Origin of the sequence: Pantoea sp. M_9, assembly GCF_008631385.1 — a bacterium.
GTDB classification, from domain to species: Bacteria; Pseudomonadota; Gammaproteobacteria; order Enterobacterales; family Enterobacteriaceae; genus Pantoea; species Pantoea eucrina.
On the sequence record NZ_VWUF01000002.1, the window covers coordinates 1 to 57,671 of the forward strand.

The 57,671-nt window shown below is 55.9% G+C and carries 41 protein-coding genes and 3 pseudogenes (1 of these 44 running past the window's edge); 19 read left to right on the forward strand and 25 right to left on the reverse strand.

The window, feature by feature from the left end; translation table 11 throughout:
• Positions 1-974: 974 nt before the first annotated feature.
• The 3 genes from F3I15_RS03945 to F3I15_RS03955 all read right to left on the reverse strand — a co-directional run bounded on the left by F3I15_RS03945 (position 975) and on the right by F3I15_RS03955 (position 2,721).
• Positions 975-1,298: a YebG family protein gene (locus F3I15_RS03945; RefSeq protein ID WP_150016644.1), complete on the reverse strand. Its 324-nt coding sequence runs from the start codon at positions 1,296-1,298 to the stop codon at positions 975-977.
• Positions 1,299-1,369: 71 nt separating this feature from the next.
• Positions 1,370-2,164 carry an SIR2 family protein gene (locus F3I15_RS03950; RefSeq protein ID WP_034829783.1) on the reverse strand — a complete coding sequence of 265 codons (795 nt, stop codon included), beginning with the start codon at positions 2,162-2,164 and terminating at the stop codon, positions 1,370-1,372.
• Positions 2,161-2,721 (reverse strand): non-canonical purine NTP pyrophosphatase, encoded by a 561-nt coding sequence (locus F3I15_RS03955; protein WP_040113457.1) that lies wholly within the window; start codon positions 2,719-2,721, stop codon positions 2,161-2,163. Before F3I15_RS03955 ends, F3I15_RS03950 begins: the two co-directional genes overlap by 4 nt.
• A 333-nt stretch (positions 2,722-3,054) precedes the next feature.
• Between F3I15_RS03955 and F3I15_RS03960 the strand changes: the two genes are divergently transcribed.
• Entirely contained in the window at positions 3,055-4,452 is a 1,398-nt protein-coding gene (locus tag F3I15_RS03960; RefSeq protein ID WP_223810661.1) for a bifunctional diguanylate cyclase/phosphodiesterase, read from the forward strand.
• On the opposite strand, the gene F3I15_RS03965 is transcribed toward F3I15_RS03960, so the two are convergent.
• From F3I15_RS03965 to fhuE (F3I15_RS04005), 8 genes and pseudogenes are all read right to left on the reverse strand, one after another.
• Positions 4,446-5,348 carry an ABC transporter substrate-binding protein gene (locus F3I15_RS03965; RefSeq protein ID WP_150016645.1) on the reverse strand — a complete coding sequence of 301 codons (903 nt, stop codon included), beginning with the start codon at positions 5,346-5,348 and terminating at the stop codon, positions 4,446-4,448. The two genes, F3I15_RS03960 and F3I15_RS03965, sit on opposite strands and share 7 nt — an antisense overlap.
• Positions 5,348-6,142, reverse strand: coding sequence for an amino acid ABC transporter ATP-binding protein (locus tag F3I15_RS03970; RefSeq protein ID WP_040113455.1), 795 nt, complete (start codon positions 6,140-6,142; stop codon positions 5,348-5,350). Before F3I15_RS03970 ends, F3I15_RS03965 begins: the two co-directional genes overlap by 1 nt.
• Positions 6,126-7,052: an amino acid ABC transporter permease gene (locus F3I15_RS03975; RefSeq protein WP_150016646.1), complete on the reverse strand. Its 927-nt coding sequence runs from the start codon at positions 7,050-7,052 to the stop codon at positions 6,126-6,128. Before F3I15_RS03975 ends, F3I15_RS03970 begins: the two co-directional genes overlap by 17 nt.
• 10 nt (positions 7,053-7,062) lie before the next feature.
• Positions 7,063-7,572 carry a GNAT family N-acetyltransferase gene (locus F3I15_RS03980; protein WP_150016647.1) on the reverse strand — a complete coding sequence of 170 codons (510 nt, stop codon included), beginning with the start codon at positions 7,570-7,572 and terminating at the stop codon, positions 7,063-7,065.
• A gap of 9 nt (positions 7,573-7,581) precedes the next feature.
• Positions 7,582-9,845, reverse strand: a pseudogene (locus tag F3I15_RS18270) (NtaA/DmoA family FMN-dependent monooxygenase).
• 166 nt (positions 9,846-10,011) lie between these two features.
• Positions 10,012-11,007, reverse strand: coding sequence for an MsnO8 family LLM class oxidoreductase (locus tag F3I15_RS03995; protein ID WP_150016650.1), 996 nt, complete (start codon positions 11,005-11,007; stop codon positions 10,012-10,014).
• A 190-nt stretch (positions 11,008-11,197) separates the two neighbouring features.
• Positions 11,198-12,160, reverse strand: a complete 963-nt coding sequence (locus F3I15_RS04000; RefSeq protein ID WP_223810662.1) for a glycosyltransferase family 4 protein — start codon at positions 12,158-12,160, stop codon at positions 11,198-11,200.
• A gap of 884 nt (positions 12,161-13,044) precedes the next feature.
• The gene (fhuE, locus tag F3I15_RS04005; protein WP_150016652.1) at positions 13,045-15,219 is read right to left on the reverse strand and encodes a ferric-rhodotorulic acid/ferric-coprogen receptor FhuE; all 2,175 of its coding nucleotides are present in this window, start codon (positions 15,217-15,219) and stop codon (positions 13,045-13,047) included.
• A gap of 808 nt (positions 15,220-16,027) precedes the next feature.
• Between fhuE (F3I15_RS04005) and F3I15_RS04010 the strand changes: the two genes are divergently transcribed.
• From F3I15_RS04010 to F3I15_RS04020, 3 genes are all read left to right on the forward strand, one after another.
• Positions 16,028-16,429, forward strand: a complete 402-nt coding sequence (locus tag F3I15_RS04010; protein WP_040113448.1) for an H-NS family nucleoid-associated regulatory protein — start codon at positions 16,028-16,030, stop codon at positions 16,427-16,429.
• A gap of 219 nt (positions 16,430-16,648) precedes the next feature.
• Positions 16,649-17,797 (forward strand): amidohydrolase, encoded by a 1,149-nt coding sequence (locus F3I15_RS04015; protein WP_150016653.1) that lies wholly within the window; start codon positions 16,649-16,651, stop codon positions 17,795-17,797.
• A gap of 518 nt (positions 17,798-18,315) precedes the next feature.
• A complete protein-coding gene (locus F3I15_RS04020; RefSeq protein ID WP_150016654.1) occupies positions 18,316-22,044 on the forward strand; it encodes an FAD-dependent oxidoreductase in 3,729 nt (1,242 codons plus the stop codon).
• A gap of 35 nt (positions 22,045-22,079) precedes the next feature.
• On the opposite strand, the gene F3I15_RS04025 is transcribed toward F3I15_RS04020, so the two are convergent.
• Complete coding sequence (locus tag F3I15_RS04025) at positions 22,080-23,273, reverse strand: glycoside hydrolase family 5 protein (RefSeq protein ID WP_150016655.1); 1,194 nt, start codon at positions 23,271-23,273, stop codon at positions 22,080-22,082.
• Positions 23,274-23,376: 103 nt separating this feature from the next.
• Positions 23,377-24,264, reverse strand: coding sequence for a MurR/RpiR family transcriptional regulator (locus F3I15_RS04030; protein WP_150016656.1), 888 nt, complete (start codon positions 24,262-24,264; stop codon positions 23,377-23,379).
• A 363-nt stretch (positions 24,265-24,627) separates the two neighbouring features.
• Between F3I15_RS04030 and F3I15_RS04035 the strand changes: the two genes are divergently transcribed.
• Positions 24,628-26,751, forward strand: a complete 2,124-nt coding sequence (locus tag F3I15_RS04035; RefSeq protein ID WP_150016657.1) for a TonB-dependent siderophore receptor — start codon at positions 24,628-24,630, stop codon at positions 26,749-26,751.
• Positions 26,741-27,868, forward strand: a complete 1,128-nt coding sequence (locus F3I15_RS04040; protein WP_223810663.1) for an ABC transporter substrate-binding protein — start codon at positions 26,741-26,743, stop codon at positions 27,866-27,868. Before F3I15_RS04035 ends, F3I15_RS04040 begins: the two co-directional genes overlap by 11 nt.
• A 2-nt stretch (positions 27,869-27,870) precedes the next feature.
• On the opposite strand, the gene F3I15_RS04045 is transcribed toward F3I15_RS04040, so the two are convergent.
• The 5 genes and pseudogenes from F3I15_RS04045 to F3I15_RS04065 all read right to left on the reverse strand — a co-directional run.
• Positions 27,871-28,818: a cytochrome d ubiquinol oxidase subunit II gene (locus F3I15_RS04045; protein ID WP_150016658.1), complete on the reverse strand. Its 948-nt coding sequence runs from the start codon at positions 28,816-28,818 to the stop codon at positions 27,871-27,873.
• Positions 28,819-28,825: 7 nt separating this feature from the next.
• Positions 28,826-30,193 carry a cytochrome ubiquinol oxidase subunit I gene (locus F3I15_RS04050; protein WP_150016659.1) on the reverse strand — a complete coding sequence of 456 codons (1,368 nt, stop codon included), beginning with the start codon at positions 30,191-30,193 and terminating at the stop codon, positions 28,826-28,828.
• Positions 30,186-30,671 (reverse strand): DUF1641 domain-containing protein, encoded by a 486-nt coding sequence (locus F3I15_RS04055; RefSeq protein ID WP_040113859.1) that lies wholly within the window; start codon positions 30,669-30,671, stop codon positions 30,186-30,188. Before F3I15_RS04055 ends, F3I15_RS04050 begins: the two co-directional genes overlap by 8 nt.
• Positions 30,671-32,320: pseudogene (locus F3I15_RS04060) on the reverse strand (molybdopterin oxidoreductase family protein); the annotation flags it as partial. The gene F3I15_RS04055 and the pseudogene F3I15_RS04060, both read right to left, overlap by 1 nt.
• A 29-nt stretch (positions 32,321-32,349) precedes the next feature.
• Positions 32,350-33,789 (reverse strand): annotated as a pseudogene (locus tag F3I15_RS04065) (molybdopterin-dependent oxidoreductase); the annotation flags it as partial.
• A gap of 303 nt (positions 33,790-34,092) precedes the next feature.
• Between F3I15_RS04065 and F3I15_RS04070 the strand changes: the two are divergent.
• Positions 34,093-34,986, forward strand: a complete 894-nt coding sequence (locus F3I15_RS04070) for an SDR family oxidoreductase (protein ID WP_040113858.1) — start codon at positions 34,093-34,095, stop codon at positions 34,984-34,986.
• Positions 34,987-35,062: 76 nt separating this feature from the next.
• Positions 35,063-36,877: a glycoside hydrolase family 15 protein gene (locus F3I15_RS04075; RefSeq protein WP_150017177.1), complete on the forward strand. Its 1,815-nt coding sequence runs from the start codon at positions 35,063-35,065 to the stop codon at positions 36,875-36,877.
• 57 nt (positions 36,878-36,934) lie between these two features.
• Here F3I15_RS04075 and F3I15_RS04080 read toward each other — a convergent pair whose 3' ends face one another.
• Together F3I15_RS04080 and F3I15_RS04085 are read right to left on the reverse strand one after the other, a co-directional pair.
• Entirely contained in the window at positions 36,935-37,567 is a 633-nt protein-coding gene (locus F3I15_RS04080; RefSeq protein ID WP_150016660.1) for an alanyl-tRNA editing protein, read from the reverse strand.
• 113 nt (positions 37,568-37,680) lie between these two features.
• On the reverse strand, positions 37,681-38,388 hold the full coding sequence (locus F3I15_RS04085; protein ID WP_150016661.1) for an OBAP family protein: 708 nt from the start codon (positions 38,386-38,388) through the stop codon (positions 37,681-37,683).
• Between the two features lie 788 nt (positions 38,389-39,176).
• On the opposite strand from F3I15_RS04085, the gene proP reads away from it, so the two are divergent.
• Complete coding sequence (proP, locus tag F3I15_RS04090) at positions 39,177-40,610, forward strand: glycine betaine/L-proline transporter ProP (protein ID WP_150016662.1); 1,434 nt, start codon at positions 39,177-39,179, stop codon at positions 40,608-40,610.
• 139 nt (positions 40,611-40,749) lie between these two features.
• The gene (locus tag F3I15_RS04095) at positions 40,750-42,027 is read left to right on the forward strand and encodes an MFS transporter (RefSeq protein ID WP_150016663.1); all 1,278 of its coding nucleotides are present in this window, start codon (positions 40,750-40,752) and stop codon (positions 42,025-42,027) included.
• Positions 42,028-42,143: 116 nt separating this feature from the next.
• On the opposite strand, the gene F3I15_RS04100 is transcribed toward F3I15_RS04095, so the two are convergent.
• Positions 42,144-42,353, reverse strand: a complete 210-nt coding sequence (locus F3I15_RS04100) for a CsbD family protein (RefSeq protein ID WP_065647325.1) — start codon at positions 42,351-42,353, stop codon at positions 42,144-42,146.
• A gap of 325 nt (positions 42,354-42,678) precedes the next feature.
• Between F3I15_RS04100 and treZ the strand changes: the two genes are divergently transcribed.
• The 5 genes from treZ to F3I15_RS04125 all read left to right on the forward strand — a co-directional run bounded on the left by treZ (position 42,679) and on the right by F3I15_RS04125 (position 50,347).
• Positions 42,679-44,463, forward strand: a complete 1,785-nt coding sequence (gene treZ / locus F3I15_RS04105) for a malto-oligosyltrehalose trehalohydrolase (protein ID WP_150016664.1) — start codon at positions 42,679-42,681, stop codon at positions 44,461-44,463.
• Positions 44,460-46,955: a malto-oligosyltrehalose synthase gene (gene treY / locus F3I15_RS04110; protein WP_150016665.1), complete on the forward strand. Its 2,496-nt coding sequence runs from the start codon at positions 44,460-44,462 to the stop codon at positions 46,953-46,955. Before treZ ends, treY begins: the two co-directional genes overlap by 4 nt.
• A 60-nt stretch (positions 46,956-47,015) precedes the next feature.
• Positions 47,016-49,091 carry a glycogen debranching protein GlgX gene (glgX, locus tag F3I15_RS04115; protein ID WP_150016666.1) on the forward strand — a complete coding sequence of 692 codons (2,076 nt, stop codon included), beginning with the start codon at positions 47,016-47,018 and terminating at the stop codon, positions 49,089-49,091.
• A gap of 515 nt (positions 49,092-49,606) precedes the next feature.
• Entirely contained in the window at positions 49,607-49,963 is a 357-nt protein-coding gene (locus F3I15_RS04120) for a hypothetical protein (protein ID WP_150016667.1), read from the forward strand.
• 54 nt (positions 49,964-50,017) lie between these two features.
• The gene (locus tag F3I15_RS04125; RefSeq protein WP_150016668.1) at positions 50,018-50,347 is read left to right on the forward strand and encodes a hypothetical protein; all 330 of its coding nucleotides are present in this window, start codon (positions 50,018-50,020) and stop codon (positions 50,345-50,347) included.
• A gap of 33 nt (positions 50,348-50,380) precedes the next feature.
• Here F3I15_RS04125 and F3I15_RS04130 read toward each other — a convergent pair whose 3' ends face one another.
• A complete protein-coding gene (locus F3I15_RS04130; RefSeq protein ID WP_150016669.1) occupies positions 50,381-50,587 on the reverse strand; it encodes a type II toxin-antitoxin system MqsA family antitoxin in 207 nt (68 codons plus the stop codon).
• A gap of 318 nt (positions 50,588-50,905) precedes the next feature.
• On the opposite strand from F3I15_RS04130, the gene F3I15_RS04135 reads away from it, so the two are divergent.
• Positions 50,906-51,514, forward strand: coding sequence for an NAD(P)-dependent oxidoreductase (locus F3I15_RS04135; protein ID WP_150016670.1), 609 nt, complete (start codon positions 50,906-50,908; stop codon positions 51,512-51,514).
• A gap of 23 nt (positions 51,515-51,537) precedes the next feature.
• Here F3I15_RS04135 and F3I15_RS04140 read toward each other — a convergent pair whose 3' ends face one another.
• Complete coding sequence (locus F3I15_RS04140; RefSeq protein WP_150016671.1) at positions 51,538-52,419, reverse strand: LysR family transcriptional regulator; 882 nt, start codon at positions 52,417-52,419, stop codon at positions 51,538-51,540.
• Positions 52,420-52,556: 137 nt separating this feature from the next.
• Here F3I15_RS04140 and F3I15_RS04145 point away from each other — a divergent pair, with 137 nt between their 5' ends.
• Positions 52,557-53,033 (forward strand): glutathione peroxidase, encoded by a 477-nt coding sequence (locus F3I15_RS04145; protein WP_150016672.1) that lies wholly within the window; start codon positions 52,557-52,559, stop codon positions 53,031-53,033.
• A 106-nt stretch (positions 53,034-53,139) separates the two neighbouring features.
• On the opposite strand, the gene fhuE (F3I15_RS04150) is transcribed toward F3I15_RS04145, so the two are convergent.
• Both fhuE (F3I15_RS04150) and F3I15_RS04155 read right to left on the reverse strand, forming a co-directional pair.
• Positions 53,140-55,296, reverse strand: coding sequence for a ferric-rhodotorulic acid/ferric-coprogen receptor FhuE (fhuE, locus tag F3I15_RS04150; RefSeq protein ID WP_150017178.1), 2,157 nt, complete (start codon positions 55,294-55,296; stop codon positions 53,140-53,142).
• A 369-nt stretch (positions 55,297-55,665) separates the two neighbouring features.
• The gene (locus F3I15_RS04155; RefSeq protein WP_150016673.1) at positions 55,666-56,406 is read right to left on the reverse strand and encodes a sulfite exporter TauE/SafE family protein; all 741 of its coding nucleotides are present in this window, start codon (positions 56,404-56,406) and stop codon (positions 55,666-55,668) included.
• 111 nt (positions 56,407-56,517) lie between these two features.
• Between F3I15_RS04155 and F3I15_RS04160 the strand changes: the two genes are divergently transcribed.
• Both F3I15_RS04160 and F3I15_RS04165 read left to right on the forward strand, forming a co-directional pair.
• Entirely contained in the window at positions 56,518-57,408 is an 891-nt protein-coding gene (locus F3I15_RS04160) for a LysR family transcriptional regulator (RefSeq protein WP_150016674.1), read from the forward strand.
• 18 nt (positions 57,409-57,426) lie between these two features.
• On the forward strand, positions 57,427-57,671 hold the 5' portion of the coding sequence (locus tag F3I15_RS04165) for a hypothetical protein (protein WP_223810664.1). 217 nt of this gene lie beyond the right edge of the window; 245 of the gene's 462 nt are visible here — the first part of the coding sequence; its start codon is at positions 57,427-57,429; its stop codon lies beyond the right edge, outside the window.

Sequence of the window (57,671 nt, forward strand, 5' to 3'; positions counted from 1 at the left end):
ACCCTGGGTTGGGTGCCGAACGCGGCCAGGGCGGCATAAATACCGCCCCTACAGATGCCCCCGTAGGGGTCGCATTTATGCGACCCTGGGGTTGGGTGCAGAACGCGACCAGGACGGCATAAATGCCGCCCCTACAGACGCTCCCGTAGGGGTCGCATTTATGCGACCCTGGGTTAGGTGCGGGACGTAACCAGGGCGGCATGAATGCCGCCCCTACAAAAATGCCCGTAGGGGTCGCATTCATGCGACCCTGGATTAGGTGCGGAACGTAACCAGGGCGGCATAAATGCCGCCCCTACAGAAACGCCCGTAGGGGTCACATTCATGCGACCCTGGGTTGGGTGCGGAACGTGCCCAGGGCGGCATAAATGCCGCCCCTACAAAAATGCCCGTAGGGGTCGCATTTATGCGACCCTGGGTTGGGTGCCGAACGCGGCCAGGGCGGCATAAATNCCGCCCCTACAGATGCCCCCGTAGGGGTCGCATTTATGCGACCCTGGATTGGGTGCAGGACGTGACCAGGGCGGCATGAATGCCGCCCCTACAGAAACGCACGTAGGGGTCGCATTTATGCGACCCTGGCGTATTGATGCGACCCTGGATTAGGTGCGGAACGCGGCCAGGGCGGCATAAATGCCGCCCCTGCAGGATTAATGACGTCTTTCACTGGCGGATTGATCTGGCGCAAGAACTTTACGCGCAACTGCTGTCAACGTATCTCCTGCAGGCTTTCCGCCCTTACGATTTCAGGAGCATACAATGACAGGTAAAATGGGGTTAACCGGGTTTTTACTGGTGTGGCTGGTTTATGTTGTCTGGATGGTGAGCTACTACTCAGGAACCTTTTCACTCTTTTCACACTGATAAAATGGCCCGCACGCCGGGCTTTTTCATGCTTACTCAGAAAGTGGCAAAGGTGAATAAGGCGACAGCAAAACGCCGTCAGGAAGACGGCGCCGGGTGCATCATAACGATCAGGCCGCTTTAACCGCGCGCACCTTTTTTTCAGGGGCAGAATCACTCTCTTTCACGTCAGATTTAACCTCTTTGTCTGCCGCTGCATCAGGCAGTTTGCTGGTGCGCAGAATATGCTGTACCGCGTCTTTCTGCTCTGCCAGCAGCATGCCCCAGGTTTCCGCTTCCGCATCCGCCAGCTCTGGCTTGATCTGCTGCAGCCAGTCGGTAAAGGCATCTGCCATATCGAGCATCTTGTCCCAGGCATCGGCATCTTTTTTACTGGCAAACGTCATCTTCTCTTCACCTTTTCTGACTACAACGTATTTGGTTTCGACTGCCATGATGCACCTCATTAACTGTATTTATATACAGTATATTCTGTTGTGCAGCGATGAGCAAGTCTGCCCGCGTTTCAGGCGAGTAATTCCTCCAGAAAGGTGGCCAGCGCTTTTCGGGGATCATCTTCTTCCGAGACAATCATCTCAATCCCCCACTGCCCCAGTACCTCTTTAGCTACCGGATTATTGCGATTGGTAAAAAGATACGATTTAGGCCGGGCCGTCGCGAGTCCGGTTCGTCCCCACATTTTAGTCAGCCGGTAGAACAGCAGACGGATGTTGAAATCGCTGATGCTGTAGCCAACAAACAGCACCGAGTTACCCATCACGTCGTGCGTCAGTTTGATATCCAGTGGGGAATCAAAATAGAGACGTTCAAAATAGCTGCTCTCATCCAGCACAATCGACGTATCGTCATCGAAATCGCCGTGAAGCTTAATGATATGGCGCTTATCTTCAGTAAGCGAGACGAGATCGGCGGCGTTAGCCACTTTGCTATAGGGCACATTGTGCGCCTCGTGAGCCATCTCCAGCCAGCGATCGTAATTAGTGGTGTAGATGCGCGAGAAATTACCCTGGGTGATCATGGTATGGATTTCGGAGCTGCGCACGTCGATATCGGGCCGGTGCCACTCGCGATCCATCCAGCTGCGCAGCGGCCCCAGTGAGCCTTTACGCTGCTTGTAATACTCTGCCAGCGACAGATGTGTCCCGTAAGTGTTGAATATTTTCGGATCGTAGCCCAGCTCTTTTGCCAGATGGGCAATCAGCTCGTGCCACTCCGGCAGGCCAAGATTGCGTGAGATGCCGGCACCGGCAAACAGGATCAGTTTGCCGGCATCGTAGGCGCGTTTGAGTTCAGGCTTCATACATAACCCCGCGCGGTTTTAAGAAAGGCGGCGAAGCGATCCAGCGCCAGGCGCCGATTAGAGATCTCATTCTTTAGGTCGCCCATTTCAGCAAAGGTTTGCGTATACCCTTCCGGGATAAACACGCAGTCCCACTGAAACTCCTGCGGCCCGGCCGGCTCTGGCGCAATGCGACCGCGCAGCTGCCCTTCAAACTGATACATCTTGCGACCATCGCAATACCCCAGCACGGTTTTTGCCGTCACGCAGGGCGTATCCAGGCCGCGCACCAGTTTGGTAAAGCGATCGGCATTGAGCCGGCTCCAGAAGATACGCGTCAGTCCGGCTGGCAGACCGTTAAGCCCGTCCAGAAACAGGCCGGTGTGTTCTACAAACAGCGGCCGCCCGATAATGGAAAACGCTTTGGTGAGCTTATCGCGCACCAGTTCAACCTCATTTTCCGTCTGGATCTCCTCGATTCGCCGGGCGATAGGCACCACTTCCACCCCTACCGGTTCAAGGATGGTACGCACTTCAGAGAGTTTCAGCTCGTTAGCCGATAAGAAACGAATTTTCATTGCAACCAGTAATGTTAAGTAGGGTTAAACTGCATTAATGAGGTGATCCGGCTGTTTTTCGCCTGTTGTTATATTTAGCACATCCGCCTGTGCCGGGAGTGATTCTACTCTGTGACCGGCAGAAGGAACAACCGCACGCGCAACAAAGCGCAGGCAGATAGCGGTTCGCTTCCGTGAAAAGTTGCGTGATAACCCCCCGCCACGCATAAATATCTTCCTAATGTCAAATCTTCGGAGCAGATTAGCGCGCAGAGAAAGCGCTGTGACAGCCGCCTCGCTTAGCGCTAAGATAGCGCTCCTGAATACAATAAAACTAATCAATTACAGAGCAGAATGATGATCGCGTTTTTGACTGCGGGCTATTCGCGTGTACGTAATTTGCCCTTTAGCCTGAAGGGAGAGAGCGCAGAAAAGAAGCTGCGCTTTACGCTGCTGATTGCGGGTGTGGCCAGCACTACCTCAGGCATCTGTATGGCGCTGCTTAACGCTCATAGCCATTCGCCAGCAATACCGTCGCTCTACTATCTGGGCGCGGCGCTGGGTTTCTATATCTGCGCCGTTGCCTTTCACGGCAAACTGCAGCGGCATCTGGCGATCGTCACGCATGCGCTGCTGTTTATCATTACAGCTCTGCTGCTGCTGGACAATGACCATCCTGTCGTTAAACCCTCTGCCTGTAATTATCTGATCGCCCTGACCATTGGCTCGGCGCTCGTCCTGCGGCAGCAGCCGCGTTATCTCAGCAAAATATTTCCGCTAATCTGCCTCGCCTGTTACCTCATTTTTACCCTGACCGGCCTGAGCTGGCAGCAGGGATCGTTTCATTTTACGCTGCCAGCGGAAGCGAGTTTCTGCATCGTTAACTCTATTGTGCCCGTGGTCTCTCTGCTGCTGACCGCGCTCACTTTTCGCGGCGATTACTCTGAAACCGACCTAATAAAGCGCGAGCTCTCTGCCGCTATCGGCCTGGATCAGCTCGAACTCTATTTTCAGCCGCAAGTAGATGCCGGTAAATATCTGATCGGATTTGAAGCTCTGCTGCGCTGGAAACATCCGGTTAAAGGATTTATTGCACCGGACGTTTTTATCCCGGTAGCGGAAAAGAGCGGCCTGATGATTGAGATTGGCCGATGGGTTATGGAGAGAACGCTGCAGCATATGGCTGCCTGGGAGAATCTCCGGCACGGTGACAGCCTGGTTTTTTCCATCAATATCAGTCCTCTGCAGCTAATACATCGCGACTTTACCGCTGAAACCCTGCTGCTGCTCTCGCGTTACAGGATCCAGCCAGAGCGGCTTAAATTTGAGATCACCGAAAGCACCTTTATCTACGATCAGCAGCATATCAGCTCTGTTATCGCGCACTTCAGCCAGCTCGGCGTAAAATGGGCGATCGATGATTTTGGCGTCGGTTACTCCTCGCTGAAATCGCTCAGCGATTTTTCGATTGATGATATTAAAATTGATAAGTCACTGATTATGCATATTTTTGAAAATGAATCTGCCGCTATCGTGGTACATAAAACCATTGAGCTGACGCGCGAAATGGGGCTGAACGTGCTGGCTGAAGGCGTTGAAAGTGAAGAGATGTTTGACTATCTGCGCAGCCGGGGATGCCAGTTCTTTCAGGGCTATTACTTTGCCCGGCCTCTGCCAGCGGCAGAGGTGATAAGCTGGGTGAAAAAATATCAGGGTGACAAACGGGGCCGCAGTGCGACCCGCCTTTACTGATAGACAATTCCCGGCGGATTGATCTGCGACTGCGCTACCGCCTCATCCTGCTCTCCCCAGCGCGTCAGCACCTGCTGATACTGCCCGCTGATAATGGCATGATTGACCGCCTGCTGCAGCGCCGGAGCCAGCCCGTTACCCTTTTTGGTTGTAACTGCCACCCATGCCCGGTACGGTCCGTGGCCAACAACCGCTGTTTGCCCGCGCGACGCCGCTTTCCACGCCGCCACCGCCTGCGGACCAAAAGTGGCATCGGCGCGTCCGGACAACAGCGCAAGCGTGGCAGAGGCGTCATCATTAAGATAGACAGGCTGCACCGGCGCTAATCCCTCCTGCCGGTTTTTCGCATCCCAGCCCAGCAGGATCTTCTCCTGGTTAGTACCGGACCCGACAATGATGCGCCGGCCCGCGACATCCTGACGTCCGGTAATCGCAGAGATGGCACTCCCTTTCCGCACGGCAAAGGCGTGGTTGTCAGCCCGATAGGTGGCAAAGTCAAATTTGCGTTTACGCTCCTCGGTCACGGCGATATTAAACATGGCAACATCATAGCGGCCGGCGCTGATGCCGAGCGGCCACTCCTCCCACGAGGCGGGCACCAGCTTCAACTGAAGGCCCAGACTTTCAGCCAGCAATCGTGCCATATCGGGATCGCTGCCAATCAGCGTTTTGTTATCTGACGCCCACAATCCAATGGGTGGTGAGTTAGTGGCGCTGGTCGCGACCGTCAGAAAACCGGGGTGAACAAACGCAAAGTTTGCCGGAATTCTGGCAATCGCCTGCGGATCGGCGGCGATATGAATCGCCGTTTCATTATTAGCCGCATCCAGCGCCGCGCCCTGCGCAGCTGAAAGCAGCAGGCCGGATGCCACCAGCGTCAGAATAAACCGCTTCATCACAGCACCCGCGCCAGGAAACGTCGGGTGCGCTCGTGGCGTGGCTGATTCAGCACCTGCACGCTGCTGCCCTGCTCAACCACGCGGCCGTCAACCATAAACACCACGTTGTCTGCCACTTCACGCGCAAAACCAATCTCATGCGTCACAATCACCAGCGTGGTGCCGGAGCGCGCCAGCTTTTTAATGACATCCAGTACTTCACCCACCAGCTCCGGATCCAGTGCCGACGTCGGCTCATCAAACAGCATCACGCGCGGATTGAGCATCAGCGCACGCGCAATCGCGATACGCTGCTGCTGGCCACCCGAAAGATGGCGTGGCCAGGCGTCAGCTTTATGCCGCAGTCCCACCGTGTCCAGCAGCTCACCGGCGCGTTCGATGGCCGCGCGTCGCGTAAGCTGACGATGTGCGATCGGCGCTTCAATCAGGTTTTCCAGCACGGTAAGGTGCGGGAAAAGATTGAAATTCTGAAAAACGTAGCCGACGTTGACCCGCTGACGCAGTATCGCCCGCTCTTTAAGCTCATAGAGTTTATCGCCGCGGCGCTGATAACCGATATAGTCATCATCGATCTGAATAAAGCCCTCATCGACCCGCTCCAGGTGATTAATAGTGCGCAGCAGCGTTGATTTACCCGAACCGGAAGGCCCGAGAATAACCGTTACGGATCCCGGCGCCAGCGACAGCGAGACCGCGTCCAGCGCTTTGTGTTTACCAAACGACTTGCTGACGCCGGTAATGGTAACCGCCCCGGCAGCATAGGACGGGCGATAATCAATGGCTTCGGACATGAGAGCGCTCCTCAATAACAGCAGGGGTTGAATAACGATTACGCCACTGCCGCCAGCGCGATGGCTGCGGCTCGCGGGTTACGCTGCGCGCCAGCGAGCGTTCAACGCTGTGCTGTAGCAGCGACAGCACCGTAGTAATAATCAGATACCAGGCGGCGCCTACCATCAGCAGCGGGATCACCTGCTGAGTGCGGTTGTAGATCATCTGAATGGTGTAAAACAGCTCTGGCATCGCCAGCACGTAAACCATCGACGTGCCTTTTGCCAGGCTGATGATTTCATTGAAGGTGGTTGGAATGATCGCGCGCAATGCCTGCGGCAGAATGATGCGGAAGGTCCGGCGCGAAGAAGAAAGCCCCAGCGCTGATGCCGCCTCAAACTGCCCGTGATCCACGCCGAGGAATCCGCCGCGGATAATCTCTGCGCTATAGGCGCTCTGCACCAGCGTCAGGCCAATCACCGCGGCCGGAAACTGCCCCAGCACATTAATGGTCTGGAAGTGTCCCCACGACCAGGGCGTAAACGGGATCCCCAGCGATAACGTGTCATAGAGGTAGGAGAAGTTATAGAGAATGATCAGTACCACAATCAGCGGCAGCGAGCGGAACAGCCAGATATAGCCAAACGCCAGCGTGCTCAGCAGCCACGAGGAGGAGAGCCGGGCCAGCGCCAGCAGACCGCCGAAAATCAGACTCAGTACGGTGCCCGCCAGCGTCAGCAGCAGCGTCTGACCCAGCCCATTCAGGATCACCGGGTCAAAAAACCAGCGCGCAAACACCCCCCACTCCCAGCGCGGATTGAACGCGATGGAATCCACCACCGCCGCCAGAATAAACAGCGCCGCTACGGCGCCCAGGCTGCGCGCCGGATAGCGCGCCGGCACCACGGTCAGTTTTTGCGTCTCGCTCATTTTCAGCTCCTCAGCTCGCCTGCGCCGCAGCGTGGACATCAATTATCTTCAGAAAGCGCAGGCGGCCGTCGTGGGGTGGCCGGCCGTAGATCTCCATATCATCCAGCAGGGCAAACTGCGGCTGATAACCGTGGCCGATATAGAGGCGCACCGCCTCCGGCTGACGAAAACCGGTGGTCAGCCAGACACGCTGATAGCCGGCGCGCAGCGCACGACGCTCCAGCTCCTGCAGGATCAGTAGTGCCAGGCCCTGCCGGCGCAGATCGGCGCGCGTCCAGATCCGTTTCAGCTCCGCCGTCTGTGCGTCATAGCGCTTGTAGGCGCCCATGGCGATAATTTCGCCATCCCGCTCCAGTACAATAAACAGGCCTCCCTGCGCAGGCAGAAACCACTCATCCTGCTCCACCTCATTCTGGCTGCTGAAATAGTCGCCGTAGCGGGCAGCATATTCACCAAACAGGCCGGTAATAATCGGCTGCAGCTCTGCCGCTGCGGGTGAAACGTCACGAAAAAAATGCATATTGCCCCCTTAGTCGCCCAGGCCCGGTGGATTGATTTCCGAGCGGTCGAGCCGCTCAATGCCTTCGCCCCAGCGATTCAGCACCTTGTCGTAGTCGCCGTTTTGTATCACGCCGTTAAGCGCCGTATTGACTGGCTGCACCAGCCCGCTATCTTTTTTCACCGTCACCGCGATGTGCGCCGCTTTTGGCCAGCCGCCGTCCACGCTGCCCACCAGCCTGGTCTGCCCGTTAAGCGCCGCTTTCCAGGCGCCGATGACGTTGGGACCAAAGTAAGCATCCGCGCGTCCGGCCTGCAGTGACAGCGTCTGCGCTGCGTCATCTTTGGTATAAACCGGGATAAACGGCTTCAGGCCTTTTGCGCGGTTTTCCTGATCCCACGCCAGTAAGATTGCCTCCTGATTGGTCCCGGAGCCAACAATAATGCGCAGGCCGGCAATATCTTCTGCTTTGCTGAGCGAAACGATTGGGCTGCTCTTTTTCACATAAAAGCCCAGTGAGTCTTTGCGGTAGGTGGCAAAATCAAAACGCTCTTTGCGCGCCTTAGTGACGGTTACGTTGGTGATCGCCGCGTCATATTTGCCGGACGCCACGCCGAGCGGCCAGTCTTCCCAGGAGGTCGGCACGACGTTGAGCTTCAGGCCGAGGCTGTCCGCCACCAGACGCGCCATATCCACTTCGCTGCCGAGCAGCGTTTTGTTGTCGTCGCTGAACACCGTAAGCGGAGGGGAATTAAGGGCGGCCACCGCCACGGTAAACGCGCCAGGTACAGCAAACCGGTGTCCGGCCGGGATCTGCGCGATAGCCGCTGCATTTTTTGCGGTGTTAATGGGCGTCTTATTCGCCTCCACGCTGACCTGCTGTCCGTTAACGGCGACGTTTTCCGCCCCGGCTGCGCTGCTTAGCCCCAGTAACAGCAGCGCTATCAATGATTTTTTCTGCATAGCATTCATCCTGATCGTTATTATGATGTGAACTGATTTTCGGGGGTCTGCAGACCCAGACTGGCGCGCAGCGTGGTGCCCGGATAGTCGCGCCGGCTGAGCCCGCGCGCCTGCAATAGCGGGATAACCCGATCGACAAAGCGTTCAAACGTGTCGGGCGTCCCGCCCTGGATAATGAAACCGTCAGCGGCTTCCTGTTCAAACCAGTGCTGCAGGCCATCGGCGACCTGTTCTGGCGTACCGTGAAACAGCGGTCGCGGCGTGGCCGCTTCCAGCGCGGCCTGGCGCAGCGTCTGACCGCGCGCGCGGGCGTTGCGTTTTATTTCATCGGTGGTGCTGCGGAAGCTGTTCTGGCCGATATCACCCAGTTCGGGGAAAGGTTCATCCAGCGGGTAACGTGAGAAATCATGGTGGTCAAAGAACCGCCCCAGATAATTAAGCGCATCCGGCACTGAGACCAGCTGCGCGGTAGCCTGGTACTGCCGCTCAACATCTGCGGCATCGTCACCAACGATCACGCTGACGCCCTGAAAGATATGGAGGTCATCTGCGGCGCGTCCGTTTTCAACCAGCTGCTGTTTGACATCGCGCCAGAACGCCTGCGCCTCTTCCAGGGTCGCATGGTGGGTAAAAATCGCATCCGCATGGCGCGCGGCCAGCCGCCGTCCGTCGCCGGAGGCGCCTGCCTGAAAAATGATCGGTCGCCCCTGCGGCGTACGCTCAATATTCAGCGGCCCCTGCACCTGAAAGAAATCGCCTCGGTGATCGGGCGTATGCAGCTTTGCCGGATCGAAAAACTGACCGCTGCGCTTGTCGCGTATAAAGGCGCCCTCTTCCCAGGAATCCCACAGGCCTTTCACCACCTGCAAATACTCATCCGCAATCCGGTAACGCAGCGCGTGTTCCGGATGCTGCTGACGCGAGAAATTTTTCGCCGATCCTTCCAGCGGTGAGGTCACAACGTTCCAGCCGGCGCGACCGCCGCTGAGATGGTCAAGGCTGGCGAACTGCCGGGCGATGGTAAAAGGCTCGCTGTAAGAGGTTGAAACGGTGCCGACCAGGCCAAGATGCTCTGTGACAGCTGCCAGCGCTGAGAGCAGCGTCAGCGGTTCAAAGCGATTGAGGAAGTGCGGAATCGATTTTTCATTGATATAGAGACCGTCAGCGACAAACAGAAAATCGAGTTTGCCCGCTTCCGCCTTGCGCGCAATTTTTCTGGCATAGTCAAAACTGATGCTGGCGTCAGCCTGCGCAGCCGGATGCCGCCAGGCGGACATATTGCCTGACGCGCCGTGTAGCATCGTACCGAGACGTAATTCTCTTTTACTCATTATAAACTCCTGACAAAGCAGAGCCGTCGGCAGCGCAGAGGTTGCCGGGCGAAAAAGGTAAACGTTGTTATGCAGGCAGAATCAGATCGGTACCGGGCAACATCGCTCGCAGCGATGCCAGAATGCGCAGCAGATAAGAAAAGCGGAGCGGATCATTACGCTATCCTCAGGCCGCAACCAGTCGCGCGGTGGCCAGCAGCTCCAGGGATTTAAACCGGGCGGCTTCGTCAGCGAGTGGCGTATCGATAATAAATTCGTCAATGCCGTAGCGATGATGCATCGACTCCAGCTGAGCATGCACCTGTGCAGCCGTGCCCTTTAGCAGTGACGGCGTGCGCGGCTCTATCACGTAATCCGCGTATCCTCCCTGGCGAACGTAACGTTCAGCCTGTTCCAGACTGGCAACATTAATCGCCGGGCCATTTTTCACGCTGACGTGATAAAGACGCAGCGCATCAGTGAGCAATTCAGCCTCTGCCGGCGAATCCGCCACAACCACCTGAACCGCTACCAGCGCACGGCCGCCGCGGCTGCGGGCATGATAGTGCTGCAGAACGCGCGCCATCAGCTGAGGATCGCCGTTATGGTGCGCAGCGAAAACCAGCTGCCAGCCCAGCTCTGCGGCCAGCCCGGCGCTCGCTTCGCTGGCACCCAGCAGAAACCGGCTGGCGGGATGCGGTGGCTGTGGCGTGGCGCGCAGCGTCTCTTCGTCAGCGGAGGGAGATGCGTTCAGCCAGTTATCGAGTAGCGCCAGCTGTTCAGCAAAACTGCCTTTTTCAGCCGGGTTAACCCCGAGCTGAAGCGCCCGCGTTGAAAGCGGTAAACCGCCGGGCGCTTTGCCGACGCCGAGATCGATGCGGTCCGGTGCCAGCGATGCCAGCAGATTAAAGTTCTCTGCAACTTTATAGGGGCTGTAGTGCTGCAGCATGACGCCGCCAGAGCCGACGCGTATGGTGCGCGTCTGCGCGGCGATCCAGGCGATAAGCAATTCAGGTGACGGACTGGCCAGCTGCTCGCTGTTGTGATGTTCTGCAACCCAGAAGCGCTTATAGCCCCAGCTCTCAGCCCGCTGCGCCAGTTTTAGCGAGCGCGCCAGCGCCTGTGTCGCATTTTCTCCTGCCGCAACCGGCGACTTATCGAGCACGCTTAATTGGTAAGACATACGCCCTGTCCTTGTCCTGATGAATATGGCGTTTAGTTTGCAGGCTATGATTCCGTTACGTAAAACATCATATTGTTAGTTCTATTGCTGTTTTGCGCATATCACCCGGCTGGCCGGAGCAGAAATAAAAAACTCCTGCAGCAGCAGCTGCAGGAGTCAGATTAAAAAAAGAATAGCTGTCGGGTAAAGATTAAGAGCGTTTAAGTGCGCCTGCTTTACTGCTATCAAATGAACCATGCGTATCTTTTGCGCCATAAATGGCAGAGAGCGCGCGGTTAAATTTATCCGGATCGTGATGCTGACGGATCCTGTTTACGGCTGCCGCGGAATAATCAGCCACGCGCGCCCGGTCTTCGAGTATCGCTTTAATATGCGCCTTGAGCTGCGACACAATTAATATGCGCAGCGCCATTTTCTCCGCCAGCGTATCCACATTCAGCTCAAACATATCGTTGAGCGGACAGTTGATCAGCCAGCCACTCTGGGCCGGATTAATTTCCGGCAGCGCCCGGACGTTGGTAGTGATAACCGGACAGCCGCACGCCTGCATTTCCAGTACGGAGAAGCCATAAGTATCCTGCCAGGTCGGCAGCAATCCGACATGCGTTTCACGCAGCAGCTGCATCACCTCATCATTGGACAATGCGGTATGGTGGGTGAATACGGAGCGATCGGCTATCAGAGTTTCAATTTGATGATGGAAAGCGGCATCGTCCTGCCACTCGCGATGCGCAATATTATGCTGCTTTTTAATGTCGCCGATCAGGTTAACACCGATCTGGTCGGCTGATATCACACCCTCGTCCATCAGTTCGGAGAAAGCCATTACCACTTCGGCTCCGCCTTTGCGATAGAACTCATTACCAACAAAGGTGAAGATCATTTTATCGGCCGCTGGCGTGCGTCCGCCCTCATAGAGCACCGGCTGCGGCGGGTGCAGCACATGCAGTTTGTCGCTAATCGCTTCCCGCTCAATGGGAAAAGCGTCCAGCAGTTTCAGCTCAATCTTTCGCGTTGCCTCTGAGATAGCAATAATGCCGGCACATTCCGGTGCTGCAACATAGTGCATCAGCTTTTTTAACAGCGGATTAGCTGTTTTGGCGACGCCCGGTACCGGCAATACCCGCGGCAGCTCGGTTTCAAAGGTTGACACCCAGCGCTCACGGCTGGTTGACACTTCATTAAAGAGATGAACGACCTTTTTTTCGTTACCGGCTGACCACAGCGGAGCGGAAAATATAAACAACTTATTACGTTTAAGAATTTTCCCACGGAACGCATTAATATACGTCCAGATATTTCTGGAGTGAAAATCGATATACGTTTTCTTAACATCAGTAACAATATTTCTTTTTTCGGGATATCCCTTGCCGCTAATGATGATTTTCATTTTATACTCCGGCCATAAACTTTAAGCACTACAAACCCGGCATTCAAAAAGTTAAAAATTGCAGATCGCCCGACGAGTATAATGCTTTATTAGCCTTCATATTTTTTATTCGGATTATTCCCCGGAAAGCATTTCAGCATGTTATTTTATATTAATTATCTTTACGGCAGATATTAAAATAACCACAATGACTGATAGCTTGCTAATTAAATATCCCTTTCAGAATGCATAGCGGACATTATCAATCAATTAAAATTAACGATCATTAAATCATCTTTTGATTAGCACTGATAACATTAGCCCGCCTGGCATAATCTGATACCAGACAGAGATTTAATCCTTAATGACGGGCCGGAAAAAGTAAGTGAGATGGATATTGCTTTTATTTATCATACTTTTAAACGTGGCCGCGCCTTTCAGGCATGATTCATCACAGGAAGCATTTGCATGCGACTGCCTGTGATACAGGCAAAAGAGGCGAATCAATGCATAACCGCGTTAAACAGTAAGATGCGTGACTTTGTCCGGAGCCTAAAAGATCCATGCAGCCTGGTTGCGCTTTAGCATAAGGGGGAAGCGGAGTGCGATGGGCATAAACCATTAGCTGCCTGAGGAGAAGAGGCGCGTTCAGCACGCGCCTGCCGGGATCAGAAGCGGTAACTCGCCGTTACCGAGTAGCTGCGCGGTTCGCCATACACGATGCCGCTGCTGCCCACATTCTCGTCATACTCTTTATCAAACAGGTTTTTCAGGTTGGCCTGCAGGGAGAGATTTTTTGTCACGTCGTAGCGGGCAAACAGGTCCACCAGCGCATAACTTCCCTGACGCACACGCCAGGTTCCGTTACCCTCCGGCCCGCCGATATCTTTCCAGGTCTTTGACTGCCAGTTAACGCCGCCGCCCAGCGTCAGTTTATCGAACTGAGGCAGGCGATAGTGCGTAAAGAGATTGAAAGAGGTACGGGGCAGCTGGGAGTTATAGGCCTCGCCCTTGCTGTCTTTTGCTATGTAGGTCGTACCGCCAAACGTCATCTGCCAGTTATCCGTCAGCGCACCGTTGATTTCAAATTCAACGCCGCGGCTGACAACGCCATCGGTGGTTTCATAAATAGCGCTTCCGCTCTCGCTGTAACGCCCGGTATCAACCGGCGCATTATCCAGCTCGGTTCGGAACAGAGAGATCGTGGTGGTCAGACGGCTATCAAACCAGTCCGATTTAACCCCGGTCTCATAGTTTTTACCGACAACTGGCGTCAGGAAACTGCCGCTGGCATCCAGATTATCCTGCGGCTGAAAGACCGAGGTATAGCTGGCAAACGCTGACCAGGCGTCATTGATGTCCCAGATAAGCCCGCCATACGGCGTGGTATTGTTCTCTTCCAGTTCAGAGGTAATGCCCTGACGGTTCCAGTTGGTATATCGCGCCCCGACAATCAGATGCAGCGGATCGGCGAGCGTCAGGCGCGTAGCCATATAGACCGATTTCTGCCGCACCAGCTGGCTGTCCGTGGCAGGTTCGCGCGGCGACCAGTCAGGCTCCGGATAGTTGCCGTTGAAGTCGTTAAAGTTACCCAGTTGAGCAGACGAGATGTTGGTCCAGGCGCTATAATATTTATTATCCTGACGACTGTAGTTAACCCCCAGCATCAGCTGATGCTGGCGCCCCAGCAGCTCATAAGGGCCGCTGGCAAAGGCATCTACCGCATCCACTTTGCGCTTGCCGGTGTTATAACCGGTTCCGCCGATGACCGGATAATTCGCGTAGGCAGAGCTGCCTGCGCCGGTCACCTTATTGAAATAGCCGTCGAGATAGATCTGCTTACTGTCCAGCAGCATTTCGTTATGCGTGCCGTTGAGCGTAATGTTCCAGCCGTTATCAAAATTCTGCTGCAGATTGACGAAAACCTTGCGGTTCTCTTTATCATTGTAGGCCCACTCCGGCGCGGTATTATAGCCGCGACGCAGATGCGTCTGGCTGCCATCGGTATACCAGCGCGGCGCTCCACCCCACATTGGCGAATCGGTATCGACCTGCGTAAATTCGTAGCCCGCGGAAAGCGTGGTGCTCTCAGTCAGATCGGCGTCTATCACGCCATAAATGAATTTTTTCTCAAAGCCGTAGCGCTCAATAAAGCTGTTTTTATCTTCATAGCCAGCCACTACGCGCCCGCGCACATTACCTTCAGGGGTGAGTGGCGCAGAGAGATCGGCCACATAGCGCTGTTTATTCCAGCTGCCGTAGCTCGCTTCCAGCGATCCGGTGGGGGTTTTACTGTCAGCGTGCTTACGTACCATATTTATCGACGCAGAAGGATTACCCGGTCCGGTGAGTAATCCGGTCGCGCCGCGCACCACCTCGACACGCTCATAAAGCGCCATGTCGGTCTGGGCATCACCCAGGTTCCAGCGCGATGCAAACGCAGTCGGGATCCCGTCTACCATATAGTTGTCAATGAGAAAGCCGCGCGAGTAGTAACTGGTACGATCCATATCCGCTGAAACACCCCTGATACCGGTAGTGTCGGACAGAACATCATTCAGCGACTGCAGCTGCTGGTCGGCCATACGCTGTTTACTGATAAGCGACACCGACTGGGGAATATCGCGCGCCGTCAGCGCCATTTTTGTCCCTGCGCGCGTTACCGGTATGCTGTAATCCCGATCGTTCTGATTTTCCACGTCAGACGCGCTAGTTTCCACCATCAGAGTCTGTTCCGCCGCCTGTGCGACACCGGCTGCAACCAGCATCGCCAGCAATGACATTTTCAGCGCAGGTTGTGCCGTTGCAGCCGCAGCCCGGACGCGCATCGGTTTAGAAGACATAGCCATCCTTAATTCTCATTTTGATTATTTGTCAGCGCACCCTGCTGGTCACCTGGAGCAGGCATAGCTAAGAAAGCAAATGAGAAATATACTCATTTAGATTACTATTGCAAGAAAATGTTACGGCTTCAGACACCCGTTAATTCGATAAAAAACCATATTTTTCATTTTGATGCGATGCGGGTTGGGGGCGGAATGTAACCAGGGCGGCATAAATGCCGCCCCTACAAATGCCCCGTAGGGGTCGCATTAATGCGACCCTGGCGTATTTATGCGACCCTGGGGTTAGGTGCGGAACGTGACCAGGGCGGCATAAATGCCGCCCCTACAGATGCCCCGTANATGCGACCCTGGCGTATTTATGCGACCCTGGGGTTAGGTGCGGAACGTGACCAGGGCGGCATAAATGCCGCCCCTACAGATGCCCCGTAGGGGTCGCATTAATGCGACCCTGGCGTATTTATGCGACCCTGGCGTATTTATGCGACCCTGGCGTATTTATGCGACCCTGGGGTTAGGTGCGGAACGTGACCAGGGCGGCATAAATGCCGCCCCTACAGATGCCCCCGTAGGGGTTGCATTAATGCGACCCTGGCGTACTGCCTGTAGCGTGACCACTTTATAAAGTCTGATGTCCGTTAAATATTCAGTTTGCGGCTAATAAATTTTCGACGCCGGTGATAACTCAATGAGCCTGATAATTACGCGATACAGCGGATTTAACGCCCTGATGCATATTTTAATTTGAGAAAAAATATCGTAGAATGCGCGCTTTCAAATTTTCACATTAGTAATAAGGGTTATATTCATGAGCGATGCACTCAAGGCATTGAATAATCTTCGTACACTGCGTGCTCAGACGCGTGATATTGAAGTAGCGGTATTAAATGAGATGCTGGAAAAGCTCGCTGTGGTCGTTGCAGAACGCCGTGAAGAAGCTGAAGCAGATAATGCTGCTCAGCGCGAAAAAGCAGAAAAACTGGCGTTATACAAAGAGATGCTGATGAATGATGGCATTGACATTAGTGAACTTGCGCAATTAAACCAGGCAGAAACTAAACCTAAAGCTAAACGCGCGCCGCGTCCGGCCAAGTATAAATACACCGATGAAGAAGGTAATGAAAAGCAGTGGACCGGTCAGGGTCGTACGCCTTCTCCGATTAAGACCGCTATTGATGCCGGCGCATCGCTGGATGATTTTTTAATCTGATTAGCTGATACGCATATTTCCCAGCCTCATTTCTCCGGGGCTGGTTTCGCCACTCTTCCTGCCCTGCTTTATAATCCTGAACTGATAAGCCGCTGCTGTTATTTACCTATTGCAATATCATTGCGGGTATTGAGATATAGCGTCCCTCATTCTGCTGTTACCCTCCCCCGAATAACGTGCTGCACGCTGCGCAGCGTATTCGTGAGAAAGGAACAGACTATGTCGCCGTCAGAATTAACGCAGTTAACAGAACAGCTGGTCGCTTTCCGGCAAGAGCTGCACCGTTTCCCCGAGCTGTCAAACCAGGAATTTGCCACCACACAACGCATTCGTCAGCAGCTGGAAGCGCATAATATCCGCATTCTGCCCCTGGCGCTGACAACCGGCCTGGTCGCTGAAGTGGGTCCCGAAACCGGCCCGCTGGTCGTGCTGCGGGGCGATATTGATGCCTTACCGATTGAAGAGCACTCCGGGGTAGATTTTACTTCAGCGCATCACGGCATCATGCACGCCTGCGGTCACGATTTTCACAGTGCGGCCATACTGGGCGCAGCCATTCTGCTCAAATCCCGCGAAGCGCAGCTGGCCGGCCGGGTGCGCTTTATTTTTCAGGCAGCAGAGGAGACGGGCGAAGGCGCACCCGCGGTGTTTGCCAGTGGTGCTCTGCAGGATGCGTTTGCCATATTTGGTCTCCATAACGATCCCTCTTTGCCGGCAGGTGTGGCGGGCAGCCGGGCGGGCGCCCTGACCGCCGCCGTTGACCGCTTTGCGCTACAGATCACCGGCACCGGCAGCCATGCCGCACACCCGCATCAGGGTAACGATCCTGTTGTAATTGCCGCGCAAATTGTCTCTGCAGTCCAGACGCTGATCAGCCGTAACACCCCTTCAGCAGAGAATGCTGTGTTCTCGATTACCCAGCTTCACAGCGGCAGCACGTGGAATGTTATTCCGGAAAGCGCATGGCTGGAAGGCACCGTGCGCACCTTTTCCGCCGCAGCACGCGAACGCATTGAACAGCGATTTCGTGAACTGGTAAAAGGTATCAGCGCAGCGTTTGCGGCTGAAATAGCAATCACCTGGCAGGCCGGGCCACCCGCAGTGATAAATGATGCGCACTGGACAGCGTTCGCCCTGCAGCAGGCAGCGCTAAACGGGCTGGACGCACGTGAAATTGCTGCCACCCCGATTGGCGAAGATTTTGCTTACTATCAGCAGCACATACCCGGCGCATTTATCATGATTGGCACCGGTGAAGCCTGGCCTTTGCATCACCCTGCGTTTCGCATTAACGATGATGTGCTGTTGCCTGCAGCGCACTATCTTGCAGCGCTGGCCGATGCGGCTTTTGCTCAGCGGCCGGTTTAATGCGTAACGCAATTTTTTCTCTGAAACATAATCAGAGCCGCAAAAAATTAAACCCAAAAGTGCTGTGTATAAAACCGTCAGGCGCAATTATTATACCATTCAACATGTTGAACATAGCGGCAGCTTTTTTTCGGATTAAAAACGTGAAGCGGAAATCAAAAATCGTTGCGAACAAATTATCCTTCGCTGAGACATTACTTTTTTCATTTTTTTACTGTACCCGTTGATAAATAGCGTTATTCCCGGAAAAAAAAGATTAGCAGCGGTCAATAAAGCCAGGCATTCGCTGCCGCTTTGCTTTTTTTCCAGCAACTTCACAGGGTTGCTGAAATCCGGCAGCTGACTATAATTTCCACAAACAACATTTATAAGTTTTTACCGCTGCCCTGACGTTGTCGTGTAACCCGCTGGCAGCCTTTTTATTTATCCAGTCACAGCCCTGATTAATTTCAATTAAAGCTGGTCCTGTAATTTACTTTACAGGGCTGCTGTTTTGTCCTGTTTTCCAGGAGAATTAAATGTTGCCATTTTCCAGCTTCTGGCAGGCCGGTTTTGAAGGTGCCGATCATATTAATCCCGCCGGAATTGCTCTAGATATGAATGCAATCAATGCACACGACGTGCATATTGCAACGGATTATGCCGCGCTCGCTGCATTTAATATTCGTTCAGTGCGTGAAAGCGTGGGCTGGCGGCTGGCTGAGGCCGACCCACAGCGTACCTTTGCCCGTCTGACCCGCTGCATGCAGTCGGCCAGAGAGCAGGGTATTCAGGTGAACTGGACGCTGAGCCACTATGGCTGGCCGGACGATCTCACGCTGTTCTCGCCTGAGTTCGTGCCGCGTTTTGCGCGGTTCTGCCATCAGGTTGCGACCTGTCTGGCCGGGTTTTACCGTGACGTGCCCCCGGTTTACTCACCGGTTAATGAGCTCTCTTTTTTTGCCTGGGGCATTTCAGTGGGACTGTTTGGTGACAGCGCCGATAGCGACCCCGACGCCATTAAGCGTCAGCTGGTACGCGCTGCCCTGGCGGGCTGTGATGCCATCCTGGCCGTCGATCCGCGCGCACGTTTTCTGCACTGCGATCCTATTATCCACGTGGTGCCGGAGGATGAAAGCGAACACGCGCAGCAGCATGCCGCCGCTCTGACAGCCGCGCAGTATCAGGCGTGGGATATGCTGGCAGGACTGCGTGAACCGGAGCTGGGCGGGTCGCCGCGCTATCTGGATCTGATCGGAGCCAACTATTATCACGGTAACCAGTGGCTGGCGCAGACCGGCCAGCGGCTGGAGTGGCATCTGGACGATGCCCGGCGTATTCCGTTATCCGATATGCTTGCCCGTCTCACGGCGCGCTATCAGCGCCCCCTGCTGCTGGCAGAAACCAGCCACGTCGGCAGTGGCCGCGCGGCCTGGATGACCCATATCACCAGCCAGGTCGCGCAGGCGCAGCTGGCGGGCTGTGATATCCGCGGCATTTGCCTCTACCCGATTATCGATCGGCCTCTCTGGGAAGATCTTACGCACTGGCCGCATAGCGGCCTGTGGGATAGCGATTCGCAAAACGTTCGCCTGCTTAACCACGCTTATGCTGCCGCACTGCGGCAATCACAACGCGCACTCGCGCGTTTTCAGGGGTTTCTCACACCGGCCGCTGGGCCAAAGGAGTTCGTCATGAATCAATCTGTACTGGTGGTATTTAGTCATCTGCGCTGGGGATTTGTGTTTCAGCGGCCGCAGCATGTGCTTTCACGCCTGGCACAGCACCACCGGATTATTTTTATTGAAGAGCCGGTTTATCAGACGGGTGAAGCGGGATTACGCACCTCGCAGCCGGCGGCCAATGTCACCGTGGTCGAGCCGCATACGCCGATACACGCCCCCGGTTTTCATGACGATCAGATTGCGCTACTGCAGCCACTGCTCAGCAACCTGCTGGAGCCTGGCACTGAACCGCTGGTCTGGTTCTACACGCCAATGGCGCTGCCGCTGCTTAGCGCGTTTAACAGCCGTGGGATCATTTATGACTGTATGGATGAGCTCTCCGCGTTTGACCAGGCGCCGCGTCAGCTGCAGCAGCGCGAATCGGCCCTTCTGAGCCGTGCTGACCTGGTCTTTACCGGCGGACGCAGCCTGTATGAAGCGAAAAAAGATCGGCACGCCCGCGTTCACTGTTTTCCCAGCAGCGTGGATGCCGGGCATTTTGCACAGGCGCTCGACCGCAGCAACGGTCATCCGCTGCAGCAGTTTCTGCCTAAACCGCGCCTGGGCTACTACGGTGTGATTGATGAGCGCATGGATCTGCCGCTGGTCACCGCGCTGGCTGACGCGCACCCTGACTGGCAGATCATTATGGTGGGACCGGTGGTCAAGATCGATCCTGCGTCGCTGCCGCAGCGCAAAAACCTGCACTGGTTCGGACAGCAGCCTTATGCCGCCCTGCCGCAGTTTCTGGCGGGCTGGGATGTCTGCCTGATGCCGTTCGCACTGAATGCCTCCACGCGCTTTATCAGCCCGACAAAGGTTCTGGAGTATATGGCCGCGCAGCTGCCGATTGTCAGCACAGCGATCGCTGACGTGGCGCGCCAGTATGCTGACGTCGTGACAATAGCAGATTCGCAGGAAGCCTTTATTCAGGGCTGTGAACACGCTCTGCGCCAGACAGCTGAACGGCGTCATATGCAGGCTGAAGCGATGGCTGCCGTAGTGGCCGCAACGTCCTGGGATAATACGGTGGCGCAGATGCAGCAGCACCTCAGCGCCATTAAGCGTCAGCCCGCGCAGCCTGCGACGCAGGCCGCTACACCCGCTGAACGCACGCAGCCGGTCACGCTGCATCCGGTTGAGTGCCTGATCCTCGGCGCAGGGCCTACCGGCCTGAGTGCCGGTTATCATTACGGCAAAGGAGCCGTCGTACTGGAAAAAAATGAATCGCCAGGCGGCTGGTGCCGCTCAATAGAAGACAAGGGCTTTACCTTCGACTATGCCGGTCACATCATGTTCTCCAACGATCCCTACGTGCTGGAGTTGTACGATCTGCTGCTGGGTGAGAATCAGCACTGGCAGATGCGGGAAGCCTGGGTCTATAGCCACGATGTCTATACGCGCTATCCGTTCCAGTCAGCGCTGCACGGCCTGCCGCCGGAGGTGATTAGTGAATGTGTGCTGGGCGCGATTGAAGCGCGCTACGGTGCCGCAGAAAACGATACCCCCATACTGCCCGGCGCAGACGCATCGCGCGACTGCTGTGCTGACGGCGTGGTAGCGGATGAGAGCTGCATTACTGAACAGCGCGACAGTGAAGATTTTGAACATTTTATCTATCGCGTCTGGGGCAAAGGCATCGCCCGTCATTTTGCCGTTCCCTATAACCGTAAGCTATGGAAAACGCCGCTTGCCAGTATGGAGACCTCATGGCTGGGCGGTCGCGTACCTCTGCCGGATCTGGCACAAATCGTCAGTGGTGCACTTGCACCGCTGGAGAAACCGGTTGGACCCAATGCGCGCTTCGGCTATCCGCTGCGCGGCGGCTTTCAGGCGCTGATGAACGGTTTCCTGCCTCATCTTAGCTGTACGCTGGAGACCGGAACGGCGGTAGCGGAGATTCAGCCACAGTCGCGCAGCGTTACGCTCAGCGACGGCCGGCATCTGCAGTATGACCAGCTCATCAGCACGCTGCCCTTACCGGAACTGGTGCGTCTGATGGGCGCCCGCGCGCCGCAGGCGGTACAGCAGGCCGCTTCTCAGCTACGTCATACCTCTGTCTGCTGCGTTAATCTTGGTATCGGACGTCCGGCGATCAGTGAAAAGCACTGGATCTACTATCCGGGAGACACGCTGTTCCACCGCATCTTCCTGCAGGGTAATGCCAGCCCGCACTGTAATCCTCCGGGCGGATTCGGTCTGACCTGTGAAATCACCTGGCGTGACGATCAGCCGCTGCCCTGTGAGGGTGAAGCGCTGATCCAGCGCTGTATCGATGACTGTATCCGGGTAGGCATTATCAATGAGGATGATGAGATCCTTACCAGCAGCATCGTAAACATGCCGTACGCCTATGTTGTTTACGATCACGCGCGCAGTGCCAACGTGGCGCTGATCCGTAGCTGGCTGGCTACGCAAAGTATCCATCTGGCCGGGCGCTACAGCGAATGGGAGTATTACAATTCGGATCACGCTTTCCTGGCGGGCAAGCGGGTAGCAGAGAGCGTGAAAGATCTGCTCAGCAATCGCAAAACTATCGCCTGAGGCGGGGCGTGCCGGGCCGCATGGCCCGGCACGCCTTACTGAGCGGCCAGACGCTTGCGTATCGGCTCAAACTCTTTTGTGGCGCTGCGCGGCAGGGTATCGGGCAGATTTTTCTCTGCCGCCTGCCAGTAACGCCACGGCACCTTCTGACGACCCAGCTCATAATCCATGCCGTCCCAGCTATCTTCACGAAAGCTGTAGAACGCCCAGTGCGAGTCATGGCTGTCGAGCACCGTCAGCACATCTTCCAGGTAGCGGGTGCAACCGGCCAGCGTGCGCACGCAGCCAAACTCGCTAATCACCAGCTGCCGCTTATCGATCCCGTTACGTGCGGCCCAGTCAAAAGGGCGTGCCAGATAGTCCGCGATACGCGCCGCATCCCACTGCTGCATATCATCGCCAAAAGGGACGTAACCCGGATAGGGCCAGGGTTTTTTACGCCGGGCATTGGGTGCGCTGGTCGCAGCATAGGGTTCATACATGTGCACGCTGTAAAGTATGCGCGTGTCGTGCAGCGCCTCAGGCCAGTAGTCAAACGCATCGGCGGCTGCATACCAGCCGCTGTCGACCATTATCGGTGTGACGGCATCTGCTTCACGAATAGCGGCTATCAGCGCGGCATAAAACGCCGGCAGATCGCGGCTTCCGCCACGCTGCTGCTGATACCAGCGCGCCATCGCCTCGCTGCTGGCGTGCTCTGCCAGCCCGCCATTTTTTTCCGGCGCGGGCTCATTGATAAGGTTATAGGCGGCGATAGCGGGATGATGGCGCAGAGCAGCAGCCAGGTCGCGCCAGTAGCGCACGCTGGCATCCCACCAGGCTTTATCCTGCCAGAGCCGATCGTCAAATGTCCCCTCGTTATTCTGCGCCCAGCGCATGCCGGGCAGAGAGAGAGGCGTAATCACCACGCGCAGGCCCGCCGCCCAGGCGCGGTCGAGGGTGAGGATAAGCGTCTGCAGATCGCCGGCGTCCAGCCCGCGATACTCATCTGCGTTACCCAGCAAAAAATCGCGTTGCTGCGTGGGCCACTTATCCCAGGAGAGGCGTACCCAGCTGGCACCGTAGTCATGCAGGGCTTTAAAATATGCGCTGTCAGGTGGCAGCCGGTTAAAACTGTTGGCCCCGTGCCGCGATGCTGACCAGAACGCCATGGCGTCAGCCGCTCTGCTAACCGGGCTGGTCAGAACGAGTGTTGAAAACAGGATAATAGTTGTCAGAAATGCACGCATAAAAACCCCTTCTTTTGCCTGCATTTATAGCGATAAAACCGCACCGCCGGGTGTTATTTTTCGTGAATTTTGCGCGCGCCAGACGTTCACGATCGGTTCACACTTAGCGTTTAGTGCCGGGCTTAAGCGATCGGTTTAGCTCCTGAATCCGCTTCATGGTTTTCACCGTGCGTCCGGCATTGACTGAGGCAACCGACAGGATAAGCATTTCAAGACAGACCAGTACGGTCCCGTGCAGCGGCATACGGCCTCCCTCCCCGCCGCGGGGTACATTGATCACGATATCTGCCTCGCGCGCAAAGGCAGACTCCATCGCGTGCGTTAGCAGAATGACAGGAATACCCAGCCTTCTCGCCTCCTTCAGCGCCGTGATCCCTTCACGATGCGCCGATTTCTGCGCCATCATCAGCAGCACATCCCCACGCTGCAGGCTCAGCAACTGCTCTGCCAGCGCAATACCGGTGCGGTTCAGGGTTGTGGCGGGCAGCCCGATACGGCTGAACATACGGGCGCTGTAGTCTGCAAGAATACCTGAGGCGTTGATGCCAAAGAGGGCAACCTGACGCGCTTCGCTCAGCAGCGCTACCGCCTGTGCCACCGCCTGACGGTTTTCGGGCTGTGCCAGCGCGTGACACGCCTGCTGGTGTCCCAGCAGAACAAAATCGATGCTGGCATTAATATCGCAGGCCAGTTCGCTTACGGTCGCGCTCATCTTTGCCGCAGAGTTAATGGCCGGCCCCGCCCACTCCGCCAGCGTGAGCTTAAGATCGCGCAGGCCCGTAAAGCCCAGCGCCTGTACGGCACGGATCACCGTCGCATCAGACGTACCCGTTGCGGTGGCAATATCGATAGCCGTCGCTTCCGCCACGCTCTCACGATGCGCATCAATATAGCGGGCTACCGTCTGCAAACGGGGAGAGAGGCTGGCGATACGTGCCCGGCAGCGATCGCCAAAAATATCTGTCCGGACACCCTTTTTTTTCAGCGCCATGTCCTGAGCCTCATAGCATTACCCGCTGTGAAAGGCGGATTTTTTGTAGTGGATAGCCACATGATAATGAAGCACGCCATATTCACTTTACTCACAGAAAACGTAATCTCTTTATCGATCATTTATTAAAGCCTTGATAATAACAAATATTTTCCACAAATCAGTAATTAAGCAGATTCCGGTTAACTGTAGTATTACCTGCATTATATCCGTTTACTACTACATCCTTTCATGTTTGAATGATTCTCAATTACATTCAAGCCTGCATTATGGTCTCTGAATGATTATTCTGCCTGCCCGCACGCGGCAGGTTTTGCTGATGGCTTTATGACGGAACATTCCTTCTTTACCAGGTTTGCTGACATGCTTATTTCCTCTACTTTTGTACCAAAGGCGTTACGCCCTGCCTTATATGTTGCGCTGCAGGGGCTTATCCCCGTCTCCGTTACGGCAAATGCCGCAGAGCAGGAAACCACGCTGACGGTTCAGGCTGATAGTGAAACCGCGTCCGGCTACAGCGCCGGCAGCAGCACCGTCAGCAGCAAACTGCCCGTTGCGCGGCTTGATGAGATCCAGTCAGTCAGCATCGTAACGCCGCAACAGCTGGAGGATTACCAGGTAAGCCGCCTGGCGGAGGCGATGCGCTTTGTCAGCGGCGTAAGCGAAGGTAATACGCTGGCAGGCACAGAAGATGGCTTTGTGCGCCGCGGGTTTGGCGGCAACAGCGACGGCTCTGTCTATCGCGATGGCATACGCAGCAGTCAGGGCCTCAATGTCAACGCAGCAACGGAGCGGGTTGAAGTACTGAAAGGATCCGCTTCACTGCTCTACGGCATCCAGAATCCGGGCGGCGTCATCAATATCATCAGCAAAAAACCGCTTTATGAGTGGCGTACCGCGCTGAGCGGCCGGACCGCCAGCAGCGGCGGCGGCAGCGGTACGTTCGATATCACCGGACCACTGGATAACGGTTTTGCTTTCCGTCTGGTCGCAGAGCAGCAGAACCGGGATTACTGGCGTAATTTTGGCCGTGATAAACACCGGCTGATCGCACCCTCGCTGCAGTGGTATGGCGAGAAAGCCAGCTTTCTGCTGAGTTACGAAGATTACCAGTATAATATTCCTTACGATCGCGGTACGGCGTTTATCCATAACCGCCCGGTTGATATCGGCTACAGAGATCGGCTGGATGATAAAGCTGGCCACGCCTGGGGCCATAATAAAACGCTTAACACCCACTACGACTGGCAGTTCAGTGACGACTGGAGCACGCGTGTGACGCTGGGCTGGAACCAGCGCCAGTATGATAATAATGAAGTGCGCGTTACCGCCATCGATCCGGACAGCGGGGTTGTGACGCGTCGCGCTGACGCCAATCGCGGTTTTAACCATCAGACAAAATATATCGCCTGGGATCTGACCGGTATGCAGCAGCTTGCCGGCATGACGCACACGCTGGTAGCGGGCACCGATTATGAGATGAATCAGACCTTGCGGGCGCGGCAGTATCAGGGCAAAGCGAATCGCGGGTTTACGCTTGCCGGCCCGCATTACGATCTGCTTGCGCCGGTCACGGATGCCACTACCGAGCGCCGCGCAAATGCCCGGCTGCTGAACCGCATTCACAGCCGTTCGCTTTACGCCAAAGATAGCGTAGCGATCAACGATCGCTGGACCCTGGTCGCAGGCGGCCGCTATCAGCATTATGAACAGCGCGCCTCAAAGGGATCCGACCCTATCGTGCAGACGCTGGAGAGCAGCGGCAACAAATTTTTGCCGCAGGCAGGCGCGATCTACAAACTCACGCCGGATATCTCGCTCTATACCAGCGTCAGCAAATCGTTCACCCCCTCAACCGAGGTGGATGATGCGGGACGGGTGGGCAAACCTGAACAGGGCACCAGCTGGGAAGCGGGCAGCAAGTGGCAAATCACGCCAACGCTGTTTGCCAGCCTGGCGCTTTACCGCATTGATGAGCGCGATATGTCACTCAGCATCAATGGCACCACGCGCACCATCAATCGGGCGCGATCCACAGGCGCAGAAGCGGAGCTGAACGGGGAAGTGGCTGCCGGCTGGGAGATCAGCGCCAGTTATAGCTATGATAAAGCGGAGATCACTGACGATGGCGTAAACAGGGCCAATAACGGCAACCGGCTGCAGAACGCTCCCCGTCACGCCGGAGCGCTTTGGTTAACCCACACGCTGGCGCTGCCCGGCATTCCGGGTGATTTCCGCATCGGGGGTGGCGCCCGCTATGTCGGTGCACGTGCGGGCGATCCGGAGAACAGCTTTACTTTGCCTGACTATACGGTAGCCGACACCTTTATTGCCTGGAACAGTACCCTTTCCGGGCATAAAACCCGGCTTCAGCTGAACCTGAACAACCTGTTTGATAAACACTACTACACCTCCAGCGGTGGCAACCTGCGCGTACGTGAAGGCGAGACCCGTAATCTGGTGGCGGAGGCGAGCATTGCGTTCTGATTCACTCTTTTTCGCCAGCCTGCTGCTGTTAGCCGGGCTACTGCTAAGCCCGCTGGCGCAGGCAAAAACGCTCACCGATATTGACGGCCATTCGGTGACAATACCCGACAGCCCGCAGCGCATTGTGCTCGGCGAGAGCCGTATGCTTTACACGCTGGCGCTGCTGGCGCCTGATAATCCGCTGCAGCACATTGTGGGCTGGCCACGCGATCTGCAGAAATATGATGCGCAGATGTGGCGCAGCTTTGCGCGGCGTTTTCCGCAAATTGAGGCGGTTCCGTCACTGGGCAGCGGTGGCCCGGCGGCGATTAACCCGGAGCAGATTATTGCGCTGCGTCCCGACGTCGTCATTTTACCCAGCCTGGCACGCTATGATGATGCTGACGCGCGTCTGCTCGCGGTACTGCAGGCGGCACATATTCCGGTCGTGAAGATCGATCTGCGCGTTCAGCTGCTGAAGAATACCCGACGCAGCGTGGAGATCCTGGGTGAGGTTATTAACCAGCAGGCGCGGGCAGCCGCATTTAACCGGTTTTATGCCGCTCATATGCGGGTCATTGAGGAGCGGCTTGCTGATTTTCACGGTGCGCGCCCTGAAGTACTGCTGCACCTCCATCTGGGACGCCGCAATGAGTGCTGCGTGACGTCAATCAACGGCAGTCTGGGCGAACTTCTGCGCCTGGCCGGAGGCGTCAACATCGCCGCCCGTACCCGGCAGGGCGTGTTTGCCCGCCTGAGTGAAGAGAGCGTGATTGCCGCGCAGCCTGACTACTACTTTGCTACCGGTTTTAGCGACAATCAGAGCAGCGGCCGGCTGAAGCTTGGGCCAGAGATCGCGCCTGACGTTGCGCTGCAGAGTTTTCAGCAACTGACCGGACAGCAAAAAGGGCTGCGCGGGCTGAAAGCGCTGCATAATGGTCAGGCGGGCGCGCTGTGGATGAATTTTTATCTCAGCCCGTGGCACGTCGTTGCAGCAGAATTTATGGCTAAAACGCTCTATCCGCAGCGTTTCGCTGACGTCGATCCTCAGCAGACGCTGGAAACGCTGTTTCGCGATTTTTTACGCATGCCGCTGCAGGGAACCTGGTTTATGCGTATACCCGCAGACCAGCCGTAAACTTAGCGCTGATGGCGGCGTTTGAATACCCAAAAGGACCAGCTGTGGTAGGCCAGCGTCAGCGGCAGGAAAATCAGCATGCCGGTCAGCACCACGCCCTGCGTCACCGGCGACGAGGCCTCTTCCTGAATACGCAGCTGAAACGGCAGCAGCCACGGATAGAGGCCGAACGCCAGAGCGGTGACCACTGCGCCGATAAGCAGCAGCGTTGTCATCAGCAGCGCCACCATCGCTTCGCGCCAGAGTAATATGGCCTGAAGCACAATCAGCAGCGGGATCGCGATCAGAATAAGCCGGCCAGGCTCGCGCTGCCAGCTTAGCTGCCATAGCGTCGGCTCCAGCAGTATCACGCCTGTCAGACATATCACCGTGCAGGTCCATACCAGCACGGCAAGTGATCGGGCGCGTTCTCCCGCCGCCTCACCCAGACGCCAGCAGACCCAGCAGCAGCCCATCAGCAGATCGACCGCTACCACGCCGGCGCCACACAGCAGCGGTGCCAGCGAGAGATCGATAACAATCCCGGCGGGCGGACGCGAAACCAGAATCAGGCCGCTTATCCAGCCGGGCAGAAAGGCTGCCACCAGCGAACTGGCTATCATCAGACGGTCAAGCCAAGCGCGCCATGCCGTACTCACCTGTGCGCGATACGCCAGCGCCAGCGCGCGCAGAAACAGCGCCAGCAGCAGCAGAAATACCGGCACCATCAGCGTCTGCAGCAGCAGACTATAGAGCGCAGGAAATAGCGCCAGCATCCCCCCGGCCATCAGCACCAGCCAGGTCTCGTTAGCATCCCATAGCGGCAGCAGACTGTGTGCCATCCACTGCCGATGCTGTGGCGTGTCAAAAGCGTAAAACAGCATGCCCACGCCAAGATCGGTGCCATCCAGCGCCAGATACATCAGCAGTGAAAAAATCAGCACGGCGGCAGAGAGATCGGCAAGCATCATCAGCTCCTCAGGCTGGTGTTTCGACGCGTTCGGCGGCCACGTCGGGATCGTCAGGCAGCGGTGCGTTGATCTGACGCACCAAATAGAGCAGGCCAGCCGCAAAACCCAGCGTATAGACCAGCACGATAGCGATAAAAATGACCAGCGTACTGCTGAGCGACAGCGGCGACAGGCTGTCAGCAGTACGCAGTACGCCATAAACCGTCCAGGGCTGACGTCCCATTTCAGTAACCACCCAGCCAGCCAGTAGCGCCAGAAACCCGGCAGGCGACATCAGCGTCAGCAGACGCAGCAGCCGCGGCGAATGATATAAACGGCCGCGCCAGCGCTGCAGGTTGGCTGCCAGGCTGACCACCAGCATCAGCACGCCGCATCCCACCATCAGGCGAAACGCAAAAAACACCGGTAATACGGGCGGCAGCGCCTCTGCCGGAAACTCGCTCAGGCTTTTAATATGCCCGCTGAGGTTGTGACGCAGGTAGAGGGAGCCGATCGCCGGGATCGCCAGTTCAGCGTGATTGCGCTGCGCCTGCTGATCCGGAATGGCAAACAGCCGCAGCGGCTCTCCTTCACCCGGCGGCGGGGCGTGCCAGCTTCCCTCGATGGCAGCCAGCTTGGCCGGTTGCCAGGTGCGCGTATTTTCACCGTGCAGATCGCCCACTACAATCTGCGCCGGTACCGCCAGTAGCGCTACCGTCAGCGCGCTGCGCAGCATCAGACGGCTGGCCGCTTCATCCGGCTGACGGCGTAAGCGCCATGCCGCTACGCCGCCCAGCAGGAAGCTGACGCTTATTGCCGAGGCGAGCAGCATATGAGCCAGACGCCAGCCAAAGGAGGGAGCGGCGAGCAGCGTCCACGCGCTGTCGGGCAGCAGACGACCATCATCGGTCAGATGAAAATCAACCGGCGTCTGCATCCAGGAGTTAGCCGCAAGGATCCAGAACGCGCTCAGCACGGCGCCCAGCGCCACAAAACAGGTCACGGTGAAATGGACGCCAGGCTTAACCCGATCAAAGCCAAACAGCATCACGCCGGTCAGCGCGGACTCCAGAAAAAAGGCGATAAGTACTTCATACAGCATCAGCGGGCCTATCACCCCGCCCGCGCGTGACGCCAGCCCGGACCAGTGCGTACCGAACTGAAATTCCATAACGACGCCAGAGACAGTGCCGATAGCCACCGTCAGGGCAAAAATTTTGATCCAGAACTGCAGCGCCTGCCGCGCTTCAGGGCGCTTCCCCCATAGCCAGCGCGCTTCAAACCAGACCAGGAAAGGCGCCAGGCCCAGCGTCAGTGCTGCCAGCGTAATGTGCATGCCCATGGTCAGCGCAAACTGACCACGGGCAATCAGCAGCACCCACTCCTGACTATTCACGGGTCGGCTTACCGCTATAGCGGGTAATCGGGGTCTCCTCCTCTTTCTGCATCTCGCGCGAAAAAACTTCCAGCGCCGACAGCAGCGGACGCACACCCTGCCACAGGTCTTCATCATTTAGCAGTTTCATCACGCCTCTGATGCCGGGCGCAGCTTTCTCCTGCTGAACAGACTCGCTCGCCGGCTTCATCGCGACCAGCGCATCGCGCAGCGCCAGCAGCACATGATTAAACCGCTCGGGCGGGATAGTACTCAGCATCATAAACAGCAGCGAAATGTTCTGGATGGCGTTCTGAGTACCGGGGCGATTCAGCCCGCCAGCAAGGATTTTACCGATGTCGTTGTTCGCTTTAACCACGTCATTAGCGAGACGCAGAAAGCCGTGCTGATGCAGATTCTCCAGCAGCGTATTGAGTGACTCCTGCGCGGTGGGTTCAGTGCGCGCAGGTTCAGGCTGGTAGTCCAGCGGTTCGGCCATTAGCTTTTCTCCGGGTGCGAAACATGTTCAGGGGGCAAACGGTACTCCGGCTGCTGCCATTTCACCTCCACCGGCAGATGATCCAGCGGCGTGCGCTGACCGTGACGGAAGTTATGTAACGGCAGCGGATGCGGCTGAGGCTGACGCGCCAGTTTGCGCAGGCTGACGGCAATCTCTTTGTAAGCCGGGGTATTTACATCCGGGTCGTGGTGGTTACCGGTCAGACCATTGACGCCGGGTTTGCCATAGTGAATCGGGATAAACAGCACGTTGCCTGCGGCACGATCGGTCACTACCACGGGCACTTCCAGCGCGCCGCGCCGCGAGCGGATCTCAACCCAGTCACCCTCCTGCAGCTGGCGCGCTTCCGCCAGCTGCGGCGAAATCTCCACAAACCAGTTGGGTGACAGCGACATGATCCGTCCGCCCTGCCCGGTCTGATTTGTGGACTGGAAATGCTCCAGCATGCGGCCATTATTCAGCAACAGATCGTACTCTGCGTCCGGCTGCTCTTCTGGCGGCTGCCACTCAAGCGCATAAAGACGCGCTTTACCATCCGGAAACGCAAATGCGTCGGTATAGAGCAGCGGCGTGCTGCTGCCATCGGCTTTCACCGGCCAGAGCTGTGACTGCCAGCCCACCAGCTGTTCATAGCTCACACCGGCAAACAGATCCGCAATGCCCGCCGCCTCCGCCATGATGGCGCCGGGGTTTGGATAGCGCCAGTGATGCCCGAGACGCGCGGCGAGATCGGTTAGAATCTGCCAGTCAGGCCGGCTTTCACCCAGCGGAGCAAACGCCGGGGAAAAATGCTGTATACGGCGCTCGGTATTGACGAATGTGCCCTCTTTTTCCAGGCTCGGACAGCCGGGCAGCACCACGTCGGCGTAGCGCGCGGTTTTACTCATAAAAATGTCCTGCACCACCATAAAATCGAGCTGGCTGAACGCTTCATCCACTTTGGTGGAGTTAGCGTCTGAAAAGGCGGTATCTTCGCCGATGATGTACATTGCGCGCAGCCGCTTATCGTGGGCGTGCTCAATCATCAGGAAGTTATCCAGCCCCTCTTCGTCAGAGAGCGCTTCCGGCGCAACCTGCCAGGCGCGCGCCCACTTCTCGCGCACCGCATCGTCCGTTACGCTTTCATAGCCGGGGTAAACATTGCTCAGACAGCCAAAGTCGCTGGCCCCCTGCACGTTATTATGGCCGCGCATCGGGTAGCCACCGGTGCCGGGGCGGCCATAGTTGCCGGTTACCAGCAGCAGGTTAGAGAGTGCCGTGCTGGCATCGGCGCCGTGGCTGTGCTGCGTGATCCCCATCGCCCAGAGAATACAGGCGCTGTTTGCCTGGCCGATCATCTCTGCTGCCTCGGTGAGGGCCTCTACGCTCAGACCGGTTACGTCACTCGCCATCTCAAGCGTAAACGGCGCGAGCGAGGCGCGGTAGGCGTCAACATCATTGACCCGCTCAGAGAGAAAAGTCTCATCTGCATAGTGATGATCGAACATATATTTCGCCATCGCAGAGGCCCAGACCATATCCGTACCAGGCCGGATACGCAGATAGCAGTCGGCGCGCTCCGCCATCTCATGCTTACGCGGGTCCACCACCAGCAGTTTCTGCCCGCGGTGTTTATGGCTCTGTTTAATGTGCGAGGCCAATACCNCGCAGAGGCCCAGACCATATCCGTACCAGGCCGGATACGCAGATAGCAGTCGGCGCGCTCCGCCATCTCATGCTTACGCGGGTCCACCACCAGCAGTTTCTGCCCGCGGTGTTTATGGCTCTGTTTAATGTGCGAGGCCAATACCGGATGGTTTTCTGCCAGATTACTGCCCACGGTGATAATCAGATCGGTCTGCTGCAGATCGCGCAGCGTGCCGGCATCACCGCCATAGCCCACGGTGCGGAACAGCCCCTGGGTAGCCGGGTTCTGGCAATAGCGTGAAGAGTTATCGACATTGTTAGTGCCAAAAATCAGGCGCGCGATCTTTTGTGTCAGATAGGCCTCTTCATTGCTGGCTTTACTGGAGCCAATAAACCCAATCGCAGCGCCGCCGTGCTGATGCGCCACGGCACGCAGCCCTTCCGCCACCCGGTTCAGCGCCTCTTCCCAGCTGGCAGGCCGGAATGCTCCGTTTTCCCGGATAAGTGGCGTGGTCAGGCGGTTCGGGCTGTTAACAAAATCCCAGCCAAATTTGCCTTTTACGCAGGTGGAGATGCCGTTTACCGGCGCCTCAGCGACCGGCTGGACTTTCAGGATATGGCGATCGCGCGTCCAGACCTCAAAGCTGCAGCCAACGCCGCAGTAGGTGCAGACCGTTTTGGTTTTTTTTATTTCCGTTTTGCGCAAAGCATCATCAATCAGTGAGATGCCGGTTATCGGCTCCATGCCGATGCTCTTCTCCATTTTTTTGATGGCATCAATAAACGGTCGCTTTAAATCCTCATCCATGCGGGTAAAGGGACCGGCATCGGGCTGCATGGTTTTTTCTAAAAGCGCGTTACACGGGCAAACCGTGACGCAGTGACCGCAGCTGACACAGCTCGATCCGGCAATCTCCGTGCCGCCATCCCACAATACGCGCGGGTGTTCTGCGCTGTAGTCAATTGAGAGTGTCTCATTGACCTCTATGTTCTGGCACGCCTCAACGCAGCGACCGCAGAGAATGCACTGGTCGGGATCGTAGGTATAAAACGGATTGCTGTGATCTTTATTGTAGGGTTTACGTTCGTAGGGATAGAACTGAATCGGCATGTGCATGTCGGCTACCGCATTATGCAGCGTGCAGTCGCCGGTATTGTGCTCGCACACCGTGCAGTAAAGTTCATGGCGATTCAGAATACGATCCATGCCTTCCTGTTGTGCAGCAGCCAGCTCTGCGTCTTCGCTGACCACCTGCAAGCCTTCATACGTCCGCAGGGTACAGCCACGCACCTGCTCTCCGTCAGCCCTGACCCAGCAGACATCGCAGCTTTGCAGCGGCGGCAGCGCCGGGTGATAGCAGACGTGCGGCAGTTTTTTTCCCTGCTGCTGCAGAAAATCGATCAGCGGTTGATCCGCTGCGCCACTCAGCCGTTCCCCGTTATAAATAATGGTACAGAGTGCTTCGCTCATTTTCGCCTCGTTGACGACAGTGCTCATTGTGTTTATCCCGGAAAAAAGCCGGGAATTTATTAAAGTTATTCAATGAGCTTAGAGCTAATTTTCTGCTCTGCAATGTTGCCGACTCGCTTATTTTCTAAATGTGGACTAAGAGGGGGTAAATAATCATTACGTTAGTGAAATTGTAAGGAAAAATAACTTTCTCTACTGCGTGGATATTGCACAAATAAAATTCATTCGTAATTTTTTTACGTGACAAATATCACATCTCTGCCAGGCTTATTTTCTACACGTTCACTGTACAAGGAGCCCGTTATGAATTCGTTCACTAACAAAACGCTAATCGCTAATGAATATCCGCAACCGCCGTTTAACACGCCGTCGCAGGATTTCCCCGGCTTAGCCAGTAAGATGGATCCGCGTCCCGACCACGGTGAAACAAGCTATCGCGGTTCAGGCCGCCTGACCGGACGTAAAGCGCTAATTACCGGCGGCGATTCAGGTATTGGCCGCGCAGTGGCTATCGCTTACGCTCGTGAAGGTGCGGACGTTGCCATTAACTACCTGCCTGCTGAAGAATCAGACGCACAGGAAGTGGTTAAGCTGATTGAAGCCGAAGGACGCAAAGCCGTGGCGATTCCGGGCGACATCCGTTCTGAGTCGTTTTGCCAGCAGCTGGTAAAAGAAGCCGCTGAAAAACTCGATGGCCTGGATATTCTGGTTAATAACGCCGGTCGTCAGCAGTTTAATGAATCTATTCGCACACTCTCGACGGAAGATTTTGACGCAACGTTTAAGACCAACGTTTATGCGATGTTCTGGATCACTAAAGCCGCGCTGGAATATCTGCCAGAGGGCGCCTCTATTATAAATACCTCTTCCGTTCAGGCTTATGAGCCAAGCGCTATTCTGCTTGATTATGCGCAGACCAAAGCCTCAATTGCCGCCTTTACTAAAGCGCTGGCTAAACAGCTGGCGGAACAGAAGATCCGCGTTAACGCTGTGGCACCGGGCCCATACTGGACACCACTTCAGGCATGCGGTGGTCAGCCGGAAGAGAAACTGCAGCAGTTTGGTTCCGGTGCACCGATGGGCCGTCCGGGCCAGCCGGTGGAAATCGCGCCGCTCTATGTCACCTTTGCTGAAAACCTGAACGGCTTTACTTCCGGCCAGGTATGGTGCTCAGACGGCGGTACCGGCACACTGTAATAGCACATTCTGCCCGATATCAGCGTGGCTGCCCCTGTGGCAGCCACGCTGTCGTTTCAGCTGACAGGGAAGCATGATGAATAACCAGATTTTGCAGTCGCCGATGCGCGAGGAAGGGTTTGCGCGCCTCGGAGATTACGCTGCCATCGGGGAAGGCCGTTCCGTTGCGCTTATCGCACCGGATGGAGCAATCGACTGGTGGTGTGCACCTAATCTTGACTCCGCCCCGCTGTTTGACCGCCTGCTCGATCCGGAGATTGGCGGGTTTTTCCAGATTGTGCCTGCCGCCCCCTTCCGCACCGAACGCGCTTATCGCGCGGACAGTAACGTGCTGGAAACCACCTTTATCACCGCAGAGGGTTCAGTCCTGCTGACTGAATCATTAAACAGCACGCTGGCCGGTCGTCTGCCGTGGAGTGAGCTGGCGCGGCGCGTTGAAGGGATTGAAGGCCACGTTGAGCTGACGCTGACGTTACGCTTTGGCACGCTGGCTGAGACCTGCTCGCCGTGGCGGGACTGCACTGAACAGGGCGATGTTTATCATATTGCCGATCTGATGGCGATGCTGCGCACCAGTGACGCGTGGCATATTACGCAGCGGGACGACGAACGTATCGCTGCCACGCTCAAAACCTCGCCCGGCAGTCATGCGCTGGTTGCCCTGCTGGTCACCGAGCGCGAACCGCTGGCGGTGCCGGATTTACGCGCTATCGATACCCGTATTGAAACCAGCCACACCGCCTGGTGCGACTGGACGCGCAGCCTGAGTTATCAGGGGCGCTATGAAAAGCACGTGCGGCGTTCGGCGCTGTCGCTGAAATTTCTCTGGTACTCTCCTACCGGCGCACTGGCGGCGGCGGCCACGACTTCCCTGCCGGAAGGTATCGGCGGCGAAAAAAATTATGACTATCGCTATGCGTGGGTACGCGACGCCTGCCTGATTATTAAGTCGTTTGTGTTTCTGGGCGCGCTGGAAGATTGTAAGGCCGCTTTCTCATGGCTGTCGAAAACGATTATCCGTCACGGCACCGCGCTGCGCGCCTGCTATACGCTTGAAGGCGATGAAGTTCCGGCTGAATCTTATCCGCCGCTGCGGGGTTACCATCATTCACAGCCGGTACGCATCGGCAATAACGCGCGCGATCAGCTTCAGCTCAGTATGTATGGCGACATGCTCGCCACCGCCGATCTGTTTATACAGGCTGGTCACATTCTCGATCTCTCTACCTCGCGCATGCTGGGTGAGCTGGCGAATCACTGCGCTGATTCATGGCGTCAGCAGGATTGCGGGATCTGGGAGCTGCCCGATCAGCATCACTATACGCATTCCAAGATGGCGTGCTGGCTGGCGCTGGATCGCGCCGTGGCGCTGGCAGAAGCGAAACATATTGAGCCGACCTGGCTTGAGCGCTGGCAGCGCGAACGCGATCGCATCAGCGAGTGGGTGGAGGCGCACTGCTGGAGCGAGGCCAGACAGGCTTATCTCTTCTACCCGGACAGCGAAGATAAACTGGATGCGGCGCTGGCGCTGATGCACCGTTACGGCAACCAGGTGAATCCTGAGCGCATGCGCGCGACCTATCGCGCTATCCGTCAGGATCTGGGACATAACAGCGCAATGGTTTATCGCTACTCCGGTGTGGAACAGGAGGAGAGTACCTTTATTGCCTGCTCTTTCTGGCTGGTGGAAGCGCTGGCCGCGCTGGGTGATATTCCGCAGGCAGAGCAGGCGATGGAAGAGATCCTCGATAAACTTTGTCAGCGTGGCAACGTTGAAACCTTTAATGAGATGTTCGATGTCCGCACTGATGAGTGGCGCGGCAACATGCCACAGGGGCTGAGCCATCTGGCGCTGATTTGTGCGGCGCAGTCGCTGACGGATCACGGCTGAGAAAAGGCTAACGCCGCAGGCATGAGGGCGGGAACGGAGTCCCCCCCCTGATGCCGCTTAATGGCTCAGGCTATACTGTACCGTGAGCTCACCCTTCTTTTCTTTCACTTTGCCAATCACAATCTCACCGATCTCTCCGGTGCTGAGCACATGCGTGCCGCCGCAGGCATAGGGAGTCAGCTCACCCCAGCTCACCATACGTTTTCCCGCCTCTTCACCCAGCACGCGGGGATAGTTGCCCGCCACCAGCGCGGCAGCCCGCTGCATCAGCACCTCTGCTGTAACCGGCTGAGTCTGATCCAGCGCCGTAAAAACAATGCGCCCTTCCCCTGGCCGGTGGTTGGCTTTATATCCACGCCAGCCCAATGACTCTCCGGCATAAGCGATCAAATGACCCGCAGAGTGGTAACGCGAGTGCAGCTCGCGCAGCTCGCCATCCACCACCAGCTCCGCCTCGCCTGGTTCAACCGGCCGATCGGTATAGTGTGCGATATCCTCGCCCTCCTGCAGCGCCTGCAGCATCGCCGCGCCGGCAAGGGTTCCGCGATCGGAGGGCTGTCCGCCACCCTGCGGATGAAACAGCGTTTCACTGAGTATGAGACGAAAGCGGCCATCATCCTGCGGTTCACAGCGTAATACACGGGTGGTAAGCGTCAGCTGGTCGCTGGTGAAATAACGTTTGAGCGTCATAATGCGTCTGGTTCCTTACGGCAGAGAAAAACGATCTCTCTTTTTAACCTGGTTCGGGGGCGGCAGGCGAAAAAAATCCGCAGCGCTGACGCTGCGGACAGATTTTATGGCAATCAGTGCGCCTGATGTACGCGCTGGCAGTTATCAGCGCCTGCGGCCACCGGATGCGCGTCGAGATCGGCACGCGCCGCACGAATTTTCTGCGTGTCGACGCCAAAGCGCTGGTCGCGATCGCGCAGCAGCGCCGGGTTCATCTCTCCATCGGCGGTAAAGCCCATCATCAGCGCTGGCTCGCCCAGCGGCAGGGTTTTGTCGCGGTCAGTATGCCAGGTGTGCCAGGTTTTTCCGTAGGTATTGACGATTTTGCCCATCAGCGCATGTTCAGCGGCGTCCGGGATGCCCGGCGCAATCAGAGAGCCTGATTTCACTTCATAGCGGTGGCTGTGCCAGTACTTCTTCTCGCCCGCCGGAAGCTGCTTAAACAGCCGCTCGCTGATGATATATTCAACGCCCATCAGCTTGGCATCTTTTTTATTGCCGTCGAAGATCACCGCCTGCATCACATCATCGTTGAGGATCGTGACATAGTGATGCGCTTCCATCTGTCCCTGTTTATCACCACAGTAGTAGTGAAATCCATCCAGATAGGTGTTAATTGCATCAATCGGCGGGCGCGACTGCAGTGCGGCCGCGCCGCTCTCCAGCAGCGCGGTTTTACCCGCCACGGGCGCACCGGGAGCGTTGACCGGTGACGCACTGTTATTTGCGCCGCATCCTGACAGCAATAATACGGTGAATCCACTCACTATAAGATTACGCATAGAGCATCCTTTTATTCTTTGAGTCATAACCATAGTTAATATGAATCAGGATGCCAGCGCAGCGGCGTAAACTATTACGTTACTGATTGCCTGACAAAAAAACAGTCACCGCCTCAGAGAATTAACCAGAAACCTGTTTTATTACGCCTCAGGCGGCCAACTACGCGGGCGTGAATAATACTTAGCACTTCCCTCTTCTGTTATCAGCAGAATATCAGCCTGAACCGGAATTTTTATATGTCAGATGACTTCTCTGTGGCCATACGCCCCATGCATGCCTGACGCTGCGTCATGACGACGGAGTAATCGGGGTGCCGGGTCCGTTGCTGGCCAATCCTGCCGCTATCCGCTATGCGATTACGTGACTGTTTGTTGCGGTCAAAATCACTTAAGTGACAACGTCACATATGAAACAGCGGCGGAGTTCTGACAGAAATTGACATAGCGACCGTAAGCGGCGTTTTTTTATACTCAGGTATATCGCAGAGTGATAACCACTGTTTACGATATATCTGCCTGGGTATTTTCCCTGTCCAGCATAATATTGCGTTAACCCGACGGATATTCGGCATTAACACGATAAGCTGTTATCCCGCCGGCTGGCTTTTTGACAGTTCTTTACTTCAGCGCTACGCTTATCGCCAGTGATATAGGTCACAAAGTTGCGTAAAGAAAAATTATCTCCTAAGGTGTCCGCCTTTTGGCCTCTTATAGCTTTCTTTTCCACTCCGCAATAACCGGCTGCGAAAGCTATAAGATCGCTTTTATTTCATTGTCAAAGGAAGCCTATGAGCACTGAAACAGTAAATAAACCCGATCTGACCGTTGATGATATTACCGTCATCGACAATAAACTTTTAAAACGCGCCGTCGGCGCTGCTGCTCTCGGTAATACCATGGAGTGGTTCGATTTTGGTGTTTACAGCTATCTGGCCGTGATTATTGGTCAGGTTTTCTTCCCCGATGCCAGTAACACCGCGCAGCTTATCGCTTCATTCGGTACCTTTGCCGCCGCGTTCCTCGTGCGCCCGATTGGCGGTATGGTGTTCGGACCGCTGGGCGATCGCTTTGGCCGTCAGAAAGTCCTCGCCTTTACCATGGTAATGATGTCCATCGGCACCTTCTGCATTGGCCTGATCCCGAGCTACGCCAGTATCGGCATTGCGGCGCCGATTCTGCTGCTGGTAGCCCGTCTGGTTCAGGGATTCTCAACCGGCGGCGAATATGGTGGTGCGGCAACCTTTATTGCCGAATATTCAACCGATAAGCGCCGCGGGTTTATGGGCAGCTTCCTGGAGTTTGGCACGCTGGCGGGCTATCTGCTGGGTGCCAGCCTGGTAACCGGGATGATTGCGTACCTGCCGCATGATGAGATGATGTCGTGGGGCTGGCGTATTCCGTTCTTTCTCGCGGCACCACTCGGTCTGTTTGGTCTCTATATTCGCCTGAAGCTGGAAGAGACGCCGGCATTTAAAGACCATATGGATCAGCGTGAAGAGATGGAGCATAACAAGCCGCCGCTGACGCTCTGGCAGATGCTGCGTACCCAGAGCAAACCGCTGCTGAAGTGTATCGGGCTGGTGCTGCTGTTCAACGTCTCCAACTATATGCTGACCGCGTATATGCCGAGCTACCTTACCGGGATCCTCGGCCTGAGCGAACTCTCCGGCCTGCTGCTGGTGATGGTGGTGATGTTTATCATGATGCCACTGACGCTGATGTGGGGTTACTTTACCGATCGTCTCGGCCGTAAACCGGTTATCGGCTTTGGCGCGCTGGGCCTGATTGTGCTGGCTATCCCTGCGTTTATGCTGCTGGGTACCGGTAATATGTACTGGGTTTTTGCCGGACTGGCGATCCTTGGTCTGCTGCATACCTGCTTCAGCGGCACCATGCCTGCCACCCTGCCGGCACTCTTTGTCACCGATATCCGTTACAGCGCGCTGGCGATTGGCTTCAACCTTTCGGTCTCACTGTTTGGTGGCACCACGCCATTAATCACAGCCTGGCTGGTGGATACCACGCACAACAAAATGATGCCTGCTTACTACATGATGGGCGCCGGGATTATCGGCCTGCTGACAGTGCTGACGCTGAGCGAAACGGCGCGTAAACCGCTGAAAGGGTCATCACCTGCGGTCGCCACCCGTGCGGAAGCGCATCGCCTGATTGACAAACTGCGCCGGCAGCGCAAACACAAAAAGCAGCAAAAACCTGCCTGATACGCTGTCACGCTGGCCACCTTCGGGTGGCCTTTTTTTGCCTGCAATTGCGTGCGCCTCACAGACACCGCGTTGAAATCTATGCCTTAATGCCGCTTTACGGCTCTCTTCTCCACGCTTTTATCTATAAGGATAGGCTATGCCTGCTCAGATGATGCCAGCGCATCGACGTATTATCGTCGCCGGTTCGGTTGGCAATTTTATCGAATGGTATGAATTTGCCGTTTATGGCTTTATGGCCCCGATTATTGCCAGGCACTTTTTCCAGCTGCCGGATGAGCGTGCCGGCACCAGTATCATCCTGACCTGGGCCGCCTTTGCCGTGGCGTTCTTTTTCCGCCCGCTCGGCGCGATTATTTTTGGCCGGCTGGGCGATCGTCACGGACGTAAACCGGTGCTTATCGGCGTACTGATCATGATGACGCTGGTGACGGCTGCTATCGGGCTGGTGCCGGACTATGCAGCTATCGGTCTTGCCGCGCCGTTAATGCTGACGCTGTTGCGGATTCTGCAGGGCCTGTTTGCCGGTGGTGAGTATGGCGGCGCGGTGTCGCTGATGACGGAAGCCGCCCCGCCAGGCAAACGGGGCCTGTATGGAGCATGGCAGTCGCTAACGGTGGCGTGCGGCCTGCTGGCCGGTGCGGCGACCGTCGCGCTGATTCCGCTGCTTATCGGTGAAGAGGCGATGTTCGCCTGGGGATGGCGACTGCCGTTTTTGCTGGCGCTGCCGCTGGGAGGCGCTGCACTCTGGCTGCGGGCCGGGCTGGATGAGTCGCCGCAGTTTAACGCTGCGCGGCAGGCTCCGGCGCCGGAACGCGCTTCTTTCACCGCCACATTACGCGCCATCGCGCTTGCCATCAGCCGCCTGATGGTCTGGTCAGCCGCGGGCTACACCTATCTGGTGATTATGCCGACCTATCTGCAAACCACGCTGCATACCGGCTTTAATCAGGCGCTGCTGATTGCCGTGATCTCAAACCTCGGTTTTGCCGCCACTATTCTGCCCGCCGGCTGGCTGAGCGATCGTATCGGCAGGCGTACCCTTATGCTGGTTGCCACCTTTATGCTGCTGATCTTCGCCCTTCCGCTGCTTGGGGTGTTGCAAAATCCCGCTTCCGGATTATTGACGAAAGCGCTGGTGGTCTTTGTGGCTGGTGCGCTGGTCGGCATGCTGGCAGGCCCGGGACCCGCCATGCTGGCAGAGATGTTTCCCACGCGGGTGCGGTACACCGGCCTGGGTTTCGCCTATGCCCTCTCAAACGCGTTATTTTCCGGCTGCGCCGGGCTGATTATTTCAGGGCTGATTAAACAGACCGGAAATCCGGATATTCCGGCGTGGTACGTGATGATTACCGCACTGATTAGCTTTGTCGCGCTGCTGAGTTTAAATAAAGACGACCATAAGCGGCCATTATAATAACGACTGACGAGCGCCGGCGCAGAAATAACAGCGGAAGAGAAATAAACGTAGCGGGAAAAGGGCGATGTGCTGAAACAAAATATCCCGGCACGGACGTGCCGGGAAGCTGAGACTTACCAGTGATACTTGTTGCTATCTTCCCAGTCTTTCAGCTCTTTTTCTGCCTGGTCTTTACCGTAGCCGTAGCGTTCCTGAATGCGGCCCAGCAGCTGATCGCGTTTGCCGTCGGCAACGTCCATATCGTCGTCAGTCAGCTGACCCCATTTCTCTTTCACTTTTCCTTTGAACTGCTTCCAGTTTCCACTGATGCGATCTTCGTTCATAAGTGCTCTCCTGTTTGACGGTGAAAGCCGTCTGGCTTTATTGGCGCATCGCTTACATGCGTAACCATAACCGTAGCCTATGACGGCAAAAAATAAATGTTTTGCCGCACAAATCGGAAAATTTACTTCTGCAACGACTTTACGGCGCGTCAGGACTTATATTTCCAAATATAGGCTATGATTTTCAGGGTACTCAGCACTTTACCTGAGACCTTTCTTCATTACCGGGGTGATTAGTCTTTTATTTCATAGAGTAAATGATTTCGGGAATGCGAATCGCTTGATGTCGTCCATTGCCCCGCGCGGGGCTTAACGAGGCAATAAAATGGAATCCACAACGTTGGAAAAATCCTGGGGTGCTGAAATCCTTGCTGACGGCACCGTGCGTTTTCGTCTCTGGGCACCGGGTCAGCAGCAGGTAGCCCTGCGCCTGAACGGCACCGATTATCCTATGCAGGCGGAAAAGGATGGCTGGTTTACCCTGTCACAGTCAGGGGTGACGCCAGGTGCAGAATATCACTACGTGCTGGCCGATGGCAGCGTGGTGCCTGACCCGGCTTCGCGGGCGCAAAAAGCAGAGGTTAACGGTCCGTCACTGGTCATCGATCCGCAAAGTTACCGCTGGCAGCAGACTGAGTGGCGCGGACGTCCGTGGCAGGAGACGGTGGTGTATGAGCTGCATATCGGCACCTTTACGCCTGAAGGGACCTTTCGTGCAGCTATTGAAAAACTGCCGCAGCTGGCTGAGCTGGGTATCACCATGATTGAGGTGCTGCCGGTGTCGCAGTTTGGCGGTAATCGCGGCTGGGGCTATGACGGCGTCCTGCTCTATGCGCCACACACCGCTTACGGCAGCCCGGATGATTTCAAAGCGTTTGTTGACGCGGCGCATGCGCTTAACCTCTCCGTGGTGCTGGACATTGTGCTGAATCACTTTGGTCCTGAAGGCAACTATCTGCCGCTGCTGGCCCCGCAGTTTTTCCATGAAGAGCGCCAGACCCCCTGGGGAGCCGGTATCGCCTACGATGTGGATGCGGCACGCCGCTACATCTCTGAGGCGCCGCTCTACTGGCTGAAAGAGTATCGCCTCGACGGCCTGCGTTTTGACGCTATCGATCAGATTGAAGACAGCTCAGATAAGCATGTGCTGATTGAAATTGCAGAGCGCATTCGTCATGAAATTCCGGACCGTCCGGCACATCTCACTACGGAAGATTCACGTAACGTGATCTTCCTGCATCCGCGCGATGAACAGGGCAATACTCCGCTCTTCAGCGGAGAGTGGAACGACGATTTCCATAACGCTATTCATGTGCTGGCAACCGGTGAAACTCACGCCTACTACCAGGATTTTGCCGATGCGCCGGAGAAAAAAGTCGCGCGCATTCTGACCGAGGGGTTTGCCTATCAGGGTGAGGTCTCGGCCCAGAGCGGTGAGACGCGCGGCGTACCGAGTGCAGGCCAGCCCCCGGTGGCGTTTGTTGATTTTATTCAGAATCACGATCAGGTGGGTAACCGGGCACAGGGCGATCGCCTGATCACGCTGGCCGGAGAGGCGCGCACCAAAGTGCTCTACTCGGCTCTGCTGCTGTCACCGCATATCCCGCTGCTGTTTATGGGCGAAGAGTATGGTGAAACTAACCCGTTTCTGTTTTTTACCGACTTTCACGGCGATCTGGCGAAAGCGGTGCGTGAAGGACGTGCACGCGAGTTTACCGGCCATGCCGGACATGACGATGAGGTGCCGGATCCCAACGCGGAAGAGACATTCCGGCGTTCAAAGCTCGACTGGGCGAAGACGACCAGTAGCGAGGGCAAAGCCTGGCTGGCGCTGACGCGCACGCTGCTGTCGCTGCGTCAGCAGCATCTGGTTCCGCTGCTGGCGACGGCCGGGGGCCACAGTGGTCAGGTACTGGCGACCGGTGATGGCTACGTTGCCGTGCAGTGGCGCTTCCCGCAGGGCACGCTCTCTATGGCTTTTAATCTGGGCAATACCGCTCAGGTACTTCCTGATATGCCAGGCGAAACGCTGTTTGCCTGGCCGCAGGAGCAACATGAACTCGCGCAGAACGCCATTATCGTCCGTCTGGCACCAGGAGCAGCAGCATGACTATCCCGACCTCCACTTATCGCATTCAGTTTCGCAACGGCATGACCTTTGATCGTGCCACGGAACTGGTGCCTTACCTGCAGAAGCTGGGCATCAGCCATCTGTATGCTTCACCCATTTTTACCGCGACGAAAGAGTCAACGCACGGCTACGACGTCACCGATGCCAATGAAATCGATCCGGCTATCGGTGGCCGAGCGGGCTTTGATCGACTGAGCGCAGCCCTGCAGGCCGCCGGCATGGAGCTGATCCTGGATATTGTGCCTAATCATATGGCGGCTTCACTGGAGAATGCCTGGTGGCGTGATGTGATTGAACATGGGCAGGAGAGCCAGTACGCGCGCTATTTTGATATCGACTGGTCGCGCAGGCTGACGCTGCCGTTTCTGGGTGACGATTTCGATCGCGCAGTGGAAAAAGGTGATATCACGATTAAAGCCGATCCGCAGAGCGGTAAACCGGCGCTGGCGTATTTCGACAGCTACTATCCGCTGACGCCTGCGAGCTGGCAGGGACGTGAAGCAGAGCTGCTGGCGCTGACGGACCCTGCCGCCATTGCTCAGCTGCATGAGGAGCAGCCGTGGCAGCTTATGAACTGGCGTGAAGCGCGTAGCGCACTCTCCTATCGTCGCTTTTTTGAGATCACCGGGCTGGCAGGCGTACGCGTCGAAGATCCGGTGGTCTTTGAGGATTCGCACCGCCTTATTCTGTCACTGGTGCGCAGCGGCGCGGTCAGCGGCCTGCGTGTCGATCATGTCGATGGCCTCGCCGATCCGCTGGGTTATCTGCAGCAGCTCCGCACCGCGGCCGGCGAAGAGTGTTATATCACCGTAGAGAAAATTCTCGCCGACGGCGAACAGCTGCCGGAAGAGTGGCCCGTCTCCGGTACAACCGGCTATGAGTTTATTGCGGCACTCTCACATGTGCTGATTGACGATACAAAAATCGACACGCTGCGACTCGCCTATGAGTCAGCCACGCGTGAGCGCAATGATGTGGAAGCGGGCCTGCGCGCGGCGCGCGAGCTGATGGTGGATCGCAATTTTGCCGGCGAATTCAGCCGGCTGCTCTCACTGGCAACCGATGCTGCCGGACTGGAGCACCGCAACTTTGGTGAAGCGGAGCTGCACGTGGCGCTGCGCGAGCTGCTGATTGCCTTCCCGGTCTATCGCACCTATGGTCAGGCAGCGGGTATGCCGCTGGCGGGCGAAGAGCGTCTGCTCAGCGTGCTTGAGGGCGTAAAACATAGCGCATCCCCTGCTACCCTGAGCTTTCTGCAGGCACTGCTGCTGGGTGCAGTCAGTGAAGAGGGTGAAGCGCTGGCGGCGGAGTTTCGCGCCCGTTTCCAGCAGCTGACCGGACCGCTGATGGCAAAATCGGTTGAAGATACGCTGTTTTTCCGTAATCACGTGGCGCTTGCGATCAACGAAGTGGGTGCAGAGCCGCTGCCGCACGCGTTCTCACTGGCGCATTTTCATCAGGAGATGCAGACCCGTCTGCAGCACCAGCCTGACGCTATCTCCAGCACCTCCACGCACGATACCAAACGCGGCGAGGATGCGCGCGCGCGGCTCTATACCCTGAGCGAAGCGCCGGATGAGTGGGCAGAAAACGTGACGCGCTGGCAGCAGCTTAATCAGGAGCGCGTACAGCAGCTGGCGGACGGCCCGGCTCCGGAGCCTGCCGTTGAGTGGATGCTCTATCAGGCGCTGGCTGGCGTCTGGCCTGCTACGCTGCAGCCGGACGATCGCGCTGGCCTGGACGCGCTGTGCGAACGTTTTATTCCGTTTGTGGAAAAGGCGCTGCGTGAAGCGAAGCTGCGCACCGACTGGGCAGACAGTAACGAAGCCTATGAAAACGCCGTACTGAATTACGTGCGTCATCTGTTCGCTGCGGAAAACGTTGCGTTTCTCACGGACTTTGCCCAGGCGCTGCAGCCGTTTATCCGCGCCGGACTGGTGAACAGCTTTACCCAGACGGTGATTAAACTTACCGCGCCCGGCGTGCCTGATATCTATCAGGGCTGCGAAGCGCTGGATTTCAGCCTGGTCGATCCGGATAACCGCCGTGAACCCGATTTTACTACTCTCGTCAGTCAGCTTGATGCTGACGCCTTCCCTGACTTTACCAGTCAGCAGGGCTGGCTGAGCGGCAGCCTGAAACAGCAGATGGTTATGCGCCTGCTTCATCTGCGCCGCGATCACGCAGCGCTCTTCCGTTTCGGCGACTATCAGGCGCTGCACGCCAGCGGTGAACACGCAGAGAAAGTGGTGGCTTACGCCCGCCAGTCCGAAGCGGGCGCACTGATTGTGATTGCTCCGCGCCTGATCTTTGCTGACGCCCAGTGGGCAGATGTCTCGGTTGCACTGAGCGAGACGCTGTCGCACCGCACGTGGCTGAACGCTCTGAATGGAGAAACTTACGCTATCACCGACAGTATCGCGCTGGAAAACCTGAACTACAGCGCACCGCTGGTCCTGCTCAGCAGCTAACCCTGACTGATGGAACTGAAGTTATGCCTGCATATCTGTTCACTGAATGGAGAGGATTAAATGTCAAACGGTAAGCCTGTTGAGATCACAGCTGGTACAGGGTATCAGCTCGGCGCTAACTTTGATGGTGAGGGCGTTAACTTCGCCCTGTTTTCCGCACACGCTGAGCGGGTTGAACTCTGCCTGTACGATCCGAGCGGTCAGCATGAGATCGCCCGCTTTGATCTGCCGGAATATACGCACGAAGTGTGGCACGGTTATGTGCCCGGCCTGCAGCCCGGCGCGCTGTATGGCTATCGCGTGCATGGACCTTATGACCCGGAAAACGGGCATCGTTTCAACCCGAATAAACTGCTGATCGACCCGTATGCGCGGGAGCTGCAGGGCGACGTCGACTGGAACGAAGCGCACTTTGCTTACGAACTGCTGCATGAAGATAAAGATCTGACCTTTGACACGCGCGACAGCGGTCCGTTTACGCCGAAATGCCGGGTGGTAAACCCGAATGAGTTTGACTGGCAGGATCAGAACCGGCCATCCATTCCCTGGTCTCAGACGCTTATTTATGAGACGCACGTAAAAGGCTTTACCCAGCTTAATCCGCTGATCCCGGAAAATATGCGCGGCACCTACGATGGCATGAGCAATAAAGCCACGGTGGATTACATTAAAAGCCTGGGGGTCACATCGGTAGAACTGCTGCCGGTGCACTGGTTCCCGGACGATCAGCATCTGCTGGACAGAGGCCTGAAAAATTTCTGGGGCTACAATTCACTGGCGTTTTTTGCACCCGCCACGCGCTATTTTGGCCCGCGCGGCATTCAGGGCTTTCGCGATATGGTGCGCGGCTTCCACGATGCCGGTATCGAAGTGATCCTCGATGTGGTCTATAACCACACCGCCGAGGGCAATGAGCTTGGCCCGACGCTCTCATTCAAAGGGATCGATAACTTCTCCTACTACCGCACCCTGCCGGATCAGCATCGCTACTACATTAATGACACCGGTACCGGAAACACGGTTAATACCTCGCATCCGCGGGTACTGCAGCTGGTGACTGATTCGCTGCGCTACTGGGCAGAATCGATGCATATTGATGGCTTCCGCTTCGATCTCGGCACCATCCTTGGCCGTGAGCCGGAGGGCTTCGATCAGCGCGGCGGTTTCTTTGATGCGGTGACGCAGGATCCGGTGCTCTCTAAACTCAAGCTGATTGGCGAGCCGTGGGATATCGGCCCTGGCGGCTATCAGGTTGGTGGCTTCCCGCCGGGCTGGGCGGAGTGGAACGATAAATATCGCGACACGGTGCGTGAATACTGGAAAGGTGACAACGTTTCGACGGACTTCGCCGCGCGCCTGCTCGGTTCCGGCGATCTCTACGATCAGCGCGGTCGTCGTCCGTGGGCCAGCGTCAACTTCATTACCGCCCATGACGGGTTCACGCTGAACGACCTGGTTTCCTATAATGAGAAACACAACGACGATAACGGCGAGGATAATAACGACGGTCATAACGATAACCGCTCATATAATTACGGTGCTGAAGGCGCAACCGAAGATGAGGGAATTATCGCCGTACGCGAACGTCAGAAACGCAACTTCCTCGCCACGCTGCTCTTCTCCCACGGTACGCCGATGCTGCTGGCGGGCGATGAGTTTGGTCGCAGCCAGATGGGCAATAACAATGGCTACTGTCAGGATAGTGATATCTCCTGGCTCCACTGGGAAAACCTGCCGCCGTCGGCTGACGCGCTGCGTGAATTTACCAAACGCGTCATTGCCCTGCGTGCTAAACAGCCGCTGCTGCGCCGCGAAAGCTGGCGTGACGGCATGGACATCAAATGGTTTAACGCCGGCGGTGGCTTCCAGCAGTCGGAGCAGTGGGAAGAAGGCTCTACGCTTGGCGTCTATATTGGTCGTCCCGATCTGCAGCCGGAAGAAGGTATCTGGCACGACGTGCTGATGCTGTTTAACCCGTTTGAAGGGAATGTGCCGTTCCGTATTCCGCAGTTTGGTGAAGGCGGCTGGGTGCTGGAGCTGACCACGTCAGAGACCGCGAATGAAGGCCTGGTCATCACTCAGGAGCAGGATTTTGAACTGGAAGGGCGCAGCCTGGCGCTGTTCCGCCGTCCGTAACCCATCCCCCGCGGAGCCGCTCGCCGGCTCCGCATTTCTACCCGCCTGCTGCTCACGTTTCAATGCTCTTCGGCACGATTATGTTACAGGCTCTTCTGGCTATCTCCCTGCCCTCAGGCTTTCAGGATCGCTTTGAATTCATCCTGGACAATGCTATTCCTTCAATAAAGGTCACGATCGTTTCGGGCAAAGAATAATCTTAAAGTTAGCTTAAGACTAAAGCCGTAATCTGTTGCGTGCGCACTGCACGTGCGATGCATGCGCGTACGAAGATGGTAATTTCTGGAATAATTTGCCCGCCCTGTGCGGGTTTTTTTAAGTCAAATTTGCACTAATCCCGGACAAAGGCACTACGCTTCGCTTTTTATCAGTACCACTCTAACCTGCAAACAGCGATAACGGCGGTTATCATCACGCCTGCACGCTTTTTTTGCCTGCAAAAACAGTAGCTTTACGCACCAGAGAGATAGCCTATGCTGGCTGCACAATAAAATTCCACGTTAGAGGGATCTGTTATGTTAGCTGCCTCCGTACCCTGCACTAAAGAAGTTATGCCGTTACATCATGAGATCATTGATACCGTTCACCTGAACGGCTTACGCTGCCACATCATCTATAACAGCGTGGCACCCAGCGCCAGCGTCATTACGATGGACAGTGCGCCGTCTGAAAATGAGGCGAGCTGCCGTACCCTGGCGGCGCTGGAGCTTGAGCGCGTAGCCGGAATCAACACAGTGCTTCGCATCAAGTCGTTTTGGTCTGAGCCGGACGAAGGGCTATCAGGCATTGGTTTTGTTGAGCCGTCCTGTCTGGCAACGGCACTTTATAATGCACTTGCGACAAAGAAACGGATCACGCTGGTAGGGCTGTAGACAGATAGCTTATGCTGAATGAATCTGTCAGGCGCGGGTAATAAGGAGCGACTTATGACCGTAATACCCTTCTCATACAGTCCCGATACAATAGCGCGCTGCTTTAAACGGGTTGCCTCGTTTAACGCAGCCGGCACGCCCTGCCATGTTATTTATGACGTAAGGACACGACGCATTGCGCTTATGGAAGCCAGAACGTCCAATATTGAAGGATTTATGCGGCATAAAGTCATCGCAACGGTACAGGTAGAGCGTGTAAGAGACCAGAATGATCGGTATCACGTAACATCGTTCTGGACTCATCCGGCACAGCCTAAACACCTGAAAGCGGCCTTCCGCGCTGCGCTTAGTGATATTGAGGAATTTAAGCTGGTGTGGATATAACGTAAAAGCGCCCGCAGCGTGCGGGCTCTCCTGTCACTTTGTATCAGCTGCCGCAGCTTCCAGCGCATTAACCTTTTCCAGATATGAATCAGCCTCAGCCTTATCCATAATCACCCGGGCGCAGGCCATGCAATGACTGCCTTTTACATCGGGTACGATATCATTGGGATTACCCGTATTAAGCGGTACATCTCGCGTGTCGTAAACAAAAGCTTCTGAGCCACATGCCGGACATTTCATGCTATTTCTCCCTTTTTAAACCGGAGAAACAATCATAGCTGACAGACCTGAACCCGGCTGGCAGCGCCTGACCAAATTATGCGGCGTCAGCACCACTATCCTGAGATATCGTCACCAGATTCGATAATTTCAGATATTTCACACTCTCGTTTAATCGCCCGCAACGCCCTGCCCCCGACTTAAGCGTAAACAGGTGATTCGCTCATTTTATGCAACAGTTTGTCTCCTCTGGTGCTGTTTATCACTTTGCAACGTACAGATAGAGTGTGTGTTATCAGCAACGGCCGCAGAGGCCTGATAAAACTCAGGAGCAGCAAAATGAAAATTGCATTGATTGGCGCAACCGGACAGGCGGGTTCCCGCATTCTTCACGAACTCACTGCACGCGGTCATACCGTAACGGCTATTGCGCGCAATGCGGATAAGATTGCACCAGCCGAAGGGGTTATCCCGGCCGCGGGTGATATCAACGATCCACAGGCGCTGGCAGGCGTGCTGGCCGGGCACGATGCCGTGATCAGCTCAGTGCACTTCAGCGCCAGCGATCCCGATAAACTCATCGGCGCGGTAAAAGCGTCAGGTGTGAAACGCTATTACGTTGTGGGCGGCGCGGGCAGCCTGGAGGTTGCGCCAGGCGTAAAAGTGATCGATACCCCCACCTTCCCGGAAATATACAAAACGGAAGCTGAGGCGGGCGTGCGCTTTCTGGAAAAACTGCGTGCGCAGCATGACCTTACCTGGACCTTTCTTTCGCCATCCGCCCTGTTCACGGCGGGCGAACGCACCGGTAAATTTCGCCTGGGGAAAGATACGCTGCTGACCAATGAGCAGGGCAGCAGCATTTCGTTTGAAGATTACGCCATTGCGATGGCTGATGAGATTGAAACACCGGTGCACGCTAACCAGCGTTTTACCGTGGGTTATTAATGATCGAAGCGCAGAGACGCACCTCAGGGCAGCCTGAGGTGCTTTACCAGATAATCAATCAGTACGCGCTGCGCCTGCGGCATCTTTTTCTGCGTGAGATAGACTGCGCTGACCGCCAGCCGATCGGGTTCATATTCCGGCAGCAGCCTGACTAATCTGCCCGCGGCAATCTCCTCCTGCACGGCAAACAGCGGGAGCACAGCCATTCCGCCCCCCATTTTTACCGCTTTCAGCAAAATCGCTGCTTCATTGGTGCTGATACTGCCTGTTACGGGCAGGTCGATGACTTCATTTTCATGATGAAACCGCCACGCATGACCAAAACAGCTATAGGTCAGGCAGTTATGATCCTGCAGCTCGCGCAGGCTGCCGGGAGCGCCATGTTTATCGAGATAGGTTTTGCTGGCGCACAGCACTGAGGAGCAGTATCCAAGGTGACGCGCGTAAAGCGCCGGGGCGAGTGTGGCGGCGATGCGGATAGCCAGATCGATGCCCTCTTCTGCCAGATCAAGCGACCTGCCTGTAATCTGCAGATTAACCTCTATTTCCGGGTAGATTTGCAGAAAATCGATCAGCATGCCCGTCAGGCAGCACTCGGCCAGCAGGGCGTCAGCGGTGACTTTCAGCTTACCTCTCGGTACGGCAGTGGTCCCCGGCCCCATCGCGGTCAGTCCGTCGGCGAGCGTCCTGATCTCCTGACACAGCAGCAGCGCCTGCTCGCCGGCGACGGTCAGGCTCAGTTTACGTGTCGTGCGGTGCAGCAGACGCGAACCTGTCCACTCCTCCATCAGCGCAATGTAGCGCGATGCCATCGCCCGCGACAGGCCCAGATGCTCTGCCGCCGCCGTTATGCTTCCTCGTTTTGCCGTCTCTGCAAAGACGATAAGCGCTGTGATCCTGTCCATTCACTCACCTCGTGCAACAATGCACCTGAAGTATGCCTCTTTTACTGTTGCGCTGTCTGATTATCATCAACCACGGTAAACCCTGCAGGATGTTGATGATATCATCGCAGAATCTGTTGAGATCTGAGGCCTCCCGCATGACAGCTTTTTATCAATTCTCCGCGACCCGCCTGCAGGGTGAGCCGGTTTCAATGTCTGACTACGCCGGTAAGCTGGTTCTGGTGGTGAATACCGCCAGCCACTGCGGGTTTACGCGCCAGTATGCCGGCCTTGAAGCGCTCTGGCAGAAGTATTCGGCACAGGGGTTGGTGATACTCGGTTTCCCCTGCAATCAGTTTGGTAAGCAGGAGCCCGGCACTGCCGGTGAGATTGCGCAGACGTGCCATATTAACTATGGGGTAAGCTTCCCGATGTTTGAAAAAACTGAGGTTAACGGAGCCGCAGCACATCCGCTGTTTGATTATCTTAAGACGGAATTACCTGGCCTCGCTGGCAGGCGAATAAAGTGGAACTTTACGAAGTTTCTCATCGGACGCGACGGCCAGCCGTTGAGACGCTTTGCCCCCATCACCTCACCGGAAAAGATGGAGCCGGCAATCGTTGCGGCTTTGTGACATCACGCGGCGGGTGCGCAGGGTATCAGCAGCGTCAGGCAGAACGCATGGCGTCTGAGACAGGCGTGATGATAAGAAAAGCTGGCCCCGGCAGGGCCAGCCGAAATCAGAAGCTGTAATTAAAGCTGACTGAATAATTTGCCGGTTCGTTGAACGCCACACCGCCCGCCGGGTTGGTGTTGTATTCACGATCGAACAGGTTTTTAACGTTACCCTGCACAGAGAGTTCGCGGGTAACCTGATAGCGTGCAAACAGGTTAACCAGCGGATAGCTTCCCTGATAGACACGCTCAGTCTCGCCGGCAGGATTAATCGCTTCCTTATAGGTACGATTCTGCCAGTTAATTCCCCCGCCGACGGTCAGGTCAGATAGCATTGGCAGAGTGTAGCTGGTGAACAGCTTCAGGCTTGTCTGCGGCATATAGGGATTAGTGCGATCGCCGTCCGCATCCTTAGCCACATAGCGTGTGGCACCAAACGTTAACTTCAGGTTGTCTGTGACCGCACCATTGATCTCAAAGTCCACGCCGCGGCTGACCACGCCTTTGGACGATTTATAGGCGTTTTCACTACTATTATTTACGTATCTGTTGCTCTGTACCTGTCCGAGATTCTCCTGCTCAATACGGAACACCGACAGGCTCGCCATAATATCGCCGTTATTCCAGTCGCCTTTGATGCCCGCTTCGTAATCCTTACCCGTAACGGGCTTCAGATAATTTCCCTGCTGGTCACGATACGTCTGCGGCTGGAAAATGGAGGTATAGCTGGCGAAAGCAGAGTAATTTTCATTGATGTCATAAACCAGGCCGCCGTAAGGCGTGATGTTATTCTTCTCCGTATCCGCCAGGGTGCCGTGCGCGCTGTATTGAGTGTAGCGTGCGCCTGCGATCAGCGAGAGCGGATCGGTCAGCGAGAATCGCGCTGCAGCATAGCCCGCCTTCTGCCGGATGGTATCCTCAGAGGAGAGCGCCCATGCTGGCCAGTCGGGCTCAGCCACATCGCCACTCCAGCTGTTCCAGTCACCAATTTCCGCAGGGGAGAGAATGGATGTTGAGTAGAGATAGCGGTTGCGCTGGCGGCTGTAATCCACCCCTGCCACCAGCTGGTGTTGACGACCCAACATTTCAAACGGCCCGGTAACATAAGCGTCTACCGCCGTCTGGGTGCGAAGCCCTTTATACCATCCCGCATAACCGTAACCATTGCTGTTAAATATGCCGGTGGTCTGGTCCGGATATCCCGTCATGTAGAGCAGCTTGCTGTCAAAATCGGATTCGGTATGCGTGCCGTTCACCCGCACCTGCCAGCCGTTATCAAAATTCGTCGTCAGGTTTGCAAAGACCTTACGGGACAAAATGTTGTAGTGGGTCCAGTCGGCAGATGGGTTATCTGACCGATCGTAGTGAATTTTGCTGCCGTTGCTGTACCAGAGAGGCAGGCCGCCCCAGGTCGGGCCATCCGTATTGCGTGACTGATAGTCATACCCCAAGTCCAGAGTGGTGTTGTCAGTGAGATCTGCCGCCACGGTAGCATACAGAAACTTCTTACGCTTGTGGTAGCGGTCAACCCAGCTATCCTGATCCTGATACCCTGTCACCACGCGGCCGCGCAGCGTGCCGGAATCATTCAGCGGTCCGGAGAGGTCGGCTACATAGCGCTGATTGTCCCAGCTCCCGTAACTTGCGGAGAGATCGCCGGCAAAGGTTTTGCTGTCAGCTTTCTTGCGGATCATGTTTATGGCAGCCCCCGGATTGCCGGTGCCGGTCATTAATCCGGTGGAGCCGCGTACGATATCGATACGCTCATAGATCGCGGTGTCGCTGTCGGTTTCACCAAAGTTCCACGCGCCGGTCTGCGTGGAAGGAATATCATCGTAGGTGTAGTTGTTGATGTAGAAGCCACGGGAGTAAAAATCCACGCGCTCGGAGTCATTCTGTGACGCCGAAATACCGGTCACGTTCGCCAGCGCATCGCCCACGTTTTGCAGGTTCTGATCTTTGATGCGCTGCCGGGTCAGCACGCTGACCGACTGCGGTATATCACGCTGAGTCAGATTCAGTTTGGTTCCGGCGCGCGTGGCCGGAACGGTATAAGCGCGTGCGGGATCAGATGTGCTGTCATCACTGGTATCAGCGGTGACCACCAGCGACTGCTCGCTGCGGTGATCGCTCTCTGCTGCAAACGCGCTTTGGAGAGTCACGGCTTCGATAATAGCGAGCGTCAATAGTGAATAACAAAACGTTTTGGTCATGCCTGGCATGGCAATGGCGCGAACAGTAGAAATCTCTTTGAAAGACACTTAAATACCTCATTTATTATAGTTAATGCTTTTGACTTGCCAGCCTTATATGCCATTCAGAAAGTGCATATATATGCCAGACACAGCTCATGCATACGCTATAGTAAATGCAAATGATATTGATTGTCATTTGGTTTATCATCAAAACTCACTCTCTTCTGCTGCAATGCGCGCACGCTGATGTGCAACTGCAATGACAAAACGGTGACGTCTAAAAATGGACAGCTATCAGAGCCGTTTACCTTAAGTCCCTGCCGGATCAACGTGACGAGGATGCTGCAAATAGCTGGCGCGTTGTCATCATATTGATGGGGTCTGCTTTAGGGTAAATCAGATCAGGGCACGGGAGATAAGCTCTGTTCCGAATACCATCAGGAGCAGGAGAAAACAGCGTCTGAAAAGCCGCGCGCTGATATGCATCCGCAGTTGCTGTCCCAGCCACATACCCGCCAGCGCAGGTAATACGGACATCAATGAGAGTGAGAGCTGCTCCGTTGTAAAGGTGTTGTGCAAATAAAGCCCTGCAGAGAGCCCTATCGTCGAAACGGTGAATGAGAGGCCCAGCGCCTGGACAAGCTCATCTTTACTAAAGTGAAGCGACTGAAGAAATGGCACGGCCGGTATAACAAATACGCCTGTTGCGCCGGTAATCACGCCGGTTATGCCACCAATAATGGGTGACAGCCATTTCTCCGTGGTCAGTGAAACCGCAAAAGAAGGTGAAGCCAGCGCAAAGAGAGCATAGATAATTAACATCCCGCCCAGACCACAGGCTGACCAGATGGGATCAACGCTGACAAGCAGCGAAGAAGCTGCGATTGTGCCCGTTAAACTAAGCAGCATCATCAGCCACAGACGGCGGATAATCGGCAGCGCTGAAGGGCCGGTAAAGAGCTGCAGCACATTGGTGACAAAAGAAGGAATAACCAGCAGAGCCGCTGCGGCTGGCGGAGACATAAGCAGGCCAAGTAATCCCATAGCCACCGTTGGTAAGCCCATTCCGGTTACGCCTTTAACAAAGCCGGCGAGTATAAAAATGATAAAAAAAGTGAGATAAAGTTGTTCGCTCATAAAACCGCCCCGCCTGATGATTGCAGTGATTCAACCATCCCGGCGATCAGTGGACAATCTGGTTTAAGCGCATCATGCTTCGGATAACCCGAAGGCTGAAAAGAGGTCACTATGAAGCTGGATTTTTCTGACCTGAAACTTGTCGTCTCCATTGCTGATGCAGGCAGCATTACCCGGGGTGCGCGGCATGCCTGCCTGGCAATCGGCTCAGCCAGTGAGAGACTCAGATCCATAGAAGCCGATATCGGGGCAAAGCTGTTTACCCGCCATCCGAGAGGGATCATTCTTACTGAGGCTGGCGAAATTCTGGTCTGTCATGCGCGTGAACTACTCTTCCGCCAGGAGAAGCTGAAAGCTGAGCTGGGCGCTTACATTACTGGCGTAGCCGGGAAAATAGGATTGTATGCCAACACCTCAGCCATGACCGGGTTTCTGCCCGGCAGGCTTGCGCGATGGCTGGCAGAATATCCGGATGTGACTATTGAGCTGGAAGAGCGGAGCAGCGCAGATACCATTAACAGCATACATAATGGCACCGCTGAAGCAGGCCTCGTCTCAGATGCGGTTGATGCGCGCAACCTCATGCGTGAACCCCTAGCAGATGACAATCTTGTTCTGATTGTCCCATCCTCTCATGTGCTTGGTTCGAGAGAGCATGTCTCTCTCGCCGACGTCTATGATGAGCCTTTTATTGGTTTATACCCCGGTAATGCGTTGCAGGATCATATCAGCAGACATGCCAGAGCGTCTGGCCACTCACTGAACTATCGCATCAGAATGAGCGATTTTGAGGGAATGTGCGAAATGGTCAGTAACGGTATCGGCGCAGGGGTTCTTCCTTTATTGACTGCTGAACGTTTCAGTAGCAAATTCCTTTACCGCATAGTGCCCCTCACCGACCCGTGGGCGCAGCGGCGGATCTGTATTTGTTATAAAACACCGCAATCGCTTAGTCCCGGCATGGCCAGACTGCTCGCTTTTCTCAGGATAAGGGAGGTGTAATTCTCTTGTCAGGCCGTTTTGAATTTTGCCGTAAGCTTTAAAGAGATTTTAATTCAGCCTGCCAGCATTAAAAGCATGCGGCAGGCCAAACGCTTTTTATTATCAGAGGTACTGATGAAAACGCTGGTTCTGTCTCTGCTCTTGATTCCATTCATATCGGATGCTGCCCTGACCGCACCTGATTATCCTGGCTGCAATGTCAACGTACAGCGTCAGATTACAGGCGAAACGGGAGGATCAATGTCCGACCCGCTGCAGGCTCA

Coding starts and splice junctions, on each gene's coding strand:
- F3I15_RS04035 (WP_150016657.1), top strand. CDS start 24,628: ATGCTTATTTCCTCTACTTTTGTACCAAAGGCGTTACGCCCTGCCTTA.
- fhuE (WP_150016652.1), bottom strand. CDS start 15,219: ATGTCTTCTAAACCGATGCGCGTCCGGGCTGCGGCTGCAACGGCACAA.
- F3I15_RS03950 (WP_034829783.1), bottom strand. CDS start 2,164: ATGAAGCCTGAACTCAAACGCGCCTACGATGCCGGCAAACTGATCCTG.
- F3I15_RS04055 (WP_040113859.1), bottom strand. CDS start 30,671: ATGGCCGAACCGCTGGACTACCAGCCTGAACCTGCGCGCACTGAACCC.
- F3I15_RS04100 (WP_065647325.1), bottom strand. CDS start 42,353: ATGAACGAAGATCGCATCAGTGGAAACTGGAAGCAGTTCAAAGGAAAA.
- F3I15_RS04070 (WP_040113858.1), top strand. CDS start 34,093: ATGAATTCGTTCACTAACAAAACGCTAATCGCTAATGAATATCCGCAA.
- treZ (WP_150016664.1), top strand. CDS start 42,679: ATGGAATCCACAACGTTGGAAAAATCCTGGGGTGCTGAAATCCTTGCT.
- F3I15_RS04085 (WP_150016661.1), bottom strand. CDS start 38,388: ATGCGTAATCTTATAGTGAGTGGATTCACCGTATTATTGCTGTCAGGA.
- F3I15_RS03980 (WP_150016647.1), bottom strand. CDS start 7,572: ATGCATTTTTTTCGTGACGTTTCACCCGCAGCGGCAGAGCTGCAGCCG.
- F3I15_RS04015 (WP_150016653.1), top strand. CDS start 16,649: ATGTCGCCGTCAGAATTAACGCAGTTAACAGAACAGCTGGTCGCTTTC.
- F3I15_RS04145 (WP_150016672.1), top strand. CDS start 52,557: ATGACAGCTTTTTATCAATTCTCCGCGACCCGCCTGCAGGGTGAGCCG.
- F3I15_RS04045 (WP_150016658.1), bottom strand. CDS start 28,818: ATGATGCTTGCCGATCTCTCTGCCGCCGTGCTGATTTTTTCACTGCTG.
- F3I15_RS04030 (WP_150016656.1), bottom strand. CDS start 24,264: ATGGCGCTGAAAAAAAAGGGTGTCCGGACAGATATTTTTGGCGATCGC.
- proP (WP_150016662.1), top strand. CDS start 39,177: ATGAGCACTGAAACAGTAAATAAACCCGATCTGACCGTTGATGATATT.
- F3I15_RS04140 (WP_150016671.1), bottom strand. CDS start 52,419: ATGGACAGGATCACAGCGCTTATCGTCTTTGCAGAGACGGCAAAACGA.
- F3I15_RS03995 (WP_150016650.1), bottom strand. CDS start 11,007: ATGTCTTACCAATTAAGCGTGCTCGATAAGTCGCCGGTTGCGGCAGGA.
- F3I15_RS04075 (WP_150017177.1), top strand. CDS start 35,063: ATGAATAACCAGATTTTGCAGTCGCCGATGCGCGAGGAAGGGTTTGCG.
- F3I15_RS03955 (WP_040113457.1), bottom strand. CDS start 2,721: ATGAAAATTCGTTTCTTATCGGCTAACGAGCTGAAACTCTCTGAAGTG.
- F3I15_RS03945 (WP_150016644.1), bottom strand. CDS start 1,298: ATGGCAGTCGAAACCAAATACGTTGTAGTCAGAAAAGGTGAAGAGAAG.
- F3I15_RS04130 (WP_150016669.1), bottom strand. CDS start 50,587: ATGAAATGTCCGGCATGTGGCTCAGAAGCTTTTGTTTACGACACGCGA.
- F3I15_RS03970 (WP_040113455.1), bottom strand. CDS start 6,142: ATGTCCGAAGCCATTGATTATCGCCCGTCCTATGCTGCCGGGGCGGTT.
- F3I15_RS04120 (WP_150016667.1), top strand. CDS start 49,607: ATGTTAGCTGCCTCCGTACCCTGCACTAAAGAAGTTATGCCGTTACAT.
- F3I15_RS03965 (WP_150016645.1), bottom strand. CDS start 5,348: ATGAAGCGGTTTATTCTGACGCTGGTGGCATCCGGCCTGCTGCTTTCA.
- F3I15_RS04080 (WP_150016660.1), bottom strand. CDS start 37,567: ATGACGCTCAAACGTTATTTCACCAGCGACCAGCTGACGCTTACCACC.
- F3I15_RS04135 (WP_150016670.1), top strand. CDS start 50,906: ATGAAAATTGCATTGATTGGCGCAACCGGACAGGCGGGTTCCCGCATT.
- glgX (WP_150016666.1), top strand. CDS start 47,016: ATGTCAAACGGTAAGCCTGTTGAGATCACAGCTGGTACAGGGTATCAG.
- F3I15_RS04020 (WP_150016654.1), top strand. CDS start 18,316: ATGTTGCCATTTTCCAGCTTCTGGCAGGCCGGTTTTGAAGGTGCCGAT.
- F3I15_RS03975 (WP_150016646.1), bottom strand. CDS start 7,052: ATGAGCGAGACGCAAAAACTGACCGTGGTGCCGGCGCGCTATCCGGCG.
- F3I15_RS04095 (WP_150016663.1), top strand. CDS start 40,750: ATGCCTGCTCAGATGATGCCAGCGCATCGACGTATTATCGTCGCCGGT.
- F3I15_RS04160 (WP_150016674.1), top strand. CDS start 56,518: ATGAAGCTGGATTTTTCTGACCTGAAACTTGTCGTCTCCATTGCTGAT.
- F3I15_RS04025 (WP_150016655.1), bottom strand. CDS start 23,273: ATGCGTGCATTTCTGACAACTATTATCCTGTTTTCAACACTCGTTCTG.
- F3I15_RS04155 (WP_150016673.1), bottom strand. CDS start 56,406: ATGAGCGAACAACTTTATCTCACTTTTTTTATCATTTTTATACTCGCC.
- F3I15_RS04125 (WP_150016668.1), top strand. CDS start 50,018: ATGACCGTAATACCCTTCTCATACAGTCCCGATACAATAGCGCGCTGC.
- F3I15_RS04010 (WP_040113448.1), top strand. CDS start 16,028: ATGAGCGATGCACTCAAGGCATTGAATAATCTTCGTACACTGCGTGCT.
- treY (WP_150016665.1), top strand. CDS start 44,460: ATGACTATCCCGACCTCCACTTATCGCATTCAGTTTCGCAACGGCATG.
- F3I15_RS03960 (WP_223810661.1), top strand. CDS start 3,055: ATGATGATCGCGTTTTTGACTGCGGGCTATTCGCGTGTACGTAATTTG.
- fhuE (WP_150017178.1), bottom strand. CDS start 55,296: ATGCCAGGCATGACCAAAACGTTTTGTTATTCACTATTGACGCTCGCT.